This window comes from Gluconacetobacter entanii (assembly GCF_003206495.1).
In the GTDB taxonomy this organism is placed as follows: domain Bacteria; phylum Pseudomonadota; class Alphaproteobacteria; order Acetobacterales; family Acetobacteraceae; genus Novacetimonas; species Novacetimonas entanii.
On the sequence record NZ_NKUF01000006.1, the window covers coordinates 1 to 57671 of the forward strand.

A 57671-nucleotide genomic window follows, 5' to 3' on the forward strand; every position below is an offset into this window, starting at 1 on the left:
GTCACCCAATCCAACCGCACCTCCACCGCACCTACTTAACGCAGATACAGCAAAACGCCGCCAACATATCCCTTCCAGTCTCTATTCTATTGTCAATGACCAGGTCCGTAGCGGCTGGTGTGCCGTTCGGTGAAGCGGGTTTTACGGAGATCGCCCCCCATTGTCAACGCCTTATGCAAACCCCGAAAAAACGGCGGAAAACCGGCAAACTCGTACCAAAAACTCCCATTCCCGGCACCATCCCCCGAAAAAAAAAGCAAAAAAAAGAGGAGGAGGCTCACGCCTCCCCCTCTCCCTTGCAGCTTACGCCACCAGCACGTCAGTCCGCGTCAACCGCGTGACCGTCAATCGGCGCCCTTATGTTGGGACATGATCAATGACAGGACACCCGGAACTTGTCTTTGTGCAGGCCTGTCCTCATACGTAAGGGGCTTTGCATCCCGCATCGCAATGACACAAATGGTCTGGATTGAACGTGCAGCGCGTTATTTTCCCTTATATTGGACATCCGCATCAGGAGTTCCATTCCCTTCCCATCGCAATGGAAATGGCCGCCCGCCACCCCGATGTCGAAGTCCATCTGGCAAGCCTGACGGAAAAACGCGAAGCGCACCTGCAATATCTGGCCAGCTTTTACCCAGAGGCACGGGTCCGATACGAACTGCTGAAACTGCCGCCCTTCATCCGCCGGCTGATCGACAGGCGCGGTCCGCAACCTGCAGACAAGATACTGGCCCTGTTTTTAAACAAAGAATATTTCCGAAAGTTTCAGGCAATCGTCGTTCCCGAACGCACCAGCCTGTATCTGCGCCGCATGGGCGTGCGGGAGCCCAAACTCGTCTGGACGCGGCATGGCGCGGGCGATCGGGCGGTCGGTTTTGCCAAGGATGTCCGGCACTTCGACTATATCCTGATGGCTGGCCACAAGGTGGAGCAGCGCCTGATGGCACAGGGCAGCCTGCGTCCCGGCCATTATAAAAATGGAATTTATGCAAAATTCGATCTGGTGCAGCGCATGAATATTCATCGCGACAGACTGTTTCAGAATGACCGCCCCACCGTCCTGTATAACCCGCATTTCAGCCGCCACTTGTCATCATTCCCAAAATTCGGCATTCAGATACTCGATTATTTTGCGCGACAGCAGAAATACAATCTGGTTTTCGCTCCGCACTACAGGTTGTTCGACAGCCATCGTACCCAGGCACAACGGCTGTTCCATCCGTACCGAAACTGCGGACATATGTTGTTTGATCCAGGTAGCGAGAAGAGCATCGACATGACCTATACCATGGGGTCTGACCTATATATGGGCGACGTCAGCAGTCAGGTCGCGGAATTCCTGACTACGCCGCGTCCGTGCCTGTTCCTGGATGCGCATGCGACCCACTGGCGCGACAACCCGAACTACACAAGCTGGTCCCTGGGGAACGTGATCCATTCCGTCGCGGATCTTGGCCATGAAATCGACAGGGCATTTACAATGCAGACCCAATTCCTAGACCGGCAGAAATCGTATATACATGACACGTTCGGCCATGCCGTGCCGGGGCCGAGCGCCGCAACTGCCGCGAATTCAATCATTGACTTTCTAAGGTCAAATGATTGATGACCGCGTTTTCTTCATTCCAAGTCCTGCCCGTGGAAGTCACATTACCGGAAATGACACGTCTCCCGACCCCTACAGATTCTGGCCAGCCGCGACGCTACGGCGATTTCGACACGTTCCTGCAGGCGCTCGATTACGCCGCGGAAGGCGAAAGTGGCTTCAATATCTACTCGGGCCGGGGTGAACTGCTGGAGGCTCTGCCCTACCGCACCCTGCGCGAACAGGCGCGCGAGGTTGCGCAGCGCCTGCTGTCGCTCGGGCTGCAACCCGGTGAGCGCGTGGCGATCGTCGCGGAAAGCGATGGGGATTTCGCGCGCATCTTCTTCGGCTGCCAGTATGCCGGCCTGATTCCCGCCCCCCTTCCCCTGCCCGTCGCCTTCGGTGGGCGCGAGGGGTATGTGGCGACCCTGCGCGGCATGGTCAAAAGCGCGGATGCCTCGGCACTGGTCATCGCCTCCATCATCGCATCGTGGAAAGATGACCTGATCGAGGGGCTGGACCTGCGCTTTGCCGGTGTCCCCGAAGACCTGCTGGCCACGCCGATTACCGTGACCGACCTGCCTGAAGTCGGGCCGGACGACATTTCCTACCTGCAGTTTTCTTCCGGCAGCACGCGTTTTCCCATGGGGATCGCGGTGACACAGCGGTCGGGCATGGCGAATGCGCATGCCATCGCCCTCAACGGCCTGAAGGTCCGTGAAAAAGGCGACCGCTGCGTCTCGTGGCTGCCGCTGTATCATGACATGGGGCTGGTCGGATTCTTCCTCACCCCCATGACGTGCCAACTGAGTGTGGACCTGCTGCCGACGCGTGAATTCGCACGCCGCCCGCATGTCTGGCTGGACCTGATCAGCCGTAACCGTGGCACGATTTCCTACAGCCCGTCCTTCGGATATGAACTGTGCGCGCGCCGGGCGACGTCCATCTCGCTCGACCTGTCGTGCTGGCGGGTCGCGGGGATTGGTGGCGACATGATCCGCTATCATATCCTTGAGGACTTTGCCGAACGCTTCGCCGCTTCCGGCTTTGACAGCCACGCCTTTACCGCCAGCTACGGCATGGCGGAAACGACGCTGGCCATCAGCTTCGTGCCGCTTGGCTCTGGCATCCAGACCGATACGATCGACCTGCGCATCCTCGAGACGCAGGCCATCGCCTCGCCTTCCAATGATCCGTCGCAGATGCTGCGCACGTTCGTCATCTGCGGCGAAGTCCTGCCCGGCCATGAGCTTGAGGTCCGCGACAGCGAAGGCAGGGTCGTGAAGGACCGGCAACTGGGGACGATTTTCGTGCGCGGCCCCAGCCTGATGCAGGGCTATTTCCGCCAGCCGCAGGAAACCGCCAAGGTGGTCGATGCGGATGGGTGGCTCAATACGGGGGATCTTGGCTACATGCTCGATGGGCAGGTGGTCATCACCGGTCGCGCCAAGGACCTGATCATCATTAACGGCCGCAACATCTGGCCGCAGGACCTTGAATGGTCGGCGGAGACGGAAATCGCCTCCCTGCGCAGCCGTGACGTCGCGGTCTTCTCCGTCGATGAAAGCGAGGGGGAAAAGATCGTGGCCCTGGTCCAGTGCCGCGCCACCACCCCCGAAGCGCGCGAGGCCCTGCGCAACGACACCGCCAGCCTGTTCCGGCGCCAGCACGGGGTTGATGTGTCGGTCATCCTTGTGCCCCCCCACACGCTGCCCCAGACGTCTTCGGGCAAGCTGACGCGCGCCCGGGCGAAGGCGATGCTGCTGTCGGGTGCGTTCAAGCCGATCGATACCAGCATTTCCGTGGCCTGATCCCACCGGCCCCTGTCCGTTCCCGTCATGCGGCGGGAACGGATGTACTGCTGGCAGGTTAAAGCGGCACTGGTCAAAATACCGTTTTTCAATCATAAGGGGGTCCTTCATGGGGGGACACCATCAGGCGCGCCCCCTGTTCCGGAAAACCCCGGACTCTGGCAACGACACGCTGACCCCCTTTTCGGTGATATCCGGCAGGGTCATGCCATAAGGATGTAATAATGAGTGAAACGGTAGCGGACGTCTCGGCCATCATTGTGCAGACACTGCTGGCGAACCCCAAGGTTCCCCGTGACATCAATGGCGGCAGCAAGATCGTCGAGGATCTGGCGTTCGATTCACTGGCCGTCATGAACTTCGTCATGGAGATCGAGGACAAGCTTGACGTCTCCGTCCCCCTCGACCGGCTGGCGGATATCCGCACGATCGACGATCTTGCCGCCTGCATCGTCTCCCTCAAGCAGGCGTCCTGACCGGCATGTCCATTTTTTCGAAATATGAGGGGCTGTCACGTTCGCTTTCCGCCGTGACCGCCGAAGGTGGGCGCAACCCGTTCGACGTGGTGATCGAACGGCCGATTTCCTCGACGGTCGGGCTGATCGAAGGGCGCGAGACCCTTCTGTTCGGCACCAACAACTACCTTGGCCTCAGCCAGTCGCCCGCCGCGATCGAGGCCGCCGTGGAGGCCGCGCGCAAATATGGCGTCGGCACGACCGGTTCGCGCATCGCCAACGGCACGCAGGGCCTGCACCGGCAGCTTGAAGCCCGGCTGGCGGCATTTTTCCACCGTCGCCACTGCATGGTGTTCTCCACGGGGTATCAGGCCAACCTTGGCACGATTTCCGCGCTGGCGGGCAAGGACGACTACCTGCTGCTCGATGCCGACAGCCATGCCAGCATCTATGACGGCAGCCGCCTGGGCCATGCGCAGGTCATCCGTTTCCGCCACAACGACGCCGACGACCTGCGCAAGCGTCTGCGGCGCCTTGATGGCACCCCCGGCGCGAAGCTGATCGTGGTGGAGGGGATCTATTCCATGATGGGCGACGTCGTGCCGATGGCGGAATTCGCGCAGGTCAAGCGCGAAACCGGCGCATGGCTGCTGGCGGACGAGGCCCATTCCGTGGGCGTCATGGGCGAGCACGGGCGCGGCGTGGCCGAGGCCGACGGGGTGGAAGACGACATCGATTTCGTTGTCGGCACCTTCTCCAAGAGCCTTGGGACGGTTGGTGGCTACTGCGTTTCCAACCATGACGGGCTGAACCTGATCCGGCTGTGTTCACGTCCCTACATGTTCACCGCGTCCCTGCCACCGGAAGTCATCGCGGCCACCATGGCGGCGCTGGACGAACTGGAAAACCGGCCCGAACTGCGCCACCAGTTGATGGACAACGCCCGTCGCCTGCATGCCGGGCTGAACGCTGCCGGCCTGCGCACTGGGCCGCAGGCCAGTCCGGTCGTCTCCGTCATCCTTGATGATGTGGAACAGGCCGTCGCCTTCTGGAACCGGCTGCTCGACCTTGGCGTTTATGTCAATCTCAGCCTGCCGCCCGCAACACCGGACCAGCACCCGCTACTGCGCACCTCCGTCATGGCGACGCACACGCCGGCACAGGTGGATCAGGCCGTCAGTGTGTTCGCTGCGGTTGCAGGCGAACTCGGCATCAATCGCGCCCCTGTTTCCGCCTGAAATACCCTGCCTGCCGCAGCGACCATAACAGGCGCGGCAGGCAGATCAGCGGATGACGTTCGGCAAAGGGCGACAGCGGCAGGTCAATGCCGGAATGGCGCTTGATCTTCCATGCGATATAGCGCGCGCCCCCGGCGAAGGTGAATGCGCCCTTGGTCAGGCGGGCGATATTCAGCGGCTGCCCCATCCTGCGGCGCAGCCACCAGCCATCGCGCATGTCCTTGCGCCATGCGGCATCGACCGTCGGTTCCAGCACGTCCCCATGCTCCACGAAAGGCAGCCCGTCGGCCCGCCATGCCGCAGCCAGCAGCGCACGGTAACGCGCCTCGTGCCCCTGCACGATGGCACGCGGACGCTTGCGGCTGCTCTCGACCCGCAGTTCCGCGCCATAGGTATTTGAAAACAGCGCGTTCCAGAATTCTTCGGCCGTGCCCTGCCGGGGCCCCAGCGCCATGGCCCAGCGCGCGGCCATTGCCACCGCACGGATCAGGCAGCCAAGGATGGCGTCGGCCGCCTGCGCATCACGCACCCAGACCAGGCGCACGGGCTGGCAGAAGCGTGCCCATATGGTGGTGTCCAGCGTCCTGCGGCCGGTCATGTGGCGGAACTGCTCCAGCGTCAGGATCGCGACCTTCGCGCGCACCATCCGCCCGTCCACGTGGCGTTCGTGATATTCAACGTTGGGGGACAGCAGCCTGTTGGCCGTGCGCGCCCAGCCACCTGCGGGCCAGTCCGGCAGGCGTTCGACGATGATGTAGAAATCCAGCACCCCATCCAGGTCCGGCTGCCGCAGGGCGGAGCCATAGAACAGCACCCCGAGCGGGCGCGACGGACCGACCATGTCCGCGACAAAGGACGTGACGGCAGGAGGCACAGGCTGAACCAGTTCGGAGACCAGCAGGTGCGCGATCCCGCCTGCCGCACTGGCATCGGGGACAGGGTTCAGCGGGTGCGGGGCCATCTTCTCCCTCACGCCTGGATGAAATCGATGGGCGGCGTGACCGACAGGTAGGTCACGCCATCGGGGCCGGAATCCAGCACTTCGCCATCGAGCACGAAATCCTCCTTCATCTCCAGCCGGATCCGCCGGGCGCAGCCACTGTCATAGGCCGCATTGCGCCGCAGCCATGCGGGCACACGCCCGCGCAGCAGTGACAGCACCGCCCCCGTCAGGCGTGGCGGCATCCCCGCCACGTCGAGGTACCAGATGCCATCGTCATGCGAATCGTGCCCCTGCCAGAACGGCCACACGCCATGCGGCAGTTTCTGCAGGGTCGTCGCAAGGAACAGGAAACATGACCCGGCGCGCCGTGGCGCATCCTCCACCGTAAGCGCGACCCTGTCGCCCTGCATCCATTCCTGCCGGAAACGCCGCGACAGCAGATGCGCGATGGAGGAGCACAACGTCATGATCACCGCCATTTCATGCGAATACCGATCGAGAATCGCAGGCTGGTGCGCCAGTTCGATGCCCCGCCGGAAGGCGGCCCCGCCATGGAACATGCCGACGACGGGGGAACGTTGCGGATCGCTCCAACTGACGACAAGGCCACGGCGGCGGCGGATGTTGCGCCGCATGTCGCCACCCGCCGCAAGGCGGTTGAGCCGTGACAGCGCCTCCATCCCGCGCAGCCCGAATCCCACATCCCCCGCGATCAGGTTCGTATTCCCCGAAGGCAGGATCGCGATCGCGGGCAGGTTGTCCGGGCTGTAATGACGATGCACCGCGCTCAGCACATCACTCAGCGTACCGTCGCCGCCATCCACCACGATGCACTGCACATTGCGCCGCGCAAGGTCGGCCACGGCGCGCACCAGTTCGTCAGGTGCCTTGGTGGTCAGGAAATCATCCCCCAGCAACCGCCGCGCCATCATGCTGTATTGTTCGTTCCCGCTTCGATTCCGCCGACTGCGCGGATTATGGATAATGACGAAGCGTGGTGTCACGGACGGTCCCAATCGTTTAGAAATTTGACGTACGGGTCATAAGCAACCATCTGCCTCTTATTGCAAGCCAGGAAAACCCGCTTATCTCGACATATGGCCCGTCGGGATGGTGTGATCCATACATGACGAAGCCAGCAGACAAGCCGTCTGGCGCATCCAGATGCATCCGGGGGAAAGTGCCTTTTGACCGATATTCTCATTGCACATGCCTCCGATCTGCATCTGACACTCGACACCCTGCGCATCCGGGCGCGTGACCTGCTGAACAAACGCGCCCTGAGTTACCTGTCATGGCAGCGCCGGCGACTGATACACCGTACGGACGTCCTGCGGCGCGTGATGGCGGACATTGCGGCCCATGATGTTGACATGCTGGCGCTGACGGGGGACCTGACCAACCTTGGCCTGCCCGATGAATGCGCGCAGGCGGCACGCTGGCTGTCGGAACTGCCGATGCCGGTTACGGTGGTCCCCGGCAACCACGATGCACTCGTCAGCCACGACTGGCACCAGACCATCGGCAGGTGGGCCCCGTGGATGGGTCCCCTGCCATTTCCCTTTGTCCGCCGGGTGGGGCCTGTTGCCCTGATCGGCATCAATTCCGCCCATCCCACCCCCTGTTTCCAGGCATATGGCGATATTGGCGCGCGCCAGGCCGCACGGCTTGCGGATGTGCTGGAGGAAACCGGCCGGCAGGGGCTGTGCCGTGTGGTCATGATCCACCACCCGCCCCTGGCCCGCCTGACACCGCGGCGCAAGTCCCTGCGCGATGCGGACAGGTTTGCCGCCTGCATCGCACGCCATGGGGCGGAACTGGTCCTGCACGGGCATACCCATGTCTCCACCCTTGCGACCCTGCCCGCGCCCGGTGGCCCGGTGCCCGTCGCGGGCGTGGCGTCCGCATCCGCGCAATCGTCAGACCCGGCGCGCGCGGCATCATGGAACCTGGTGCATATCTCCCCCCTTGATGGGGGATACCGCACTGAAATCACACGCAGGATCATGCTGCCCGACGGCAGGGCCGTCGCCACGCCACCGATTATTTTCACCACGGCCTCTTCATCCCCGACGCATTCGGGTATAAGCACGCCTCGATGAACCTTCCTCCGTCCATGCGCCGTGGTCTCCGGGGACTGATGCCCGGAACGCTGGATCATTACCTGCTGCAGCAGGTCATCCCGCCATTTTCCATCTCACTGGGCGTAGTGATGGCGGCGCTGCTGCTGGAACGGCTTCTGGCACTGTTCAACCTGCTGGCATCCAATGGCAGCTCGATGAAGACCTTTGTGTCGCTGCTGACGGACCTTGTGCCCCACTATCTCGGGCTGGCGCTGCCGGCGGCCATGTGCGTCAGCGTGTTTTCGGTCATCCGGCGGATGAGCCAGAACCACGAGATCGAAGCCCTGATGGCCAGTGGCGTGTCCATGTTCCGCATCGCGCGGCCCTTCATCGTCGTGGGGGCCATCCTCGGCGTGCTCAGCTTCTCGCTTTATGGGTTCATACAGCCTTATGCCCGCTACAATTACCGCTCGGCACTGTATTTCGCCAGTCATAGTGGATGGGCCCCGCACCTGCAATCGCACATGTTCGCAGCCCCCTCGCACGACCTGATGCTGACGGCGGAAAAGGTGGATGACGCGGGATCACGGATGTTCAAGGTCTTCATCCGCGACAACAGCAACCATGACCTGACGCGCTACATCACCGCGCGCAAGGGATACCTGTATATCCCCAACAATGACGAGAAGATCCGCCTCGACCTGGTTGACGGCACCATCATCACCGACCGGCATGACAAAAGCCCGAGCGTGATCCATTTCGACCATACGACGGAACTGTTTTCCCACCACGGGCAACTCGACAAGCTGAAGGCCTACCGCACGCGCGGGCAGACGGAACGTGAACTGACGCTGCCCGAACTGTATCGCGGCATCCGCCACGGCATCGACGGGATCAAGCATTCCTATCTGGTCGCAGAACTGCATTTCCGCCTTGCGCGCACGGCGGCGATCCCGTTCATCCCCCTGCTGGCCTGTGCGCTGGCGGTCATGGCGAAGCGGCAGAAGCGCAGCATCGGCCTGCCTGTTGCGGCCATTGCGCTGGTGGGGTTCGACCATACGCTGCAGATGGGTCTCAGCCTTGTGGCGAACGTGCACATGTCGCCGCTGCTGGTGATCTGGCTGCCGACTCTGGTTTTCGGCACAGGCTGCGTCTGGGCGCTGGTCTGGCGCTGCGGGGGTCTGCGCATCCTGATGATGCCCGAACATCCCTCCAGCCAGCGTGAACTGTCGCCTGACGGCCTGCCGCGCCGCATCCAGGACGCACGCCCATGATCGGCTGGGCACGGCGCACCCTGCTGCCGGGTGGCAGCGTCCTGGTGGGATATCTGACGCGCGAACTCCTCTCCAAGGTCTTTGCCACCGCCGCCGTCATCATTGCGCTGATGGAGGTCCTGGCCCTGCTGGAGCAGGTCACGGAGATCATGAGTCGCCATCTCGGCCTGTCGGGGGTGCTGTATTACGCCGTGATCCGCCTGCCCCTGCTGTTTGGCAACGCCATGCCGCTTGCGGTGCTGATCGGGGCGCTGATCACGCTGGTGCATCTTACAAGCTCGAACGAGATTTCCATCCTGCGTGCGGCGGGCCTTTCGACGCCGGGCCTGTTCCGCCTGTTCATGCCGGCCGTGCTGGGGCTTGGGCTGCTCTGTGTCGCTGTCGATGACCAGCTTGTCCCACGCAGCGAAATCGCGCAGGCACGGTGGTGGAACAGCACCAATCCCTCCCCCAATGGGGTCTCCCGCGATGTCTTGTTCCGCACCGGCATGACGCTGGTCAATATCGGCGGCGTGGCGCATGGCGGGCGGGAACTGCATGACGTGACCGTCTATCGCCGCGAGGATGACGGCAGCCTGCAGAAGGTCATCCACCTGCCGACGGTCCGCTATTTCATCAACCGCTGGAGCGGGGTGCCCGACCACAGCCTGACGGTGCTCAGCCCCACCCGGGTGGAACAGGCCGACAATACTGATGAAACGCGCCTCGTGCTCGACTGGCCGCAGGCACTGACGCCCGATGTGCTGATGCAGCTTTCGGAAAATACGCCGCTCTCGATCTCGACGATGCTGCGTGTCCTGCGTAATGAGTTCCCGTCCAGCCAGTCCCCGGCATTTTTCATGACCGAAATACTGGGTCGTATCATGTTACCCCTGACATTTACGGTTATGCTGTTATTGGCTATTCCTGTGGTTTATATCCCTCCACGGGCCGGGACACGCAGTTGGCTGCCTGTCTGGTGCCTGGGTGCAGGTCTGGTGTTTGTCGTGTTTCAGGGGCTGTTGCGGGCTCTTGGCAATGCCGGTACGCTCCCCTCCGTGGTGGCGGTTTTTGTCGGGATCGTAATTTTCATTCTCGGCGTTGTGACAGTGCTATTGAGGATAGAAGAACGATGATTACCAGTACCCTGAAGAACACATCGATCCGGACGGGGCGCAGCTTCGACCTGGGAAAGATGAATCTTCGTCAACTGTGGATTGCCTATCTCACCTATCCGACCATCCTGCTTTATTTCGCACTGGCACTGTGCAGCTTCGGCATCATGATCCACACGTTCGTGTCATGGCTGCCGGTCGTCATCAGCATCGTGTCGGTTGTCTTCGTCTATCCGCTGGTATGGTACGCGATTCACCGCTTCATCCTGCACGGGCGGTTCCTCTATCGCCTGAAATGGACATCGGCCCTGTGGAAGCGCATCCATTTCGACCATCATCAGGATCCGCACCTGCTCGACGTCCTGTTCGGATCGCCGCTCAATACCATTCCGACCATCGCAATCGTCACCATCCCCATCGGCTTTGCCATCGGGCAGGCGGCCGGGGCGGCGGCGGCCTTTGGCGCGGGCCTGACGATCACCTGCATTTATGAATTCTTCCACTGTATCCAGCATCTTAACTACAAGCCGAAGATGGCGTGGATCCAGCGCATGAAGCAGCGTCACGTGCTGCATCACTTCCACAATGAAAACGGCAATTACGGCATCACCAGCTTCATCGCCGACCGCCTGTTCCGCAGCTATTACGTCGATGCCAAAAGCTGCACGCGCAGCCCCAGCGTCTTCAACCTCGGCTATGACCAGAACGAGGCGAAGCGCTACCCATGGGTCATGGACCTGACGGGTTCGCCGCCGCGCGACCGTCCCGATGGTGCGAATCCGAACCGGAACGCCGCATGAGCACCGATGCGGGGCTGAATGTCCTCATCCTTGCGGGGAGTCGCCGTGGCGTGCGCGACCCCATGGCGCAGGCGGCCGGCATTTCGCACAAGGCCATCCTGCCGGTCTGTGGCCGCCCGATGATCACGCGGGTCTGTGATGCCCTGATGCAGGTGCCGGGCGTCAGGCGGATCGTGATCTGTATCGACAGCCCCGACGCCGTGCGCGACGCGGTCCCCCCATCGGTGACGTTCCTCCCCGAGGCCGCGGGCCCGAGCGCCAGTGTCATGAACGCGCTTGGCGTCCTTGGTGCGCCACTGCTGGTCACTACGGCGGACCATGCCCTGCTGCGCCCCGAATGGATCAATGGTTTCATCGCCGATTCCACGCGCGCGAACTGTGACATGTCGGCGGGAATCGCGCTTGAGTCGGCCATCATGCGCGACGTGCCCGATACGAAACGCACGATGATCCGTCTGGCCGATGGTGCATTTTCGGGCTGCAACCTGTTTTTCCTGCGCACGCCCGCCGCGATGTCGGTGCTGAAACTGTGGCAGCGGCTGGAAAATGACCGCAAGCATCCGCTGCGCATGGCGCGCCTGCTGGGCTTGGGCATCCTGCTGCGATTCGTCCTGCGCCGCCTGACACGCACGGACGTGTGCGCGCGCATTGGCCAACTGACGGGTGCGCGCGTCAGCCTGATCCCCATTGATGACGGATGCGCCGCCGTGGACGTGGACAAGCCCGCCGATCTCGACCTGGTCACGCGCCTGATCGGGCGTGAGGCCCCTCCCGCATAGGGAAGAGCCGCAATACACCCTGTGACCCACGGTGTGAAACGTGCCATCAGATCTTCCCATGCGCTCCCCACAACCGGACCTGCCGACCGCCGACATACAACCCGTGATCCGGCGCGCGGTTGCATGTCTGTGCGCGCAGCATGACTGGGCCGTGCTGCATGAAATGCCCCTGCCCAACGGGCGGCGCGCGGATATCATGGCGCTGTGTCTCGCCGGGCGCCTGACCTGTATTGAGATCAAGTCCGGGCTGCCCGATTTCCGCAGTGACCTGAAATGGCCGCAATACCGTCCATGGTGTGATGCGTTCTATTTCGCGGTGCCCCATTCCTTCCCGCAGACGGTCCTGCCTGACGATGTGGGCGTGATGGTGGTGGATGTGGCTGCGGCGTCGGGATACGGGCCTGCGATCGCCGATGCGGCCATCATCCGCCCCGCCCCGATGCACAAGCTGGCCCCCGCCCGGCGACGCAGCGTGACCCACCGTTTCGCCATGCTGGCGGCGCAGCGACTGAACCGGATGGAAGATCCCGCGCTGGCCACAGTGCTGCGCACGGCGTTACGTTCTGAATGACCGGCCCCAGCGCCCCTGTAGAAAAAGGAAACACCATGTCCAATCCCATCCTCTGCCGTTTCGAGGCCGCCCGTTCGGTCGTGCGCGACGCCGCCGCCCTGGCGATGAAGATGCGCCCCGCCCCCGGCGGCCCGCAGGCCACGCAGAAGGCCGCCCAGGACTGGCTGACGGAAACGGACGGCGCGGTGGAGGCCCTGATCTCCCAGCGGATTGGCGAGCTGTTCCCCGAGGACGGGTTCCAGGGCGAGGAGGAAGGACGCACCCGCACCGGCAGCCTGCGCTGGGTGGTCGATCCGATCGACGGGACCTCCAACTACGCGCGCTGGCGCAACCGGTGGTGCATCTCGCTTGGGCTGATGGATGGGGACACCCCGGTCGCAGGCATTATCGAGGCCCCGGCCCTGCGGGAAACCTATACCGCCGTGCGCGGGCATGGCGCGTTCCTCAACGGGCAGCCGATCCATGCCTCCCCCGTGTCCGACCCGGCAACCTCCCTGATCGAGATGGGGTGGAGCAACCGCGTCGGACCCGGTGTGTTCCAGCAGAAGATCGACGCCATCCTCGGCCTTGGGGCGATGCCGCGTTCGGGCGGGTCCGGCGCCATCGCGCTGGCCGAAGTCGCCTGCGGGCGGCAGGATGGCTATCTGGAAATGAGCATCAACCTGTGGGATGTCGCCGCAGCCCTCGTCCTGCTGGAGGAAGCGGGGGCGCGTGTTTCCCCCTTCCTGCGGGATGGCGGGCTGGACGGGGATGCGACCATCCTTGCCGCCGCGCCCAATATTGCCGATGCACTGTCACGCGCAGTTGGCGTATCAATGGATTGATGGACGTCGCGCATTGACGTAACCAGCCATCATTCGGCCATGAAAACGGGTCATGTCCCCCGGCGGGACAGGCCCGCTCATGCCGCGGTCCGGCACGATCGAAAGGGAGCACAAGGCGTGCGTAACGGTTTCTTCGTCAAAAGTCTCATGGCCGCAGCCCTGCTTGCGCTGCCCTGCAATGCCGTCATGGCCGCCACCGCGACCATGGAAAAGGAACAGAACCTTGTCGATAGGGCCACGCTTGCGGTGCGGGACATCTTTTCCGGGGCGAAGTCCACCAGCAAGATCACGCGCTACCTTGCGCAGGCGCGCGGCGTGATCGTGTGCCCGTCCGTCTTTCGCATGTCCATCGCCTTTGGCGGCGGCAGCGGCGGATGTGTCCTGCTGACGCGCGATGCGCGCGGTTCATGGTCGGACCCGGCGTTCTATACCATCACCACCTCCAATTTCGGCCTGCAACTGGGCATGCAGGACGCCGAGATCATGATGTTCGTCATGACCGACAATGGCGTGCAGTCTCTGCTCGACAGTCAGTTCAAGTTCGGGGCGGATGCCGGGACATCCTTTGCCTCCTCCGGTTCGGGAATCGAGAGCGGGACGGCAGGATCGCATAACACCGACATCATGGGCGTGCAGAAATCAAAGGGCATGTTCGCAGGCGCCGCCTTGGGCGGATCAAAGCTGAAAGTCAACAGTCCGGCCAACCGCGCCTATTACAACCAGATCGTCGGGCCGGAAGACATCGTGATTTCCATGCGTGTCAACAATCCGGGGGCAGATCCCCTGCGCAGCGCACTGACCGAGGTCCTGACGGCGGCGCAGGCCAATGTTCCCACCGGTGGCACGGGCACCACGACATCCAGCAGCCAGCCTGTTGTCCAGCCTGCGCAGGCCGGAGAGGTCCACAGCCAGGACCTGCCCAGCCAGTAAGGGAAATTACCAAAAGTTTCCGGGAGCCGCCTTTTTCCAGGAAGGCGGCGTCCTTCGAAGCTTTTTGAAAAAAGCTTCCCCAAAAAACTTCCGAATGATTCTCGTTAACAGGCAGTTCTATTTGGGGGCCGATGTCTGGTGCTGCCTGAATGCGCTGACATGCCGGTTGTGATCGCCCAGACTGCTGGCGAAATCATGGCCGCCATGGCCATTGGCCACGAAATACAGCATGTCCCCATCCGCCGGATGGGCCGCCGCCTCCAGCGATGCCGCACCGGGGGAGCAGATCGGGCCGGGCGGCAGGCCTGGTATGACATAGGTATTATAGGGCGTGGGCGTGGTCAGGTCCGTATGTGACAGCGCATGCCCCAGCGGTCCGGCCCCCTGATTGATGCCATAAACCACCGTCGGGTCCGATTGCAGCCGCATTCCCTGATGCAGGCGGTTGAGGAAGACACGCGCCACCATCGGCCGTTCCTCCGCCACGGCGGTTTCACGCTCGATCATGGAGGCAAGGACCAGCAGCGCCTGCGGATCCGCAATGGCGGGATCAGGCACCCGCCCGTCCCATGCATGGGACAGCGCACGGGCCATGGCACGCTGCATGCGCTCCAGCAGCGCCGCACGCGACATTCCCCATTCATAATCATAGGTCAGGGGCATCACGCTGCCCTCCGCCGGGGGCGTAAACGTCCCGTCCAGCGCGGGCGCATCCGCCAGCAACGCCGCGATCTGCAGCGCCGAACGCCCCTCCGGAATGGTCAGGCGATGGATGACCGGCCTGCCATGACGCAGCACGAACAGGGCCTGCTGCATGGACGCATGTGCGGGAAAGGTCAGTTCAGCGGCATGAAGCGCCCCGTCAGGACGGGTCAGGCGCACCGCAATACGAAAGACGGGATGGGTCCATGCATCATCGGGAAAGACACCGGCCGCCCGGAGCGAGGCATAGGCGCTGCCTTCCCCTCCCTTGGCCACCACGACCACACGTGCGTCCGGCAACGGGCCGGGACGGGTGAACACCCACATCCCGAAACCAATACCCGCCAGCCCCGACAGAACCAGAACAAGAAAAACGATACCCAGTCCGGCCAGAACCCTACGCACGCCACCCCTTTCGTATCATCCCCCGTTACCGGGAGGTCTCAGCCCCTGTCTTCAGACACCACGCAGGATGATGCTGGCGTTTGTGCCGCCAAAGCCGAAGCTGTTGGACAGGATGGTGTCGATGCGACGTGCCTGCGCCTCATGCGCGACACGGTCGATCACGCTCTCCCGCGAGGGGTTGTCGAGGTTGAGCGTCGGCGGCGCGACATTATCGCGAATCGCAAGGATGGAGTAGATCGCCTCCACCGCGCCCGCGGCACCCAGCAGGTGCCCGATCGCCGACTTGGTGGACGACATCGCAAGCTTGCGCCCGTCATCACCGAACAGCCGTTCAACCGCCTCAAGCTCCAGGTCATCGGCCATGGTGGAGGTGCCATGCGCATTGACGTACTGGATGTCGGCCGGCGTCATGCCCGCGCTGCGCAACGCACCCTGCATGGCGCGGAAGGCACCGTCATGGCCCGCGGCGGGGGCCGTGATGTGATGGGCGTCGCCCGACATCCCGTAACCCACGACCTCGGCATAGATTTTCGCACCACGCGCCTTGGCGTGTTCGTATTCTTCCAGAACGACGATGCCCGCACCCTCGCCCATGACAAAGCCGTCACGGTCCCGGTCCCACGGGCGCGACGCCTTGGCCGGCGTATCGTTGAAATGGGTGGACAGGGCCTTGGCGGAACAGAACCCGGCAATGCCGAGTTCGCACACCGCAGCCTCGGCCCCGCCGGCCACCATGACGTCGGCATCGCCCAGCATGATCATGCGCGAGGCATCGCCAATGGCATGCACGCCGGTGGCGCAGGCCGTCACGACGGAATGGTTCGGCCCCTTGAACCCGTATTTGATGGAGACATGCCCCGAAACAAGGTTGATCAGCGCGGAAGGAATGAAGAAGGGCGACAGGCGCCGCGCGCGACCTTCCTTGACCGTGACCGATGCCTCGTAAATCGTCTGAAGACCACCGATCCCGGCGCCGATCATGACACCGGTGCGGCAGCGTTCTTCCTCGGTCTCGGGCTTCCAGCCGGAATCCTCGACCGCTTCGGTTGCTGCCACCAGTCCGAGATGGATGAAACGGTCCATCTTCTTCTGGTCCTTGACAGGAACCCAGTCGGAAAGAGTCAGGCAGTTTTCTTCGGTGGGCCCGGCCGGGACTTCGCCTGCGACCTGCGCTGGCAATCCTGACGGATCGAACGCGGAAATGCGGCCAAAGCCGTTTTCCCCCGCCACCAGACGTGACCAGTTATGTTCAATCCCCAGCCCGAGCGGACTGACGATGCCCATACCGGTCACAACAACGCGTCGCTGTTTCGACGCCAATCCGGCAGACTGTATCAACCCGACCTGCTCCCTGAATCTGACAATACCTGACTGTTTCTTTACTCAAGCCTCAAAAGCTGCAAACGCAGCTCAGGCGGCCTTCTGCTTCTCGATGTAGTCGATCGCGTCCTTGACGGTCGTGATCTTTTCCGCCGCATCTTCGGGGATCTCGACGCTGAAGGCTTCCTCGAACGCCATCACCAGTTCAACGGTGTCCAGGCTGTCGGCCCCGAGATCGTCGATGAAAGAGGCGTCCGGCGTCACCTTGCTTTCGTCAACACCGAGGTGTTCGACAACGATCTTCTTAACCTTATCGGCAATTTCGCTCATCTGTCTCTGCTTCCTGTCTGCCCCTGAAGAAACGGGCGGTTCGAAACTCATTCGTCCTGGTAACGTCCCGCAAACCGGAAACGCGAGAAAAAGCGTCCGGCCCGCTTCGGACGAAGCTGCGGGCGATTAGCACGGTTTGCGTGTCCACGCCAAGGCGATGATCGCATTTCCTTGTGCCTGCGGCGCATCATGTCGCGATGCGCCGCCCCGTTCACCCTCTCTTTTTTGCCACTTCGGCCCTGCTGTCCAGCGAAATTCTCTCCTCCCCCGCCTCAGGGCATCGCCATGCCACCATTGACGTGCAGCGTGGCCCCCGTCACCCATGCCGCCTGCGCGGAGGCGAGGTAGACCACCGCGGATGCAACGTCGTCGGGCTGGCCCATCCGGCCCAGAGGAATCGCGGAAACCAGCTTTTCCTTCTGCGCATCGGGCAGGACATCGGTCATCGCCGTCTGGATGAAGCCGGGTGCGACGACATTGACGGTCACGCCACGCGCGCCGGCTTCCTGCGCCATGGACTTGCTCATGCCGATCATGCCGGCCTTCGCGGCGGAGTAGTTCACCTGCCCCGCATTGCCCGTCACGCCCACGACGGAGGCGATGTTGATGATGCGCCCGCTGCGGCGGCGCAGCATCCCCTTGAGCGTCGCGCGCGACAGGCGGAACGGTGCCGACAGGTCCACGTCCATGACGCGGTTCCAGTCTTCGTCCTTCATGCGAATCGCAAGCGTGTCGCGCGTCAGCCCCGCATTGTTGACGAGGATGTCGAGCGGGGCGCCCGCCTTCTCCTCCGCCGTGGCGACAAGGGCGTCCGCCGCCGCCGCGTCCGACAGGTCGGCGGTGCAGACATGCAGCCGTCCCTCATCCGTGCCCGCGTCGTGCGCGATGGACGCCGCGACATCGCGCAGGACCTGCTCACGCGTGCCGGACAGGACGACACACGCCCCCTGCCCATGCAGCGCGCGTGCGATCGCACTGCCGATTCCACCCGACGCCCCGGTTACCAGCGCCACCTTTCCATCAAGCCTGAACATCTAACAGCCATTTTCCTTGCTACTTGGGATGGCGGTCCCGCTGCCTGCGGGACTGCCGCAACTGGTGCCGCCTCAGCGCGCCGCCAGGAACGCCTCGACATCGGCGGGGGTGCCGACCGAACGCGTCGCCACGTCGCCGTTGATGCGCCGCACGAGACCGGAGAGCACCTTCCCCGCCCCGATTTCGGTGAAACTGTCCACACCCATCGCCACCATCGCCTCCACGCTTTCACGCCAGCGCACGGTGCCCGTGACCTGCCGCACCAGCAGGTCGCGGATGGTGGCGGGGTCCGTCACCTTCGCCGCCGTCACATTGGCGACAACCGGGATGACGGGGGTGCGGATCTCCTCATGCGCCAGGGCTTCACGCATGGCCTGCGCCGCGGGTTCCATCATGGAGCAATGGAAAGGCGCGGACACCGGCAGCGCCAGCGCGCGCTTGACCTTGCGTGCCTTCGCAATGGCGATCGCACGTTCGATGGCCGGCATCTCGCCCGCCACGACGACCTGCCCGCCGCCATTGTCATTGGCGATCTCGATGATCTCGCGCCGGTCCGGCAGGCCTTCTTCCTTCACGACGGCCGCTTCCTCGCAGATGGCGCTCGCCTGTTCCAGGTCCACGCCAATCAGCGCCGCCATGCCACCGCGGCCCACGGGCACGGCCTTCTGCATCGCCTGCCCGCGCAGGCGCAGCAGGCGCGCCGTCTGCGTCAGGCCGAACGACCCCACCGCCGCCAGCGCCGAATATTCCCCCAAGGAGTGCCCCGCCACCAGCGCGACCTCCGTGCGCAAGTTCACCCCGCCCTCACGCTCCAGCACGCGCAGCACGGCGAGCGAGACGGACATCAGCGCGGGCTGTGTGTTTTCCGTGCGGGTCAGGTCCTCGATCGGGCCTTCAAACATCAGCTTCGACAGGTGCTGGCCCAGCGCGTCGTCAACTTCCTGGAAGACTTCGCGCGCAGGGGCGAACGCTTCGGCAAGGTCGCGTCCCATCCCGACGGACTGGCTTCCCTGGCCGGGGAAAATAAAGGCTTGCACAGGCATGGCTGTCGTGTCCCGCTCAATGTTCAAAAAAATCCCTGCGGTGATGGCGGCACGACGCACCCTCTGTCAATCGCACGATGACGCCCCGCGCCTGCCCTGCGCCAGCATCAGCAGCACATCCCACGGCAGGGCCGCGCCCTCACGCAGGCGCCAGAACCACCGCCGGGGCACCGAGCGCGCGGCCGGATGCGGCGGGGGCGGCACCCGCATGACCCGCCAGCCGGCAAGCGCCATCAATGCCATGCAGCGCGGCAGGTGATAGGCGCTCGTGGCCACGGCCACCGGCCCGTCATGCCCCATCGCATGCAGCAGTCGTGAACAGGCCCGCACCGACTCCAGCGTATCGCGCGCCGTCTCCTCGGGCAGGATATTTTCCCCGGCAATGCCAAGGTCACGCAGCATCGTGGCCATGACCGCGGCCTCCGACGGCAGCCCGTCACGCGCGGCCCCCGTGGGGATCAGCAGGGGATGTTCACATGTGCGCGCAAACGCTGCCGCCGCCTCCACCCGCAGGCGCAGGGTGCGTGACGGCGTGCCGTCCGGGCAGACACGTGCGCCAAAGAGGACAATCGGCAGGCGACCGCCATCGCCTGTCACTTCGGTGCGCGCAGCAGGACCCGGTTCAGCCCGGACAAGGTGGTGAACATCGTGCGCCAGATCGTGGCGAACCGCGCGGCGGGGATGCCCCGCGTCTCCATGATAGCGGCGAGGTCGCCCACCGTGCGCTCCCCATCGATCAGCGGCAGCAGGCCACGTGTCTGCGGCGGCACCGCGACGGGCACCACCAGCGTGCCGAACGCAAAGGGCAGCCGGTCGTCCGGCCCGATCTGCTTCGCCAGTTCGACGCCGGGGATTTCCCGCATCACCGGCACGGAATCCATGGCCATCGGGTCCGCGCGTGACACCGGGCTATCGGCACGGGTGACATAGGCCACATGCGTCGCCATGTTGCCCGCCAGGTCCTCCGCCACGGCGGCGCGGTCGCGTTCGGGCATGTCACGCAGGCGCGCACGCAGGCGCGGGTCCGCCAGCAGGAGCGCCGGGTCGTAGCGCAGCGGTTCCATCAGGCACGCAACCGACAGCCCCGCACGGTCCAGCAGGCCGAACAGCGCCATCACGTCATAGGCCCGGTCACGCGGGTTGAGCAGCAGGTCATACAGCCCCGCATCCCCGCCCGTCAGGTGATCGCCAAAATTGGTGTTCTGCCGCAGCCATGCGGTGGCCGGCAGGTGGCGCATGACGCGCCGCGCCACATCGAGCCTGCGTGCCGGCGTCTCCTCCAGCGGGGCAAGCCGCGCCAGCGCGTCCTGCACCATGTACACGCCCGTCCGGCCATAGGGCGCATAGACCATAAGCCCCATGCCCCCACCCGGCGCCAGCATCCCCGTAAGCGTAGCCAGCACCGCATCGGGGTCCGGCAGGTGGTGCAGCACGCCGCAGCAGTCGATGTAATCGAACGCCCCGAGGTCGAGCGCATCCAGTCGCGTCAGGTCCCCCGGCACGAAGCGGATGTTTTCCAGCCCCCGCGCCTGTGCCCGTTCGCGCGCGATGCGCAGGGCATGTTCCGACCGATCGACGCACACGACCTCGCCGGGACGCGCCTCACGCGACATGTGGGTGGCCAGCATGATGGCCCCGTCCCCCGTGCCACATCCCGCGACCAGCGCGCGCAGTGGCCGCGAACGCGGACGGGTCGCGCCGAACACCCAGTAATCGATTTCACGCAGGTGGCTGGGGCTGCCGATCAGCAGCCGCCGCTTTTCCTCACGCGGGTCACGCTCGGGATAGGGATAGGCCTCGTACTGTGCCGCAAGCCCCCCATCGCGCGCATCACCACCGCCGGTCGCGTCCATGGCCGGACCTCAGCGCGGCAGAAGCTTGCCGCGCTGCCATGCCTCGGCAGCGGCGTCGGCGCTCATGCCTTCCACGCGCATGGCATGGTCAAGCGCGCTGACCACCTTGTTGCCCAGCGTCAGTTCATCAAGTTCGTCGAGCATGTCGCTGTCGAGTTCCGGCCGGACGGCGCGGCGCACCAGCATGCGCGCCGTCTGCGCCGTGCCCAGCGCCCCCTTGGGGTCGGCCAGCGGCGTCAGGTTCGTGCTGCCATAATGCAGGAAGTTCGGCTGCCACAGCGCGATGATCGCCGGATCGCCGGTCCTGATCGCCTGGTCGGCATATTCCACCACGTCCTCATCGGGGCGGGCGGCGATGGTGAAGCCATGTTCCGTCAGGTTGTAGGCCGCAACCCCGTGGCGCACCCGGTCCAGCACGGACTGCGCGGTCACGATCTCACGGTTCACGTCATGACCATCGGCGGCGAGTTCGGCGATCGAGGTCAGGCCCGTCGCGGCGGAAGTGGGCAGGTACCAGCCGAATTCCGGCCGATACAGGTCGCCCAGCGGCTCCATCCCCAGCGCGGGGTCGAGGTAGGCCGCATCCACATCCGGCAGACATGCGGATACGAACAGGTCGATATCACCATTGCGCATGTGCGCCATCAGCGCCTCATGCGTGCCGGGGACATATTCGATTTCCAGTTCATAGGCTTCGAGCACGCGCGCAACGGCGGCGGCCGTGGCCTCGTGCAGTGTTTCGTCCAGGTGTCCAAGCGTGACCGATGTCATGAGAATTCTCCATTCTGGCGGGTGCGTTCCTGACAGGCGCACATGATCGACACAAGCGCGACACTCCCGAAACCCGATATGTCCATCCCCCTGCCCGCGTCATGGGCGGGGGGGGGCGTCTTCATCCCTGCTGCTGCGTCATGCCGGGGCGCGTGACCGCGGCACGGCGCGTATGCTGCACCTGACGCGAAGGCAGCGCGTAATCGAACACCAGCACCCCGATGATATAGGGTGCGGCAAATTTCTTGAACGCTTCATGCGCGTGGTCGAAATAGGCGGGATCGCTGACCACCGGCTTCCCGACGTAGTAATTGCGGTCGCCTTCGGAATTGAAGGTCACGATGAAGCCCTGCTCAAAGCCCTGGTCCACGCCCTCGCCGCTCATCTGCACGCCGGTTTCGATGCTGGCTATGACCTGCTGGCCGTTGTCACGGCGCGACACCTGGCCCAGCGCCATGAACCTGCGCACCACCTCCGCGCGCTGGGCGTCGGTAATGGTCGGCAGGAAGCGCATCAGCACGATATGGCGCACCTTGCCGGGATGGAAATCGGGCGCGGTAAAGGCGCGCAGCCCGATCTGCGCCGCCTGCAGGCGGACCGCGCGTGCCTCCTCGCCCAGTTCCGGGGCGTCGGGGCCGCCGCTTGGCAGGGGGCCGGTCGGTACTACGGACGCAGGCGGGGGCGGCGCCGCAGTGGGCTGCGGCGTGGCGACGGATGTGGCCGGGGCTGCCGGGGCTGCCGGGGCAGGCGTTGCGGTCGCCGGGACCGTTGCCGGCGCCGTCGATGCGGGCTGCGCCGCAGGGCCGGTGGCCGCCGTAGGGGTGGGGGCGACGGACGCATCGGGCGCGTCGGCGTGGGCCTGCGGGATCGTGCCCATCACCGGGACCGCAACGGACAGGACCGCACCAAGCACGAGGTGCGGGAACCTGCCCGCGACCGCCGTGCCTGCCGCCGGACCCGCCATCGTGCGCCAGTATCTTACCGTCATGCCTTCTCCGTCTCTGCGTGCCATGCGCCTCAGGTCGCCACCGTCATGCGGGCAAATCTTTTCTGCTGAAATTTCAAAAGGTAATAGAATGCGCGTGCAATCACCGCATGAAGCCTGCCATGCGGTGTCCATCCTATCGTCTTGAGGATCATGCCCGTCACCCGGTTGGTATGGCGGGGCTGATAGACCTTGAGCGCGCGCGACATATACGCCGCGATGCAGCGCCGGTGGTCATAGGGCTGCCCCGGCGCGTCGTTCGTGGTGTGGTAGGCGGAGGCAAGTTCGTCGTCCTCGCTTTCGCCCACACGGCCAAGTGCGATGCGCGCGCGCTGCCACACGCCAAGCTTCTCACGCTCCAGATAACGGTGCATGTGGTCATAGAACAGCTTGAAATGGCGGTATTCGTCGGCGGCGATCTGCTTGCACACCGCCTTGAGCACAGGCTCATCCGTCGCATCGGCCAGCGCGGTATAGAACGAGGACGTCCCGGTCTCCACCATGCAGCGCGCGATCAGTTCCCCCGTGCGCGACCCCCGGATGGAGGTATCGACATCAAGGTCCAGCCGGTAGGATTTCCGGTACCGTTCGAACGCGTCCATGTAGTTCCATGACGGATCCGCCAGCATCGCCCACCGGCCCAGCGCATCGCCATGCTGGACCTCCTCATGCGCCCAGCGGTCGGCCGCCTGTTGGAAATCGGGGTCATCCGCAAACACGTTCTTGAGATACGCGGCGTAATCGACACCGTTGCGCTCCACCACCGACGCGGCCTTGACGAGGGGGATGATCTCCGGATTTACCCGTGACGGATCAAATCCGTCCCAGTCCATCTGCTCAATGCGCCAGTGTTTCATCGCAACCCGTACTCTCGCATAAACTCCGTCAGCCCCACCGGGACATGTCATTACGCCGCACGACATGGCACATGTTTCGCCATAACGCCAAGCCTGCGTATCATGGATCGTTGTAAAACCCCGTACGGATCGTGTACGCCACATTCCGCAGACAACAAGAAAAACGACAGATTGGGTCGCAAGATGAATATTCACGAATATCAGGCCAAGGCGCTGCTGCGTTCGTTCGGCATGCCAGTGCCTGACGGTCGTGTCGCCACCTCTGCCGAAGATGCGGCGTCCGCCGCGCGCGAGCTTGCGGCACCCCTGACCGTGGTCAAGGCGCAGATCCATGCCGGCGGCCGCGGCGCGGGCCATTTCGCAGGCGCCGCCGACGACAGGGGCGGCGTACGCCTTGCCCGCAGCGCCGAGGAAGCGGGTGCCGCCGCACACGCCATGCTGGAGCACACCCTGGTCACGAAGCAGACCGGACCGCATGGCAGGATTGTGCGCAAGGTATACATCGAATCGGGTTGCGACATCGCCCGCGAACTCTACCTCTCGCTTCTGGTGGATCGCGCCAATGGCCGCATCGCCGTGGTCGCATCGTCCGAAGGCGGCATGGAGATCGAGGACGTCGCCGCCGCCCACCCCGAGCGCATCCTCAAGGCCAGCATCGACCCCGCCCTTGGCCTTTGCGATTACCAGTCGCGCGACCTTGCGGTGAAACTCGGGCTGAAGGGCCGCTCCATCCGGGCGTTCCAGAAGGTCGTGCGCGCCGCCTATGACGCGTTCTGCGGGCTGGACGCCGCCATCGTGGAGATCAATCCCCTGATCGTCACCGGGTCGGGCGACCTGCTGGCGCTGGATGCGAAGATGTCGTTCGACGACAGCGCGCTCTACCGCCACCCACACCTCGCCGAACTGCGGGACGAGGACGAGGAGGACCCGCGTGAGCGCGAGGCCGCACGGCATGGCCTCGCCTATGTCGGGCTCGACGGGTCGATCGGCTGCATGGTCAATGGCGCGGGCCTTGCGATGGCAACGATGGACATCATCAAGATGGAAGGCGAATCGCCCGCCAACTTCCTCGACGTCGGCGGCGGCGCCACGACCGAGCGCGTGGCCGCGGCCTTCCGCATCCTGATGTCCGACCCCAAGGTGCGCGGCATCCTCGTCAACATCTTTGGCGGGATCATGCGCTGCGACGTGATCGCGGAGGCCATCATCGCCGCATCACGCGACACGGGCCTGAACGTGCCGCTGGTGGTGCGCCTTGCCGGCACCAATGTGGAGCGCGGGCGCGCCCTGCTGGCCGAATCCGGCCTGACCATCATTCCCGCCGACGACCTGGGCGATGCCGCCCGCAAGATCGTCGCCGCCGTTCGCACCGCCGGAGCAGCCTGATGTCCATTCTTGTCAACAGTTCCACCAAGGTCATCACGCAGGGCTTCACCGGCGCGCAGGGCACGTTCCACACGGAACAGGCCATCGCCTATGGCACCCGCATGGTCGGCGGCGTGACCCCGGGCAAGGGGGGCGAGGTCCATCTCGGCCTGCCGGTGTTCGACACCGTGGCCGAGGCGCGTGAGGCGACCGGCGCCGATGCGTCCGTCATCTATGTCCCGCCCGCCGGCGCCGCCGATGCGATCCTGGAGGCGATAGCCGCCGAAATCCCGCTGATAGTATGCATTACCGAGGGGATACCCGTGCTGGACATGGTGCGGGTGCGCATGGCGCTGGAACGTTCGTCGAGCCTGCTGATCGGCCCGAACTGCCCCGGCATCATCACGCCGGGCGAATGCAAGATCGGGATCATGCCCGGCCCCATCCATCGGCGCGGCCATGTGGGCATCGTCTCGCGCTCCGGCACGCTGACCTACGAGGCCGTGGCCCAGACATCGGCCATCGGACAGGGGCAGAGCACCTGCGTCGGCATTGGCGGCGACCCGGTCAAGGGCATGGATTTCACCGACGTGCTGGAACGCCTGATCGCGGATCCCGACACCCATTCGATCGTCATGATCGGGGAAATCGGCGGCACCTCGGAAATCGAGGGCGCGGAACTGATCCGTGCCAGCGGCACGAAGAAGCCGGTCGTGGGCTTCATCGCCGGGGCGACCGCGCCGCCGGGCCGCCGCATGGGCCATGCGGGCGCGGTCATCACGGGCGGCCATGAAACCGCCGCCGCCAAGATCGAGGCCATGCGTGACGCCGGCATCCATGTCAGCGCAAGCCCGGCCGAACTGGGCACCACGCTGGCGCGCATCCTGGGCTGAAGCCCGGCATCGGGGGGACGCATGGACGTTCCCCCGTACATCCCCGCCGGGGCCTGCGCCAAAAAACGTTCCACGGTGCCGCGCAGTCCGTGACAAGGAACGCCATTGTATGGCAGATGCTGCTTTCCCCAACCCCCGAACCGTCCGAGGATCCCGCCAGATGTCCGATGGCCTTACCGCGGCCACCCTGCCGCCCGCGACCACCCCCCCGGTCCTGCCGACGTCATCCATCAGGACCGACTGGACCCGTGACGAGGTCGCAGCCCTGATCGCCCTGCCATTCCCCGAACTGCTGTTCCGTGCGCAGAGCGTGCATCGCCAGCATTTCGACCCAACGGAAATGCAGATCTCCACCCTGCTGTCGATCAAGACCGGTGGCTGCCCCGAGGACTGCGCCTACTGCCCGCAGAGCGCGATGCACGAGGATGGCGGTGTGAAGGCCAGCCGCCTGATGGCGGTCGAAGCGGTCATGAAGGAAGCCCGCGCCGCGCGTGACGCCGGGGCCGCGCGCTTCTGCATGGGGGCGGCGTGGCGTTCCCCCAAGGAACATGACCTCGAGACCGTCTGCGCGATGGTCGAGGGGGTGAAAAGCCTTGGCATGGAAACCTGCGTGACGCTGGGGATGCTCGACAACGCGCAGGCGCACCGCCTGCGTGAGGCGGGACTGGATTACTACAACCACAACATTGACACCTCCCCCGAATATTATGGGGAGATCATCAGCACCCGTACCTACCAGGACCGTCTGGATACGCTGTCGAACGTGCGCGACGCGGGCATCAATGTCTGCTGTGGCGGGATTGTCGGCATGGGCGAGGACGAGAATGACCGCGCGGGCCTGATCGCGACACTGGCGAGCATGCCGCGCCATCCCGAAAGCGTGCCGATCAACATGCTGGTCCGCGTCGATGGCACGCCGCTTGCGGCGAAGGACGCCGACGTGGTCGATCCCATCGAATTCGTGCGCATCATCGCCGCCGCCCGCATCACCATGCCTACCAGCCGTGTCCGCCTGGCCGCCGGGCGCGAGGACATGAATGATGAGGCGCAGACGCTGTGCTTCCTCGCGGGGGCGAACTCCATCTTCTATGGCGAGAAGCTGCTGACCACGCCCAACCCCGCCGCCAGCCGCGACATGCGCCTGCTGAAGCGGCTGGGCATGCACACAACCGGCGCCTGCTGAAACACTGCCGTAACCAAGGTCACGTCCTGTCATGTCCTATACGGTAAAGGAGATCTTTCCCACGTTGCAGGGTGAAGGCGGCCAGAGCGGCCGGGCGGCTGTCTTCTGCCGCTTCGCCGGCTGCAACCTGTGGTCCGGCCGGGAGGAGGACCGCAGTGACGCGGCCTGCCGGTTCTGTGACACCGACTTCATCGGCACCGATGGCGAGGGCGGTGGCCGCTTTGCCGATGCCGCGGCCCTGGCCGATGCGATCGCCGCCGCGTGGCCCGCGCCCTCCCGCGCGGGGGCCTTTGTCGTCTTTACGGGGGGGGAGCCACTGCTGCAGCTTGATGCGGCGCTGATTGACGCGATGCATGCGCGCGGCTTCTTCATCGCCGTGGAGACCAACGGGACCGTCGCCGCACCTGATGGCATCGACTGGATCTGCGTCAGCCCCAAGGCGGGCACGACGCTGGTGCAGGCATCGGGGCAGGAACTCAAGCTGGTCTTCCCGCAGCCCGGCCTGATGCCCGAACAGGTGGCGGGCCTGGAGTTCACGCAGTTCTGGCTGCAGCCGATGGATGGCCCCGACCGCGTGGCCAATACCGCGCGTGCCGTGGAATACTGCATGGCGCACCCGCAATGGCGGCTTTCGCTGCAGACACACAAGCTGATCGGGATTCCCTGACATGACCATTCCCGCTCCCTCCTGCGCCGGACCTTCGGGTGAGAGTGCGCTGGTCGTCTTTTCGGGCGGCCAGGATTCGGCGACCTGCCTTGCATGGGCGCTGTCACGCTTTGCGCATGTGGAAACGCTGGGCTTCGATTACGGGCAGCGGCACAGTGTCGAACTGTCGTGCCTCGAAAAACTGCGCGACGGCATGGCAGCGCTCGACCCCGCATGGGGCGCGCGGCTTGGCCCGGACCATACGCTGTCGCTCGACGCACTTGGCGCGGTGTCGGACACCGCGCTGACGCGCGAGGCGGAGATCACGCTGGGCGAAAACGGCCTGCCCACGACCTTCGTGCCGGGGCGCAACATCATCTTCCTGACCTTTGCCGCAGCACTGGCCGCACGCCGCAATGCGCGCCACATCATCACCGGCGTGTGCGAGACGGACTATTCCGGCTATCCCGACTGCCGCGATGACACGATCAAGGCGCTGCAGGTGACGCTCAACCTCGGCATGGCCAGCCGCCTCGTGCTGCATACGCCGCTGATGTGGATCGACAAGGCGCAGACATGGATGATGGCGCGCGAACTTGGCGGTGACGCGCTGGTGGACCTGATCAACCGCGAAAGCCATAGCTGCTACCTCGGCACGCGTGGCGTCATGCACCCGTGGGGCCATGGCTGTGGCACCTGCCCCGCCTGCCAGTTGCGGCGCGCCGGATGGGAACGGTTCGAGGCCATGACATCCGATGCTTGAACTGGTCTTTACCCGGCGCTTCTGCATGGCGCACCGCCTGCTTTCGGGGGAAAGCGAACGCTGTGCGCTGCCGCATGGCCATAACGAATATGTCCGCGTGACCCTGCGCCCGACGAACCCTGCGCGCCTGGACGGGACGCAGAACATGGTCGTCCCCTTCCACCGGGCCAAGGGGACATGGCACGGTTTCGTCGATAACAGCCTCGACCATGCCTTCCAGCTTGGCGAGGGCGATCCGCTGCTGTCATGGTTCCGCACGCATGAACCCGAACGCGCGGGGCGGATCGTGGTCACCCCCGGCGATCCGACGACCGAACTGATGGCCTGCCTGATGATGGCAAAGCTCAATGCGTTCCTGCACGCCGATGGCGACGTGCTGACCTGCGCGGAAATCGTGCTGGAGGAAACGCCGACCAATACCGTGCGCTATGCCGGGGATCCGTTGCTGATGCTGCCCACCCCCCGTCCGCCGCAGGAATGCTGGTGGCGGCGCGCGGACATGAGCATTTCGGACAACTGACACCCGTCCCCTGGCGGCACGGGCGCGGTTTCTTCTTTTTACGGCAAAAACCTGGGCACAAAATCCGCCAGCCTGTTATTGTCTGGCGGATTTTGAAGACCCTATTTTCGCGCGACCAGAATGTCCGGGGCGCTTTTTCACGAAAAAGCATGAACCGGCAGGTTGCGATCCCAACAGGACCGCGGGGACTTCCCCATATCTCGGGGAGTCCGCATGCAGCATTGATGCATGTATCCCCCTTTTCCCGTGGACCAGAATGGAAATGAACGGATGAATGGACTGACACGCTATCGCGACGAATGGTTTGGCAACATACGGCGCGACATCCTTGCCGGGATGGTGGGCACTTTCGCGCTGATCCCCGAAGTGATCGCCTTTTCCTTTGTCGCGGGTGTCGATCCGGAGGTGGGGCTTTACGCCTCCTTCGTCATCAGCGTGGTCATCGCCTTTACTGGCGGGCGGCCGGGGATGATTTCCGGTGCCGCCGGGTCGGTCGCGCTGGTGGCGGCGGCGCTGGTACGGGGACATGGCGTGCAGTACCTGCTGGCCGCGACGCTGCTGGCGGGCCTGTTCCAGGTGGTCTTCGGCCTGCTGCGACTGCATGTGCTGATGCGCTATGTCTCGCGCTCGGTCCGGACGGGATTCGTCAACGCGCTGGCGATCCTGATCTTTTCCGCGCAGGTGCCGCATATGCTGCATGTGTCGTGGCATACCTACGCCATGATCGCGCTGGGTCTGGTCATCATCTATGGCGTGCCGAAATTCTTTACCGCCATTCCCTCCCCCCTCATCTGCATCGTGGTGCTCAGCGCTGTTGCGGCCGCCATCCCCATGCCGCTGCATACCGTGGCCGACCTTGGGCGCCTGCCCGACAGCCTGCCGCACCTTGTCTGGCCTGATGTGCCGTTCAGCAGTGCGACACTGGGGATCATCGCGCCCTATGCCCTCGCCATGGCGACGGTGGGCGTGCTGGAATCCATGATGACCGCCAGCGTCGTCGATGACATCACCGAAACCCACAGCAACAAGCGCATGGAATGCACCGGCCTGGGCATCGCCAACATTGCGGTGGGCCTGTTCGGGGGCATCGCGGGATGCGGCATGATCGGGCAGACGGTGGGCAACCTGCGTTATGGCGGACGCGGGCGGCTTTCGACCTTCGTGGCCGGGGCGTTCCTGCTGCTGCTGATGGTGGCGCTGCGTCCCTGGGTGGCGCAGGTGCCGGTTGCGGCACTGGTGGCCATCATGATCATGGTCTCCGCCAGCACATTTTCATGGTCGTCGCTGCGTGACCTTGTCCATCATCCCCGCCTGTCGAGCACGGTCATGCTGCTGACGGTCGCGGTTGTCGTCACCACCCATGACCTTGCGGCGGGCGTGGTTGCGGGCGTGCTGCTCAATGGGGTGTTCTTCGCCTTCCAGGTGTCGAAGATGCTCGACATCACCAGCACCTGTGACGCCAGCGGGGAAATCCGCACCTATGTCGTCACGGGGCAGGTCTTCTTTGCCTCGGCCGACAGTTTTACCGACGCCTTCGACGTGCGCGACACTGCACGCACGGTCCGTATCGACCTGCGGCAGGCGCATTTCTGGGATATTACGGCGGTCGGCGCGCTGGAGAATATCGTCACGAAGATGCGCCAGCATGGCATGACGGTGGAGGTCATCGGACTGAACGAGGCGAGCGCCACACTGGTCAATCGCCATTCCAGCATCGAGGTCGCCCCGACCTGATCCGGTAGACCGTTGATAAGAGAGAAACATTTTTGGACGCCACCCTTTTTTGGAAAGGCGGCGTCTTTCGAAGCTTTTTGGAAAAAGCTTCACCAAAAACTTCTATAACCTGCACCATATGCCGGGTTTACAGGCAGCCGCCTATTTTTTCGCGGCTGTTGTCTTGCCTGTCGCTGCCTTCTGGGCCTGCGCCGTGGGGTCCGCGAACGGGTCGGGCATGCTGGTGGTCCCGGCAAGCTTGCGCCACGCATCGGCATTCTGCGTGTCGCCTTCCTTCTGCGCGCTCTGGCTGGCGCGCATATACAGGTCCGCCGCCTGCGACGCATTGCCCGCCTGTCCCGCCGCCCGTGCTGCGACACTCAGGCCGCGCGCCATGTCGCGATATTCCACATGCGTCTGCCGCGCCGAGACCGCCTGCATCGCGTCCTGATAGGCCGTCTGCGCGTCCCCACCCTCGACCAGCAGCCTGCGCGCCGCGATTTCCTGCGCATCGGCCAGCCATGACCATGCCGATGTCCTGGGCAGTTGCGCGAAATAGGTACCGGCGCTGTCCAGTGTCGTCCTGTCGCCACGGGCATCGGCAATGATACCCGACAGAAGCTGCGCCTTCTCCACGATCGCGGGATCGGACGCACGTGCGGCCAATGCTACGGCGCTCGCGGCTTCGTCAAAACGCCCAAGCCGGTAAAGCGCCCCCGCCTGCACAAGGTCCAGACCCGTGTCATCCGACTGCGCCCCACGCACCGACAGCGCCGCGCGTGTGGAGGCCACGGTGGACAGGGCATCCTGCGCCTTGTTTTCATCAAGCTGCACGACAGCAAGGTTATAGCCCGCATCCCCGATGGCGGTGACATCGTCACGCGCCAGCGCCCGGACACCCGCCGCGCGGTACTGCCCCTCCGCCACCGACAGGCGATCAAGGTCCACCGCGTCACGCCCGGTATCCATATCCTGCGACAGGGTGCTGTCGGTCGGGGCCTGAACCTTGCTTCCACCACCACAACCGGCGAGCAGAAGCACCATGGCGGCGGAGGCCAGATATGTTGCGCGCATCATGGCTGCACCTTCCGCGGCGACAGTCGGCCATGTTTCTGCGTTGGCGTGCCGTGACCGCCCAGGATCCACAGGCCACGCATCTGGTCCACCAACTGCTGCAGGCTGTGGGCCGTTGACTGCGCCTGCACCAGAAGCACCGGAAGCTGCTGGCTGGCATCGTTGAGGTTCTTGGTAATCGCCGGCAACTGTGGCGATGCGTCGCGCAGGTCGCCCGTTGCCTTCTGCACATTGGCCATGCTGGCGTCGGCTTTCTTCATCACGGTGGCCAACTGTCCCTCGATGGGGGTGAGCTGGGAGATCGTGTCGTTCAGCGTCGTGATCGTCGCCTCCGCCTGGCGGATCAGGTCGTCGTTGGTCATCAGGCGGCCAATCGACCCCTTGCCCGCATGCATGTCCGTGATGGTCGCATCCATCGTCGCCATCATGTGCTGCGCGTTATCAAGCACCGGCATGATGCGCGCGCGGATATCGGCAAAGGTCTGGGTAATCGTGTCCGCCGGGTTGGGCGCGTTCGTCGCGTTCAGGACGGCATAGCTCCAGTCCAGCTTTTCCCCCGTTCCGCGGGAGATATCGATGTAGCTTGCCCCCGCGACCACGAACTGCCGCCGGATCACGGCCGCGCTGTCACGGCGGATATAGGGTTCGATGTCGGGGTCGATTTCGGCAATCGCATACATGCCGCCCGACGGGTTGATCCGTACGCGGCGGATCGTGCCGGCATGGATGCCCATGACCTCCAGGTTATCGCCCACCGACAGGCCACCAACCCCATTTTCAGGCAGGACAATCCGCAACCGTCCCGCCGGCGTCAGCCAGTTGCGCAGTACACCGGCCTCCAGCACCGCGCCAAACAGGATCAGCAGCGAGAAAAGGACAAGAACACCAACCCATTCATCCGCATAGCGGACACGGACAAGCTGACGGATTCCATAGGATTGTTGTTTCTGTGCCATTATATCACCCGCATGTGGAAAAGGCCTTCATCAAGAAGGCGCATGTGAATGTTCACCGCCTTGCGATAGACATTCCATGACGATGCATGCCGCGCAAGCCAGACCACGCCGCATCCCCGGTCGCGCGCCGCGGTCAGGGTCTCGAGAAACGGAAGTACCATTTCTGCTGGCAGCATATCGGATATATCCTCCAGAACAAGCAGGTCGGGCCGTCCCATGAAGGCCCGGACACACGCCGCGCGCGCCAGATCAGCCGTGGACAGGTGGTCGGGCGTACTGATCGGCAGGCCGGGGAAACCGAACTGTTCCCCCAGGGTCGTGGCCGCGGCGACCACATCCTCGAAATCATCCGTGGTGTGGTAAAGCTGTTGCATCATGATGTTCAGGTGGGTGCCCAGCATGTTGATCCACCCGCCCGCACGCGGGATGCGGCCGATGCGCCCACGCAGCGCGTTAAGCTGCCGGTCGGCAAGCGTGCTCCAGTCCAGCCCCATGAACCGGCACGTCCCCTGCGACAGGGAAATCATCCCCGAACACAGGTCCGCGAACATCGCCGCACGCCCGGAATCGCGGCAGTCGATCACCGCGCAGTCACCGGGCATCAGCCGGAAATCATAGGGTGTGGGCATCAGGCCCGTTTCCTCGAACGAGGGAACGACCTGGCGCATTTCCAGAAGGGGAGCGTTTGCCACCATCGTCAGAAATCCAGCATGAACAGGATGTTGACCACCATGATGAGCATGATGCCACGGGCGAAGCCACGCGGCATCAATGTCGCGATCGTATCATTGTTGCTGACGGTCAGGCCGGAAACACACGCCCCCAGACCGACAAAGAACCCGACGAGGAGGAATTTGAGCGGGATGATCAGGTAATCCCACGTCGTCATCGCCGTCAGCACGTTGAAGAAGAACGTCCAGACCGAGGAATTGATCGCCCCCGTCGCATGGGCCACGAAAAAGCCCATCAGCAGGGAGACCAGCGCAAAGATCATCCCCAGCGCGAACCCGCCCAACGTAAAGGCGAAGGCACGCGGCATCACCAGCGTCAGGAACGGATCGAGGCCACGCGCCTGCATGGTGCGCACCTACCCATTGAGCACCATCAGCCCGATTTCCGTCAGCGACAGCATGCCGCTGCGGCCCAGCAGGATGATGCCCACCAGGATGGGCGTGATTTCACGGACAAGGACGGAAACGAGGATCGACCCCGTCATCTGCGCCATGCCCGCAAAGCCAAGCCAGTACGCCGCCTGCGACACCACCATCAGTCCGGCCAGCGTGGCGGTGACGACCGTGCTGATCAGGCCCCCGCTGAGGACCTGCCGCAGGCAGTGGCGGAATTCGAAGATGACCGGCCTGCGCCATGAATTGGGCCGCAGGCTTTCGCGGAAGGTTCCCCACCCCGCACCCACCAGCATGAGGGTAAAGCGCACCTGATGTCGGACAAAGCGCCCGATCGCCGCAAGCCATGGCGCAACCCGGAACAGCAGCCGTACAAGCGGCGGCGGCGGTGCGGCGGGTGCGTCAGCCGTCCCCGCCGCCGGGTGGGGCGGGGGCGTGGCGGGCGCTCCCGCCGATACGTCAGGGGATGTGGGATCGTTCGGGGTCATCGCCGTCCGGCCAGCACGTAGGTCCGTGTCAGGCCCATCCCCGGCACGAAGAAACGTCCACGTTCACGGAACAGGAAGGACTGACGCAGGCTGAGATACATTTCCTCCGTCACCTGGATGGTGCCTGCATCCGGCGCGCCCTGCGCCATCAGTTCGGCCATGCCCATCGCATCGCCCAACAGGTTGAACACCCGTGGTTCCTGCCCCAGCAGGCCGCCGAAGACCGGGCCGACATCGATGCCGATGCGGAAGACCGGGTCGAGGTCCGCCTTCGCCAGCATCGACATCGTCACTTCACGCATCGACAGCGCGGCGTTGGCCATCCTTTCGGGGGCGCTCTTGTCCGGGGTCTTGGAACACCCGGCCACGCAGACCAGCCTGTGGCCCAGCATGCGGATCGAATACAGGCCGTAATGACGGGCGATGTCCTGCAACTGCTGCGCCATTGCGTCAATCAGCTTCAGGTTTTCCGACGGGTCGTTCTGCGCCGTCATCACCATGTCCGACAGGCTGATGACCATGATCGCCACGGCCGGATAGAAACCTTCCAGCTTGCTGGGATCGACATCAAGCGGATACGCGCCATCGACCTTGAGCGACCCCGGCGGCACCAGGAAGCCCTGGCTGGGATCGGGGGCTTCTTCCTGCACCTTCTCGTTATCGGCGAGTTCGGCGCGCGCCGCCTCGACGGCGGTGTAATGCTGAGCGGAGAAGCGGGTCGCGGCGATGCCCGCGATCATGTCCACGAAATGCGTGACCAGCGACGCCTGCGGCGCGTCCTCCAGCGTGATGACGCCCACGGGACCGTTCGCCCCGAGGATCGGGCCGAGGAACAGACTGTGGCTGCCCATCGAACGCATGTAGAGGCGGTAGAAGTTGGCCGTGCGCTCATCCTTGGAGGCATCGGCGACCAACAGCGAATCCCCGTGGGAGACGGCGTCGAAGAATGTCTTGAGTTCACTGGTGGACAGTTCGAACCCGCCGGAATGGGCATCCTGCTGACGGTCGTACGAATCGATGCACATCAGCGTGGCGCCATCATGCAGGATGCGCCAGATTCCCGCGCGCCGCGCCTGTGACAGGTCCACAAGGCTTTCCGTCAGGATCAGCGCGTCATCGGACGGGTTGAACAGTTCGGGATAGGACGCGACCGTCTGCAGCGAATGGCTTTCGTAATTGGAAATCGCGCGGAAGCGTTCAAGGTCATGCTGCACATGTTCCGTCTTGCGTCCCTGCCGGAACAGCAGCACCGCAAGGATGGAGGACATGATGACGACAAGGAAGGCGAAGAACAGGTTCTGCCGCCCGTCGGCCTTGGCGAACTGTGCGAAATCGCTTTCGGGCGCGACAAGCATCAGCACCCAGTTCTGTGACGCCAGCGGCACCGGCGACAGCATGGCGATGTAGTTCTGCCCCTTGCTGCGGATGGTGCGCGTGCCATAGCTGTGGACGCGGTACTGATCGAACGCCTTGGACATGACCGGGTAATGCACTGGATCAAGCAGCATCTTCGCCGGGTCGCCGTGGGCCGCGGCCTCGATCTCGTGCATCTTGTGGCCGGCCAGCACGTGGCCCGACTGGTCCAGCAGGATGCCATGCCCGCTGCGCCCGATCTTCAGCGCATCGAGGAAGTCCGTCAGGTGGCTGAGCGACATGTTGATGGCATAGACATAGGTCTTGCCGGTCGCCGTGGTGTAGGGCATGCCCGCCGAAATCGCCATCTGCTTGGTGACCTCGACGATATAGGGCGGGGTCCAGACCATTTTCCCCGCCTTGACCGCCTCCTGGTACCAGACATGCAGGCGCGGGTCGTAGTCGTTAGCCTTGGTCTTCTGCTCGCTGACAAGCTTGCCGCTGTCATCGAAGATGTGATGGATGAACGTGGCGTTGGGCGTGCCCTTGTCCTGCAGGGTGATCTGCTCCAGCCCCTTGTTGTCGGGACCGCGCTGCACCAGACTGAAATTGCCGTCACTGTCGGCAAGGTAGTAGGACTGGATCTGCGGCACGTTGCGCAGCATGCTGCCGCTGTAGCCGTAGAAGATCTTGTCCTCCACCGAAGGGTTGCCACGCTGGAGCATGTCGCGCGCGATCACGGCCCCGGCCGATGCGGGGGCGAGGTAGTTGTTGACCTCGTTGCCGACATATTCCTGCTGGCTCAGCAGCAGGCTGTGGGTCAGGCTCAGCGCCCCGTTGCGCACCGTGCGGTAGGAATGCCAGCCGACACCGGCAATCACGGCAATGACCATCAGGACCCCGGCGACGGGAATCCCCACATGGGTGACAAAGCGCCTGAACTGATCGGAAGGGGCAACCGAGGGATCGACAATCTCGTCCGGGGACACTGCTCTCTTCCTGTCTTTACAATAACCTGACGCTACGCCCGTACGATCCTAGATCATGCAGGCGCGAAGGGCCACACCCCCAAGCGCATGAAAGCGATGACAAGGGGACAACGCAAACCCCGGATGCCTCACATCCCGGCGAAAAAAAACCTTCAGGCGCGCCACAATGGCTCCGCCAGCGCGTCCACGAATGTGGCATGCGCCGCAAGTTCCGCCGCATCCGGAGTGATCCGCACCACCGCATGACCCGCCGGGCGGGCATATTCATAGGTCGCGGTCGTGGCGCCGCCCCCTTCCTCCACCGACAGGCCAAGGCCACGCTGCCTGCCGCCGCTGAGTTCGATATACACCTCGGCCAGCAGCTTGCAGTCGAGCAGGGCGTTATGGGTCGTGCGCGCCGACAGGTCGATGGAAAAGCGGCGGCACAGCGCATCGAGGCTGTTGGGCATCCCCGGGAAACGCGCGCGTGCGATCTGCAATGTATCAACCATGCGCGACATCGCCAGTTCCGGCAGTCCCGCGCGCCGCAGTTCGGCATTGAGGAACCCGAAATCGAACGCCGCATTATGGGCGATCAGTTCGTCATCGCCGATGAATTCAAGGAATTCCGGTGCGATGTCCGCGAATTTGGGCTGCCCATCCAGATCCGCGCGGGTGAAGCCGTGCACGCGCGACGCCTCCTCCGGCACGTCGCGCTCGGGGTCGATCAGGACGCGGTAACTGCGCCCGCTTGGCAGGTCGCCGATCAGTTCGAGGGCCGCGATCTCGATCACGCGGTCACCGGTCAGCGGGTCAAGCCCCGTGGTTTCGGTATCGAACAGGATGGAACGCTTCATGTGCGGCCCCTTTCTTCTGCATGGCGCAACGATGCCACGACTGCGCGGACCTGCCGCCATGTCAGCGCGCGCGACAGTCCCGTAAGGATAACGTGATCGGCGCGCGCCCGGCGCTGCCGGTCATCCATCTGCCGCGCGATGATGGCATCCACCTGTGCGCGGTCCATATGCCCACGCGCCAGCACGCGATGGCGCTGTATCCCGCGCGGCGCGCTGACGGCGATCACGCGGTCACATAACGCATCCATCCCCGCCTCGTACAGCAGCGGGATGTCAAGTACCGCCATCGGGCAGCGTGCGCGGCGCGCGGCGCGCAGGAACGCGTCGCATTCATCACGCACCATCGGGTGGATGATGCCCTCAAGCTTCCTGAACAGCGCGGGGTCCGCCATGACCGCCCGCCGCAGCGCCGCCCGGTCCAGCACCCCATTGCGCACCGCACCGGGGACAAGCCGGCCGATGGCGGGCAGCGCCCGGCCGCCGGGGGCCTGCAGGCGATGCACGACGGCATCGGAATCGAACACCCGCGCGCCCAGCCGACGGAGCATCGCGCCCACCGTGCTCTTGCCCATCCCGATACCGCCGGTCAGCCCCACGACGATCATGCCGCGCCTGTGCCGCCCATATCCACGCATGCCAGCAGGCCCGGTCAGGATCCCTCACCCCGCAGGTCGGCATCGAGCAGGGCCTCGACCTCCGCCCCGATGACGGGATCGGTGCCAAACCATTTGCGAAAGCCCAGCCGCGCCTGATGGATCAGCATGCCCAGCCCGTCCACGCATCGCAGGCCGCGCGCCGCAGCAGTGCGCAGCAACGCCGTCTGGCGCGGGACATAGACGATGTCGCACACCACCAGCGCAGGCGTCGCCAGCGCCAGGTCAATCGGCAGGTCGCCCGGCGGCCCACCATGCATCCCGACAGAGGTCGTGTTGACCAGCATGTCGCACCCCGGCAGCACCGTCCCCAGCCCGTCCCAGGGCGCGACATCGACCATCGCGCCCGCCTCCGCATCCGCGCGCATGGCGTCCGCCAGTTCGTGCGCACGCGCCGCCGTGCGGTTGGCGATGGTCACCGCAACCCCACGGTCCAGCAGGCTCGCCGCGATGGCCCGGGCCGCGCCACCCGCGCCAAGCAGCAGCGCCCGCCCGCCCGTCACCGCGATGCCGTGCGCCTCCACATTGGCGACGAAGCCGTCACCATCGGTCGAATATCCTTCGATGGCGCCGTCGGGCGCAAAGACCAGCGTGTTGACCGAACCGGAACGCCGCGCCGAACGGTCCAGCCGGTCAACGATGCGAAAGGCCGCTTCCTTGTGCGGGATCGTGACATTGGTCCCATGAAAGCCTGCCGCCTGCAGGCCGCGCACCGCAACGTCAAACGCGCCGGGCCGCACCGGCAGGGGCACATAGGCCCCGTCAATTCCATACTGCGCCAGCCAGAAATTATGCATCAGCGGCGAACGCGAATGCGCCACGGGCCAGCCGATGACACCCGCCAGCGCCGTCAGTCCGCCGATCCTGCGGGGCGCGGGAAGTGCCTGCATGTCCGCCCGCGTCATACGCCCATCCCCTCCCATGCCTGTGGCAGTATCCGCGCAAGGCGGTCCGCCCATTCGCGCTGCCCTTCCTCCGTCGCGATCAGGTCCTGGCGCACCTCCAGTTCCAGATAGGCAAGGCCACGCCCTTCGGCATGGGTGGGTATGGTATAATCGCTGACATCGGTCAGGGCATAGGGTTCGTTATTACCGATGACGAGGCCCTCTTCACGGGCCAGGAAATCGCGCACCCGCAGGCCGAAGGCAGGGTTGCGGTTATGCAGGACCCCGGCATGCCACGGGCGGCTGACCCCGTTCATTTCCGGCGTGAAGCTGTGCAGCGCCACCACGACGACCGGCAGGCCCGCGGCACGGCGCGCCGACAGTTCGGTCGCGATCCGGTTGTGGTAGGGGTGGAAGATCTCCTCCACCCGCGCGCCTTCATCCTCGACCGACAGGTCAAGGTTGCCCGGCACCTGCGTGCCGTCGCTTTCGCGCACGATGGAGGTCGGATGCCCCGGCGCACGGTTGCAGTCGATCACCAGCCGGGAATAGGCTTGCTCGATCAGCAGGCTGCCAAGCTGTCTGGCCAGCGCCCTGCCCATCCCGGCAATGCCGATATCCCACGCGATATGCCGCGCGCGGTCTTCCTCGGCCACGCCAAGGTCACCCAGCCGCTGCGGGACCGCGCGACCGGCATGATCGCTGACGAACAGGAACGGCGAATCGCCCCCGTGTGTGCCCGGCATCGTGGCGGAGGGGCCAAATTCAACCACCGGCGACGGATCTTCGTCGCCCAGAAGGCGCGTCATGTTCATGGCGGTCCCGACAACTCCTGTCCGTGATCTTGCATTTTGGCAGACCCTACCGGCCACGACGCCCGAACGAAAGGGGCGCGGGGAATTCTGTTCCGGTGTCCCGGCCCACTTCTGCGTCATGACCGTGCGCCAGCACGCGATTGCGCCCGCCGTTTCCCGTCATTAGGGTGCGTCGGTCGCGCCGGGGCGCGGCATACGATGGGTCCGTACAGATGGCTGGGGCACGACGACATGTCTGCAAATGAAAAGAACACCACCAACACGCATCAGGCGAACGCCCAGTGGGGCGGCCGTTTCGCCGGGGGACCTGCGGCCATCATGCAGGACATCAATGCCTCCATCGGCTTTGACAGGGCGCTGTGGCGGCAGGACATCGCAGGGTCACTGGCGCATGCGGCGATGCTGGCGAAGACCGGCATCATCACCACCGGGGACGAGGCGGAGATCCGCAGGGGCCTGAACGAAATCGCCGCCGAGATCGAGGCCGGCACCTTCGACTTCAGCACCGCACTCGAAGACATCCACATGAATATCGAGGCCCGCCTGTCCGAACGCATCGGCGAGGCCGGCAAGCGCCTGCACACCGCGCGGTCGCGCAATGACCAGGTCGCAACCGATTTCCGCCTGTGGGTGCGCGACGCCATCGACGGCCTCGATGCGCAGGTCACCGCCCTGCTTGAAACCCTGTGCGCCCGCGCGCTGGAACATGCCGCGACCCCCATGCCCGGCTTCACCCACCTGCAGACGGCGCAGCCCGTGACGTTCGGCCACCACCTGATGGCCTATGTCGAAATGCTGGGCCGTGATCGCGGGCGGCTTTCGGATGCGCGGCGCAGGCTCAACGAATCCCCGCTTGGCGCGGCGGCGCTGGCGGGCACGTCCTTTCCCATCGACCGGGAGATGACGGCCCGCGCGCTCGGCTTCGACCGCCCGACGGCCAATTCGCTCGATTCCGTGTCGGATCGCGATTTCGCGCTGGAATATCTCTCCGCGCTGTCGATCATGGCGATGCACCTGTCGCGCCTGGCGGAGGAAATCGTCATCTGGTGTTCGGCGCCCTTCTCCTTCATCCGCCTGTCCGACGCCTTCACCACCGGGTCGTCCATCATGCCGCAGAAGCGCAACCCGGATGCGGCCGAACTGATCCGTGCGAAGGGCGGGCGCATCACCGGCGCGCTGGTCGGCCTGCTGACGGTGATGAAGGGGCTGCCGCTGGCATATGCCAAGGACATGCAGGAGGACAAGGAGCCCGTCTTTGCCGCGACCGATGCCGCCTCCCTGTCGCTGGCGGCGATGGACGGCATGATCCGCGACCTCAGCGTCAATGAGGAACAGATGCGCGCGTGCGCCGGGTCGGGCTTCTCCACCGCAACCGACCTTGCCGACTGGCTGGTGCGTGTCCTGAAACTGCCGTTCCGCACCGCCCACCATGTCACCGGCCGCCTTGTGGGCAAGGCGGAGGCGCGTGGCGTGGACCTGTCGCAACTGACGCTGGAGGAGATGCAGGCCGAGGAAGCAGGCATCACCGCCGATATCTTCGACGTCCTGACGGTGGAGGCCTCGCTGGCGTCGCGCACCAGCCATGGGGGCACCGCGCCGGATAACGTGCGCGCGCAGGCCCGGCGCTGGCAGAAGGCGCTGGCGGCGGAAAAGGGAGCACACAAGGCATGAACACCCACCACGTACGACAGCGCCGGGGGCGCATCGCATGGGTCCTGACCTGCCTCATCGGGCTTTCGCTGGTGGGCAGCATGCTGGGCGCCTGCGGGCGAATCGGCTCGCCCCAGCCGCCGGGACCGCGCTCGGACTTCACCTACAACCGCAGTTACCCCGCGCCTGACCGTTAAGGAAAAAGCTGAAGAAGTCTTTGGTGAAGCTTTTTTCAAAAAGCTTCAAAGGGACGCCGCCTTTCAGAAAAAAGGCGGCACCCGAAAGCCCTTGGTTCTTCGCGAAAACAGACGGTCACAGGTTCTCCGGCCCAAACCCGTCAGGCAGCAGCTCCCCAAGGGTACGCCGCGCAAGGATCTTCCCCTGCGGATCGACCATGTCGATCTCCACGGAGGCGGCCGCGAATTCGCGGATTTTCTGCCGGCATCCGCCACAGGGAAAGCAGGGCTGCGGCCCGCCGCCGCACACGACGACCCTGCGCAGGGACCGCCCGCCCGCAGCCACCATCGCGGCGATGGCTCCGGCCTCCGCGCAGGTGCCTTCGGGATAGGCCGCATTTTCGACGTTGCAGCCCGCAAAGATGCGGCCGTCCCCATCCTCCACCGCGGCGCCCACCGCGAATCCGGAATAGGGCGCATGGGCATTGCCCCGCACCGTGACCGCGGCCTCCGTCAGGCGCTGTCCGGGATGCGGGGCCACCGGGTCGTGATGTTGCATGATGCCTTCTTCCTTTCCTTCGTCCCTGTCATGACGTGCACCATGATGAATTGCACCTTGGAAGCTGCCGGGTGAACCGGTATCCTGTCGCGATGGCTGACACATTTTCCACTCACCCGGGGCAGGACCCGACATTACAGGACCTGCTGGCCGCGCGCCCTGCCCTTTCGATGCATGCCATCGACGGGCTGGTGTTCGAAGATGTCCCCCTCAATGCGATCGCCGATGCGCTGGGCACGCCCACGTGGGTGATGGGCGCGCAGACCCTGCGCACGCGCTATCACCGGCTGGACCGGGCGATGCGTGATGCGGGACTGGATGTGGACATCCATTTCGCGGTGAAGGCGAACGACCACCTCGCGGTGCTGAAGATCCTGCGCACGCAGGGGGCGGGGGCCGATGTCGTCAGTGGCGGCGAACTGCGCCGCGCCATGGCCGCAGGCATCCCCGCGAACGAGATCGTCTTTTCCGGCGTGGGCAAAACCCGGGCGGAGATGGAACTGGCGCTGCATCACGGCATCGCGCGGATCAATGTCGAAAGTGCCGAGGAACTGGACCTGCTGTCGGCGGTTGCCGTGGCGTGCGGGCGTACGGCCCCCGTGGCCCTGCGCATCAATCCCGATGTCGATGCCGGCACCCACGCCAAGATCACGACCGGGCTTGCGGGCAACAAATTCGGCATCCCCTATGACCGCGCGGTGGAGCTTTACGCCCGCGCGGCCAGCCTGCCGGGCATCCATGCCGCCGGGGTTGCGGTGCATATCGGCAGCCAGATCGAACGGATGCAGCCCTATCGCGCGGCCTATGCCCGCGTGGCCGACCTTGTCCGCGCCATCCGCGCGCGTGGCCTGGGCGTGGAGGTCATCGACTGCGGCGGCGGGCTTGGCATTTCCTACCGCCATGAAACCGAAGGCGCGCCAGAGGCCCTGGCCCATGCCATCCGCGCGGAGCTTGGCGATCTGGGCACCCGGCTGGAGATCGAGCCGGGACGCTGGCTTGCCGGGCCTGCGGGGCTGCTGCTCAGCACCGTTGTCCTGCGCAAGCGCGGATATGACGGGATGCCGCCCTTCATCGTGCTGGACGCGGCGATGAACGACCTGGCCCGGCCCAGCCTGTATGACGCATGGCACGGCATCATCCCGCTGTCGGCCCGCGATGCCGTGGCCCCTGCGGAACAGGTGCATGTCGTCGGCCCCGTATGCGAAAGCGGCGACACGTTCGGCCATGACCGCACCCTGCCCCGCCTGCATGATGGCGCGCGCGTGGCGCTGCTTGATACCGGGGCGTACGGCATGGTCATGAGTTCGACCTACAACGCGCGCGCCATGGCAGCTCAGGTGCTGGTTGACGGGTCACGCTGGGACGTGATCCGCGCGCGCCAGAAGATCGAAACCCTGTGGGAGTGCGACATCATCCCCGAGACCCTGACCCGTCCCGCCGGAGCAGAATGACGCAGGCGGGCGACATTCCGGCCGGCACACCGGCACGCGGCCCAACGACGGCATCGGTGTCGGACATGTCCTCCTTTGCCACGCGCCTTGCACGGGTGCGGGTGCGGACACGGCGTGTCCTGTGGGTCGAACGGCTGTGGCCCATCATGCTGCCGATTGCGGACGTGGCGGGGGGCGTCGCCCTCCTCGGCCTGCTGCGCATTCCCCAGCGCCTGCCCGATGGCGTGCATGCCGCGGCACTGCTGGCGCTGGGCGCGGGGTGCGCGGCATGGGGCCTGCGCCGTTACCGTCAGGGACATGCGCCGGACGACGCCACGCTCGACCGGCGTATCGAACAGGCATCGGGCCTGGCGGATCGTCCATTGCAGACCCTGCTCGACACGCCTGCGCGCACTTCGGCCGACCCTGCCGCCACCCGTGCGGCGGAGGCCCTGTGGCGCATCCACCTGCAGCGCACCGGCGCACGGATCGGACGGCTGAAGGCCGGGTGGCCACGACTGTGGCCCGTGGGGCGCGAAACGTCATGGGCGACACTGGCACTGGCGCCACTGCTGGCGATCGGCCTGATCTGGGCCGGGCCAAGCGCACCGGGACGGATCGGGGCGGCATTCATTCCCGGCACGGATGATGCGGAGGCACCGCGACCGCAGATCCATGCGTGGATCACCATGCCCTCCTACGCCCCCGGCGCGCCGGTCTTCCTTGACGAACGCAGGGGCACGGCCACCGTCCCGGCGGGCGCCGTGCTCAGCGTGACCGTAACGGGCCTGCATGGCACGCCGGTCCTGCGTGCGCGTCCGGCCACAAAGGGCGCGAGCATCGGCTCCCACACATTCCATGCGCTGGACCCGGCCAACTGGTCGGTAGAAGCGCCGCTTCTGGCGGATGGCGCGCTGAGCCTGCGCGGACGCGGACGGGTGCTGAGCCAGTGGGACCTGAAGGTGACGCCCAATCCCGCCCCCCTCGTCACATGGGGCGCGAACCCCGGCGCGACGGATGGGGAATGGCGCACGCGCCTGCCCTACAAGGTCTCGCAACCCTATGGCATTGCCTCGCTGCGTGTGGAAATGCGCCTGCCGGGGGACGAACATGTGGCCCATGCGCGCGTGCTGTCGGTGCCGATCCCGCTGAACGGGCATCCCCATTCGGCCGAGGCCGTGGCCACGCCGGACCTGTCATCCGACCCGTGGGCGGGCGAGGATGTCATCGCCACGCTGGTCGCGACCAGCGACAGCGGCATGAGCGCGACCTCCGCCCCGGTGCATTTCCGCCTGGGCGCGCGGGTGTTCCACAACCCGATGGCCAAGGCGCTGCTCGATATCCGCAAGCGCCTCGCCCTTGGCCGTGAAAGCCGCTTTACCGCGGGCGAGGAACTGCACGGCCTGGGCATGACCTCCGCGCCGATGACCCACAGTCCGGGCCTGATGATCGCCCTGAGCAGCGTGTCCTACCTGCTCAGCCTGCATGAGGTGGACACCGCGCAGGCCATCGAGCAGGCGGTGGGCCGGTTGTGGTACCTGGCGCTGGATGTCGAACATGACCGCCATGACGACATCGCCAACAGCCAAGCCGATTTCGACATCCAGATGGCCGAAGAAGCCCTCGACGCGCAGATCGAGCATATGCGCGAACCCGACGGCAAACCCACCCATTCGGCGCAGGCACAGGCCGAACTGCAACGCCGCGTGCAGGCGCTGAAGGATGCGATCCAGCGCAAGATGCAGGCCCTGATGGAACAGGCGATGCGCGACAATTCCGCCATCCCGGCCATGCCCGAAATGTCGCAGACGGGGGAGCAGAACCTGTCGCGCATGATGCAGCAGTTGCAGGAGGACGCCGCCAACGGGCGGTCCGCCGATGCGCTGGACAGGCTCCACCAGATGGAGGACATGGCCAGCCAGATGCGTAACGCGACACCGCAGGACATCATGCAGGCCGCGCGCCAGTATCAGGCACAGCAGGACATGCGCGAGCAGCAGGCCGCCCTGCGTGACCTGATCCACCAGCAATCCACCCTGCTGGACCACACCCAGCAGCGGATCGAGCAGGACGCGGCCAGTGCGGCGGCGCGCCAGACCGACATGGACACCATGAATGACGACGAAGACCTGTCGAACCTGTCCACACCGGAACTGCTGCGGCGACTTGGCCTGACCCCATCGGGACAGCAGGCCTCCCCGCAGAAACAGCCTCCCCCCGCCGAAAGCCAGACGCCCGAAGCGCATGAGGAACAGCAGCATGCCGACCGTGCGACACAGCATGCGCTGGCCCGTGCGCTGCATGAACTGCAAAAGGAGTTCAAGACCCTGAGCGGCAAGGATGTCCCGGCGCTGAAGCAGGCGCTGTCGGACATGAAGGCCGTGCGCACCGCCCTGACGGCGGGCAAGGACCCCGACGCCGCCACGGCGGAACGCAAGGTCCTGGCGGACCTGCAGAAAGGCGGCCAGCAGATGCGCCAGTCGGCAAAAGGATCGGGCAAGGGCATGACGATCTTCCTGCCGTCACTGGCCGGAAGCAAGGGATCCGGCGGGTCGAAACCCGGACAGCCAGACGAGGAAGAAACCCACGACAGCGCCAGCAAGGAACCGCGTGACCCGCTGGGCCGCAAGACCGGCGATGGCAATGCGGGCATGGACAGCGACACCCACGTGCCCGACAAGGCCGCCCGCGAACGCGCGCGCGAGATCGAGCAGGAACTGCGCCGCCGCGATTCCGACCGCACCCGGCCGCCGGAGGAACTGCAGTATCTTGACAGGCTGCTGCAGTCGTTCTGATCCGGTTTTTTGTCGGATGAAGGTTTTTGGATCAGAAGGCGATATCCAAAAACTTTTATTCTTCTTCACCAGCCTTCGCGAAGGCTGCATCTTTCGAAGCTTTTTGAAAAAAGCTTCACCAAAAACGTCTTAATGACTGGATGATGATTTTGCGGGCAGGGATTATCCCCTGCCCTCAATCCTTTTTATCGGGGTCCGTGTCCTCGCGCATCGGCAGGGCGGAGGTGACAGGCGCGATCGCCAGTTCGATCGCATCGTCGGATGGCGACACGCCCGGCCTGTCCTTGCCCTCCCCCGGCAGCAGCCGTGCATCGGGCAGTTCCCCGTCCGCACGCGCCTGCGCCAGCTTCATCAGGTTGTCACGCACAACGGGATATTCCTCCACAAGGCGGCGGAAGGTGCGCGCACTCATCGTCAGGAAATGCCCGAACTGCAATGACCTGCTCGTCGCGGCGACACGCGCGCCGGTCAGGGCTTCTTCCGCGCCGATCACCGCCCCCGCGCCAAAGCGGACATCACGTTCGGCGTAATGCGTCTCCGCCAGGCCCGCGCTGATGAAATAGATGGTGTGGACCTTCTGCCCGCGCTTGTACAGCCGCTCCCCGGGGGAGGAGAAATGCAGCGACATCTTCATCGACAGGTCATGCAGCACCCCGTCAGGCAACCCCTTGAAGATGGCAAACCCGTGGATACGGCTTTCGATCCCGGCCTTGATGTTGAACTTCAGCCGGAAATCCAGATGCGCGCGCCGCTGCTCCACATCGCGGTGCAGTTCACGATGCAGCTCATCGCTGAGCAGGGATTCCGACAGGAGGGAGTCGTATTTCTCCTCCTCCAGCCGCAAGGCCACCTGCCGCAGCATCCGGTTCTCCAGCGCCTCGGAATAACCATGGTAGTGCAGGCGCAGGGTCTGCAATGCCTCATCCAGCAGCTTGCACTGACGGCCCAGCACCTCGCCGACGATTTCGCTGATGCGCACGCCCAGCGTCGGCTCCATGCGCGTGCGCATGAACCGCGTCAGGGAGAGGGAGACGAAATGCGCGATCATCAGCATCTCGAACCGTTCGGTCATGCAGTACATCAGCGGCAGGTCGAAATGCAGGCGGTGGTGGATCGCCTGCGCGATGCGGAACCGCAGCGACGGCTTCAGCCTGCGCCGCAGCGCGCGGACGTAGCCAAAGCGTCCCTCCAGCCGCGCGCCATCGACCATGGCCTCTGCCGAGCGCAGCAGCGTTTCCATCACCCTGCGCGACAGGCCCTGTATGCGAAACAGGTCCAGCAGGATGGAGCGTTCGCGGTTGCCGATCACGATCAGCGCCAGCGTCACGCGCTGCCGGTCGCCCAGCGCGGTATCGAACGTGTTGGCCTGCTGTTCCGTCGTAACGCGGCGGTCGAGGAACTGCACCACCGAGTTCGTGACATTGCGTGAAAAGCCCAGTTCGCCCGCAACCTCGCGTGTCTGGTCGCGCACTTCGCCCAGTCCGATGGCAAGGATCTGATGGCGCAGCGCCTGGTCGATCAGCGGCAACTGGTCCAGTTTCAGGAACAGCACGAGATAACGCAGCGTCGTGCCATTGACGAACAGGGTAATCAGCACGAACCCCGTGGCGATGATGCCGATGAAGTGCGCGATCTGGGTGGAGACATGCTCGTTCTCCGTCACGGCCAGCGCCAGCGCCAGCGTGATCGCGCCACGCAGTCCACCACAGACCATCGTGATCTTGAACTGGGTCGGCACCGGCGGCGACAGGCGGGTGGCGGCAAGGATGGGCAGCATCCCGAACACCACGGACGCACGCGCCAGAAGCCCCGCCCCCGTCGCGATCAGGATCAGCACGCAGTCCCAGCGCGTCATCCCCGCCAGCAGGCGCGGCACCAGCATGGAGGCCAGCACGAACACCAGTGACCCCGCCCAGAAGACAAGCTGCTGCCACAGTTCATTGAGGAAGCGCCATGTCTGCGGCCGGAAGGTGGAAGGGCCGTAGATGGAGATCGTCAGCCCCGACGCCGCCGTGGCGACCACGCCGGAGAAGCCGAGGAATTCGTCACACACGATATAGGACAGGTACGGCAGCGCCACCGTCAGCGTGATCTCCGCGGCGGGCGCGGCCCCGATGGTCGCGATCAGCATCAGCGTCAGGCGGCCAAAGACCACCCCGATCACCAGCGCGCCGGCGAACGACACCAGGAATTCCAGCACCGCGCCACCCAGCATGATCTTGTGATGCGCGGTGATGGAGGCCAGCAGGATGGAGAAGATGGAAATAGCCGCCGCGTCATTCAGCAGCGCCTCCCCCTCCACCAGTCGGGTCAGGCGGCTGGCCGCGCCAATTTCCTTGAATATCCCCGCCACGGCGGACGGGTCGGTCGTCGCCACGATGGAGCCGAGCAGCAGGCACACCGCCAGCGGCAGGCCCGCGAACGGATACAGCGCCAGCCCGATCGTGGCCGTGGACACCACCACCGCCACCACCGCCAGCAGCAGCACCGTGGCCGTTTCATGCGCCAGACGCCGCACGTCGATGCCCAGCGCGCCCTGAAACACGAGAATCGGCAGGAAGATCAGCAGGAACGCTTCGCTGTTGAGCGGGAAATCCAGCAGCGTTTCAGCCGCACCACTGAAAATCTCCAGATGCGCGCTGCGCAGGACAAGGTCCGCCACCCCGCCGATGACAATGCCAACGATGGCGAGCAGAACCGTTTCCGACAGTTCCAGACGACGGGCAATCGGCTGTACGGTACTGACGACCACCAGCAACATGGCAATCGCCATCAGAATTGCCGCAAGACCCGCTATCGCCATTCAACGCCCTCAAATTCTGGAAACCAGATCCCCGTTCCGGACCATCCTGTCGTGCAACCATGGACAGAATATGTCCGCCACCCGAAGATTTCCCGTCCGGGCGGGGATAAAAAACGCCACGTCACCATTTTTCACCCGTCCCGATGACGGGCGGCCGGCCTGCGGTCCTAACCTGGCATGTCGTTCATGAAAATTCCGCCTACACCTCGATTGTATTTATGCCACATCCTCGTTGCAGATAATACACAGAATTTCAGCCCCCCGCACCGACCGCATCCCCGGCCACCTGCGTCGCCTCCAGCCACGCCCGGACCTGCCCCGCGGGATCGGGCATGCGGATGAAATCCGACACGGCGGAGACACAGTCGGCACCGGCCGCGATGCATGACGGCGCGCGCGCCAGCGTAATCCCGCCAATGGCCACCAGCGGCAGTCCACCCACCAGTCGTTTCCATTCGCGCAGGCGTTCCACCCCCTGCGGCCCCCACGGCATTTTCTTCAGTTTTGTGGGCCATACCGGCCCCAGCGCGACATAATCGGGACGCACATCCAGCGCGCGGTGCAGTTCCTCGTGACTGTGGGTGCTGACCCCGAGGCGCAGTCCGGCACGGCGGATCGCGGGCAGGTCGGCCTCATCAAGGTCCTCCTGACCCAGATGGATGAAGTCGAGTCCTTCCTCGATCGCGACCTGCCAGTAGTCATTGAGCACGAGGCACACACCATGCGCCCGCGCCAGTGCGGCACCGTGGCGTATTTCCGCACGCAGCGCGTCCCCGTCCATGTCCTTGAGCCGCAACTGTATCAGTTTTGCACCGGCCTGCCCCAGTGTCGCGATCCAGTCCGCACGATCCACGACGGGGTAAATGCGCGAGGGAAGCGCCCTCATGCCAGCACCGCCTGACCGATCGTGGGCGTGGAGGGCACGGCCATGTCGCGCGCCTCCATCGGGTCGGCGACATAGGCCATGCGCCCGGCCTCCACCGCCATGGCGAAGGCGCGGGCCATCTCCACCGGGTTGCCCGCCTTCGCCACCGCCGTGTTGATCAGCACCGCGTCATAGCCAAGTTCCATCGCCTGCGCCGCGTGCGACGGCACGCCGATTCCCGCATCAACCACCAGGGGGATGTCGGGAAAATGCGCCCGCAGCGCACGCAACCCGAACAGGTTGTTCAGCCCCTTGCCCGACCCGATGGGGGCACCCCACGGCATCAGCACCTCGCACCCCGCGCGCAGCAGGCGTTCCGCGCCGACCAGGTCCTCCGTCATGTAGGGGAAGACCTTGAACCCGTCCTCGCTGAGGATGCGCGCGGCTTCCACAAGGGCGAACATGTCAGGCTGCAGCGTATCGGATTCCCCGATCACCTCCAGCTTGATCCAGTCGGTGCCGAACACCTCGCGCGCCATCTGCGCCGTGGTCACGGCCTCACGCACGCTGTGGCAGCCTGCGGTGTTGGGCAGCACCGGCACGCCAAGGTCGCGGATCAGGTTCCAGAATGCCTGTCCCGCGCGCTGCCCCGCCGATTCACGGCGCAGCGACACGGTCACGACGCCTGCATTCGCATGCCGCACCGCATCGGCCAGGATTTCGGGCGAAGGGTATTGCGCCGTCCCCAGCATAAGGCGGGAGGACAGTTCCGTTCCATAAAACCGGGTCATGTCGCGTGCCTATCCCCCCTGCATCGGCGCCAGGATTTCCACCCGGCACCCTTCATGAAGCGGCTGCGCGCCACGCCGGGCGGCGGCGATGAAATCGCCATCGACGGCGGTGGCGACACAGGCGTCGCCATAGCCAAGTTCGCGCAGCAGGGCGTCGAGCGTCTGCACGCCAACGTCATGAACTTCCTCGTTCACAAGGATCTTCATCCGCATTCTCCTCGCTTTGCGCCGATCAGGAACCGAACACGATATCCGCCGCTTCCCGCGCCCGCACGGGCGACAGTAGGAAGCCATGGCGATACATGCCATTCACATAAATTCGCTTACCATCGCGCCGGACGGCAGGCATGTTGTCCGGATATGACGGGCGCAGGCCGGTTCCGGTTTCCAGTATTTCCGCCTCGCCAAAGGCCGGATGCAGGGCATAGACCGCACCGAGGAGTTCCACCATCGAGCGCAGCGTCATGCCCCCGGCGTTTTCGCTTTCGATCATCGTCGCCCCCACCATGAACACATGGTCAGCGCGCGGGACAATGTAAACCGGGATGCGCGGATGCAGCATGCGCACCGGCCGCGACAGCGTGACATCGGGGCAGCGCAGCAGCAGCATCTCGCCCCGCACGCCGCGCATGTCCGACATCACGTCGCGCGCGGCAATGCCGGTGCAGTCCACGATCCAGTCATAGGCCCCTTCGTCATACGTCACGGGCGCATTGCACACGACCCGACCACCCAGCGCCTCCACCCGGCGGCCCAGCGCCATCAGCGCGTCACGCGGGTTGACGTGGCCTTCATGTTCGAAAAACAGCGCACGGGAAAAACGGTCACCCAGTTCAGGCTCCAGTTGCGCGATCTCCGCCTCCCCGATCGTGCGGAAATGCGACGTGCGCCGCCCGAAGCGCGCGATTTCGCCCACGTCGCGCGCGGGCGCCAGCACCAGCGTGCCGTTGCGCACCACGTCGGGCACATGCGCATCCCACCAGTCGAGCGAGGACAGCGACTGCGCCGTCACCTCCGGCGTCGCAGACTCCGCCTCGCACCACGGGGCAAGCATCCCGCCTGCCTTCCACGACGCGCCGGAACCGATGCGTGGCCCGCGTTCATGCACCACCACGCGCGCGCCGCGTTCGGCCAGGGTCACGGCGGCCGTCATGCCCGAAACCCCCGCGCCAAGCACCAGCACGGACGGGCCGTGGGCGGATGGCGCGGACTCGGCAGACATGTGCGGCGGCTGTGACATCGGCTGGATCCTTGATCTGTCGTGGGGGCGGGAACGCTATTCCACCGTGACCGATTTGGCGAGGTTGCGTGGCTGGTCCACGTCCGTCCCCTTCAGCAGCGCCACTTCGTAGGCGAGTATTTGCACCGGGATGGTCTGCACGATGGGGGCGGTGAATTCGTCCACCGTGGGAACCTCCACCACCACTTCCGCCACATCGCGCAGGCGGGGCGCGCCCTGCGTGTCGGTAAAGACCAGCAATCGCCCGCCACGCGCCTTCGCCTCCTGCAGGTTCGACAGCGTCTTGTCGAACAGGCGGCCCGACGGCACGGTCGCGACCACCGGCACCGTGCGGTCGATCATGGAGATGGGGCCATGCTTCATCTCGCCCGCAGCGTAGGCCTCCGCATGAATGTAGGTGATTTCCTTGAGCTTGAGCGCCCCTTCGAGCGCCACCGGAAAGGACGACCCGCGCCCCAGGTACAGCACGTCGCGCGCGCCGGCGACGATGGCGGCCATGCGGCGGATCGCGTCGCGCTGCTCGAACACCTCGTTCGCGCGGCTTGGCAGGTCGAGGAGCGCGGTGACCATCGCCTCCTCGGCGGCGGCGTCCAGATACCCGCGCGCGCGCCCGAGTGCGACCGTCAGACAGGCAAGGACCGAAAGCTGCGCCGTGAACGCCTTGGTGCTCGCGACCGAGATTTCTGGCCCCGCCACCGTGCCCAGCACCGCGTCGCTTTCGCGCGCCATGGTGCTCTGCTCCACATTGAGGACGGAGACGATATGCTGCCCCGCCTGGCGCATCCCGCGCAGCGCCGCCAGCGTGTCCGCCGTCTCCCCCGACTGGGAAATCAGCAGCCCAAGCCCGCCGGGCACCAGCGGCGGGTCGCGATAGCGCATCTCGCTCGCCACATCGATATCGACCGGCAGGCGCGCATACTGCTCCAGCCAGTAGCGGCCGATCATCCCGGCATAGAAGGCGGAACCACACGCCGTCACCACCGCGCGCGGCACCGTGGCCAGGTTGAACGGCAGGTCCGGCAGCACGACGCGCCGCGTGGCGGGGTCGATCAGGCGCTGCAGCGTCTGTCCGATCACGACGGGATGTTCGTGCAGTTCCTTTTCCATGTAATGCCGGTACCCGTCCTTGCCCACCGATCCCGCGATCAGCGCGGTGGTGCGGATGTGGCGCGTGACGGACCTGCCCTCCATGTCGAAGAACTCCGCCCCCTGCGGCGTCACGATGGTCCAGTCCCCGTCATCGAGATAGGCGATGCGGCGCGTCAGCGGCGCCAGCGCAAGGCTGTCGGAGCCGAGGAACATCTCGTCCTCGCCAAACCCCACCACCAGCGGCGCGCCATGGCGGGCACCGATGACCATGCCGTCATGCCCGGCAAAGATCATCGCCAGCGCATAGGCCCCCTCCAGCCGTTTCAGCGTCTCATGCGCCGCATCGCGCGGGGACAGGCCACGGCGCAGGTGATAATCGATCATCTGCGCGATCGTCTCGCTGTCGGTATCGGTGGAGAAGGTCTGGCCCGCGTCCTCAAGTTCGCGGCGCAGCTCCTCGAAATTCTCGATGATGCCGTTATGCACGACCGACACGCGTTCGGTGCCATGCGGGTGGGCGTTGTTTTCCGTCGGCGCGCCATGCGTGGCCCAGCGCGTATGCCCGATTCCCGTCACCCCGGGCAGCGGCACGCGCGCCAGCACGCTGGCGAGGTGGTCAAGCTTGCCCGCCGCACGACGACGCTCCACATGGCCATTTTCCAGCGTCGCGATCCCAGCCGAGTCATAGCCGCGATATTCAAGGCGACGCAGCGCGTCGAAAATGACCGGGGTGGCCTGATTCCTGCCAACGACACCGACAATGCCACACATCAGCCACGCTCCTTCGCTGCCTTGAGCCGGTCGCGAAAGGCCCTTGCGTATCCGGCCTTGTTGTCCTGCCCCGCCCGTCCGAACGCCATGGCGTCGTCGGGCACGTCCTTTGTAATCACGCTTCCAGCCGCGGTGATGACCCCTGCCCCCAGCGTCACTGGCGCCACAAGGATCGAATCCGACCCGATGAAGCTGCCTTCACCAATGACGGTCGTGTGCTTGAACACGCCATCGTAATTGCAGGTGATGGTGCCCGCACCGACATTGGTCCGCGCACCCACCTGCGCATTGCCCAGATAGGTCAGGTGGTTGGCCTTCGCCCCCTCGCCCAGCGTCGTGGCCTTGAGTTCGACGAAGTTGCCGACATGCGCGCGCGCGCCGACATCGCTGCCGGGACGCAGGCGGGCATACGGCCCGATCAGCGCGCCCTGCCGGACCACGCATCCTTCCAGATGGGAGAAGGAGCGGACCTCCACATCACGTTCCACCGTGACACCGGGGCCGAAGACGACATGCGGATGGATGACCACGTCGGGGGCCAGCACCGTATCAGTGCACAGGAACACCGTGTCCGGCGCCACCAGCGTCACGCCCTTTTCCATCGCGTCATGGCGCAGGCGCCGCTGCACGCTGGCCTCCGCCACGGCGAGTTCGGCGCGCGAATTGATGCCGCGCAGTTCGTCCTCCGACGCCACGACGGCGCGCACGCACACGCCATCGGCCACGGCCTGCGTCACCACGTCACCAAGGTAGTATTCACCCTGCGCATTGTCGTTGCGCACCTCATTGAGCCAGCGGCGGAAATCCTGCGCATCGGCGCACAGCACGCCCGCATTGCACAGGTCGATGGCGCGTTCCTGTGGCGTGGCGTCGGCCCATTCGACAATCCGCACCACGTTGTCACCCTGCGTCACGACGCGGCCGTACCGCCCCGGATGGGCGGGCCGCATCGCCAGCAGCGCAAGGCCTACGCCCGGCTGCCTGCGGCAGGCGAGCAGCTCGCGCATGGTCTGCGCGGTAATCAGCGGGTTGTCGCCATACAGCACCGCGACATCGCCCGTGCCGAAATACGCCTCTGCCTGCAGCGCCGCGTGCGCGGTGCCAAGGCGGTCGGCCTGCACCACCACCGCATGCGGCGCGGCGAGGGCCGCGACATCCTCCATCCCCGGACCGACGACGACCACGATGTGGTCGAATACCTGTTCGGCGTTATCGAGCAGATGGCGCAGCATCGGCTGCCCCGCAAGCGGATGCATGACCTTGGGCCGTTCGGAACGCATGCGCGTGCCCCGCCCGGCGGCAAGGATGACCGCCGTGGCCTGACGGGACGGGGAAGGCGAGGATGGGGAAGATGGAATGGTGCTCATGACTTTTTGCGGGTAGCCCCCGCCCGGCAGACCTGTCAAACCCGGAGAGGAACAAGATACCATCACTTAGATTTTCCGATTGCTACCACAAGAGCCACCGGGGAGTGCCGGATGCCTGCCCTTCCCCCCCGCCTGGCGGTTTTCGACATGGACGGCACGCTGATCGACAGCCTGCCGGACCTTGCTGCCTGCGCCTGTCGCCTTCTGCATCACTATGGCCTGCCCCCCATTACCCCCGACACCCTGCGCCCCATGATCGGCGATGGCGTAGGCGTGCTGGTGCGTCGCCTGCTGGCGCATGCGGGCGATGCGGCGCGCGGCATCGACCCCGATGACGCCGTCGGCCGTTACATGGCGGACTATACCCCACATTCGACCGACCTGTCGCATCCCTTCACCGGCACCCGCGCCACCCTGTCGAGCCTGAAGGGCGCGGGATGGAAGCTTGCGGTCTGCACCAACAAGCCGGTGGCGGCGGCACGGCACATCCTGCGTGTCATGAAACTGGACCCGTGGTTCGACGCGGTGGGCGGCGGTGACAGCTTCGCCGTGCGCAAGCCCGACCCGCGCCACCTGCTTGGCACGATCGAAATGGCGGGCGGCGTGCCCGGACGCGCGATCATGGTGGTCGACCACCGCAACGACATCGCCGCCGCAACGGGTGCGCATGTGCGCGGCATCTTCGCCCGGTGGGGATATGGCGCGCCGGAAATGGAGGCCGGGGCGACCGCAGGCGCGGATTCCATTTCCGAAATCCCGCATATCGCCCGCGACCTGCTCCCCGACTGATCCCTGCCCTCAGACGTCGAGGTTCGCGACCTTCAGCGCGTTGCCCACGATGAAGTCGCGACGCGGTTCGACCACATCGCCCATCAGGGTGGAGAATACCTGCGCCGCGTTCTCCACATCGCCCACCCGCACCTGCAGCAGTGTGCGCATGGCGGGATCAAGCGTGGTTTCCCACAACTGCGCATCGTTCATTTCACCCAGTCCCTTGAACCGGTTGATCGAAAGCCCGCGTCGCCCCTGCGCGATGATGCGTTCATAGACCGAGGCCGGACCGTCGAGCGTGAGGGTCTGGCTGTCGAGTGACAGTTCCACCCTGCTGCCGAAATCGGCCGCGATACGGTCATGGTGTTCGGACAGCCAGCGGACCTCCGCACTGCGCAGGGTCGCGGGATCAAGGCGATAGACCTCGCCCACGCCACGCACGCTGCGCGCCATTTCCAGTCCGTCGGCGCTCGCCGCGACCTTCCACCCACGCTCCGATTCCGCGGAGACGGCATCAAGCCGCGACTGAAGTTCGATGACCCGCTCCGGTGTGGCCGCCGGATTGGCCGACAGCGCACCGGCAATGGCTGCCTGTTCAAGGATCCAGACCGGCGCACGCACCGCAAGCCGCGACAGGGCGCGCGCGACATCGCGGATGAAGGCGACCTCGGTCCGCAGTGCGTCGCCCGTCACCTCGCGCCCGTCGGCATAGCGCAGGGTCGCATGCGCCAGCGCCTTGTCGAGCAGGTATTCCTCCAGCGCCGCATCATCCTTGAGGTACCGCTCGTCATTGCCGCGCTTGGCGCGGTACAGCGGCGGCTGCGCGATGTAGAGGTAGCCATTTTCGATCAGTTCGGGCATCTGGCGGAAGAAGAACGTCAGCAGCAGCGTGCGGATGTGCGATCCGTCCACGTCGGCGTCCGTCATGATGACGATGCGGTGGTAGCGCAGTTTTTCCAGCGAAAAACCGCCATGTTCCACGTCGCCCCGCCCGATGCCCGTGCCGAGCGCCGTAATCAGCGTGCCGATTTCCGCGGAGCCAAGCATGCGGTCGAATCGCGCGCGCTCCACATTGAGGATCTTGCCCTTCAGCGGCAGGATCGCCTGGAACCGGCGGTCACGTCCCTGCTTGGCCGTGCCACCTGCGGAGTCACCCTCCACGATGAATAGTTCGGACTTGGCCGGATCGCGTTCCTGACAGTCAGCAAGCTTCCCCGGAAGCGAGGAAATGTCGAGCACCCCCTTGCGCCGGGTCAGTTCACGCGCGCGCCGCGCCGCCTCACGCGCGGCGGCGGCGTCCATCACCTTCGCCACGATCTGGCGCGCTTCCTTGGGATGCGTCTCGAACCAGTGGGAAATCATGTCGGCGGCGGCGGCATGCACCACGGGCTGCACCTCCGACGAGACCAGCTTGTCCTTGGTCTGCGAGGAGAATTTG

General features: G+C 65.0%; 54 protein-coding genes and 1 pseudogene (1 of these 55 running past the window's edge). 25 read left to right on the plus strand and 30 right to left on the minus strand.

Translation table 11 applies throughout. From position 1 onward, the window contains the following. From CFR72_RS17770 to spt, 5 genes are all read left to right on the plus strand, one after another. Window positions 1-341: hypothetical protein (locus tag CFR72_RS17770; RefSeq protein ID WP_208629959.1), on the plus strand; the 341-nt coding region annotated here is incomplete at its 5' end. 134 nt (window positions 342-475) lie between these two features. Next, window positions 476-1609 carry a sensor domain-containing protein gene (locus CFR72_RS04140; RefSeq protein ID WP_110912892.1) on the plus strand — a complete coding sequence of 378 codons (1134 nt, stop codon included), beginning with the start codon at window positions 476-478 and terminating at the stop codon, window positions 1607-1609. Window positions 1610-1662: 53 nt separating this feature from the next. Beyond that, window positions 1663-3399 (plus strand): fatty acyl-AMP ligase, encoded by a 1737-nt coding sequence (locus tag CFR72_RS04145; protein ID WP_208629960.1) that lies wholly within the window; start codon window positions 1663-1665, stop codon window positions 3397-3399. 224 nt (window positions 3400-3623) lie between these two features. Further along, on the plus strand, window positions 3624-3875 hold the full coding sequence (locus CFR72_RS04150) for an acyl carrier protein (RefSeq protein ID WP_003618505.1): 252 nt from the start codon (window positions 3624-3626) through the stop codon (window positions 3873-3875). Window positions 3876-3880: 5 nt separating this feature from the next. Continuing rightward, window positions 3881-5092, plus strand: a complete 1212-nt coding sequence (gene spt / locus CFR72_RS04155) for a serine palmitoyltransferase (RefSeq protein WP_110912795.1) — start codon at window positions 3881-3883, stop codon at window positions 5090-5092. On the opposite strand, the gene CFR72_RS04160 is transcribed toward spt, so the two are convergent. Together CFR72_RS04160 and CFR72_RS04165 are read right to left on the minus strand one after the other, a co-directional pair. Continuing rightward, window positions 5067-6053 carry a hypothetical protein gene (locus CFR72_RS04160; protein WP_110912893.1) on the minus strand — a complete coding sequence of 329 codons (987 nt, stop codon included), beginning with the start codon at window positions 6051-6053 and terminating at the stop codon, window positions 5067-5069. The two genes, spt and CFR72_RS04160, sit on opposite strands and share 26 nt — an antisense overlap. A gap of 8 nt (window positions 6054-6061) precedes the next feature. Then, the gene (locus CFR72_RS04165) at window positions 6062-7039 is read right to left on the minus strand and encodes a diacylglycerol/lipid kinase family protein (RefSeq protein WP_110912894.1); all 978 of its coding nucleotides are present in this window, start codon (window positions 7037-7039) and stop codon (window positions 6062-6064) included. A 183-nt stretch (window positions 7040-7222) separates the two neighbouring features. Here CFR72_RS04165 and CFR72_RS04170 point away from each other — a divergent pair, with 183 nt between their 5' ends. The 8 genes from CFR72_RS04170 to CFR72_RS04205 all read left to right on the plus strand — a co-directional run bounded on the left by CFR72_RS04170 (window position 7223) and on the right by CFR72_RS04205 (window position 14370). Further along, entirely contained in the window at window positions 7223-8137 is a 915-nt protein-coding gene (locus CFR72_RS04170) for a metallophosphoesterase family protein (protein ID WP_110912796.1), read from the plus strand. Continuing rightward, window positions 8134-9372: an LptF/LptG family permease gene (locus CFR72_RS04175; protein ID WP_244182169.1), complete on the plus strand. Its 1239-nt coding sequence runs from the start codon at window positions 8134-8136 to the stop codon at window positions 9370-9372. Before CFR72_RS04170 ends, CFR72_RS04175 begins: the two co-directional genes overlap by 4 nt. Then, window positions 9369-10487, plus strand: a complete 1119-nt coding sequence (locus CFR72_RS04180; protein ID WP_110912797.1) for an LptF/LptG family permease — start codon at window positions 9369-9371, stop codon at window positions 10485-10487. Before CFR72_RS04175 ends, CFR72_RS04180 begins: the two co-directional genes overlap by 4 nt. Further along, complete coding sequence (locus tag CFR72_RS04185) at window positions 10484-11266, plus strand: sterol desaturase family protein (protein WP_110912798.1); 783 nt, start codon at window positions 10484-10486, stop codon at window positions 11264-11266. Before CFR72_RS04180 ends, CFR72_RS04185 begins: the two co-directional genes overlap by 4 nt. After that, window positions 11263-12045 (plus strand): nucleotidyltransferase family protein, encoded by a 783-nt coding sequence (locus CFR72_RS04190; protein WP_110912799.1) that lies wholly within the window; start codon window positions 11263-11265, stop codon window positions 12043-12045. Before CFR72_RS04185 ends, CFR72_RS04190 begins: the two co-directional genes overlap by 4 nt. A gap of 40 nt (window positions 12046-12085) precedes the next feature. Next, the gene (locus tag CFR72_RS04195; protein ID WP_320442950.1) at window positions 12086-12616 is read left to right on the plus strand and encodes an MmcB family DNA repair protein; all 531 of its coding nucleotides are present in this window, start codon (window positions 12086-12088) and stop codon (window positions 12614-12616) included. A gap of 35 nt (window positions 12617-12651) precedes the next feature. Further along, window positions 12652-13440, plus strand: coding sequence for an inositol monophosphatase family protein (locus CFR72_RS04200; RefSeq protein WP_110912801.1), 789 nt, complete (start codon window positions 12652-12654; stop codon window positions 13438-13440). Window positions 13441-13587: 147 nt separating this feature from the next. After that, window positions 13588-14370 carry a lipid-binding SYLF domain-containing protein gene (locus CFR72_RS04205; protein ID WP_110912896.1) on the plus strand — a complete coding sequence of 261 codons (783 nt, stop codon included), beginning with the start codon at window positions 13588-13590 and terminating at the stop codon, window positions 14368-14370. A gap of 117 nt (window positions 14371-14487) precedes the next feature. Here the strand turns inward: CFR72_RS04205 and mltG are convergent, their stop codons facing one another. The 10 genes from mltG to CFR72_RS04255 form a co-directional block, all read right to left on the minus strand. Further along, window positions 14488-15477, minus strand: coding sequence for an endolytic transglycosylase MltG (gene mltG / locus CFR72_RS04210; protein ID WP_110912802.1), 990 nt, complete (start codon window positions 15475-15477; stop codon window positions 14488-14490). A gap of 51 nt (window positions 15478-15528) precedes the next feature. Beyond that, the gene (gene fabF, locus CFR72_RS04215) at window positions 15529-16815 is read right to left on the minus strand and encodes a beta-ketoacyl-ACP synthase II (protein WP_110912803.1); all 1287 of its coding nucleotides are present in this window, start codon (window positions 16813-16815) and stop codon (window positions 15529-15531) included. Between the two features lie 72 nt (window positions 16816-16887). Continuing rightward, on the minus strand, window positions 16888-17127 hold the full coding sequence (locus tag CFR72_RS04220) for an acyl carrier protein (RefSeq protein ID WP_003618476.1): 240 nt from the start codon (window positions 17125-17127) through the stop codon (window positions 16888-16890). A gap of 272 nt (window positions 17128-17399) precedes the next feature. After that, a complete protein-coding gene (gene fabG, locus CFR72_RS04225; RefSeq protein WP_110912804.1) occupies window positions 17400-18161 on the minus strand; it encodes a 3-oxoacyl-[acyl-carrier-protein] reductase in 762 nt (253 codons plus the stop codon). A 72-nt stretch (window positions 18162-18233) separates the two neighbouring features. After that, window positions 18234-19154, minus strand: a complete 921-nt coding sequence (gene fabD / locus CFR72_RS04230; RefSeq protein WP_244182176.1) for an ACP S-malonyltransferase — start codon at window positions 19152-19154, stop codon at window positions 18234-18236. A gap of 117 nt (window positions 19155-19271) precedes the next feature. Next, a complete protein-coding gene (locus CFR72_RS04235) occupies window positions 19272-19802 on the minus strand; it encodes a YdcF family protein (protein WP_110912805.1) in 531 nt (176 codons plus the stop codon). Then, window positions 19799-21058, minus strand: coding sequence for a class I SAM-dependent methyltransferase (locus CFR72_RS04240; RefSeq protein WP_110912806.1), 1260 nt, complete (start codon window positions 21056-21058; stop codon window positions 19799-19801). Before CFR72_RS04240 ends, CFR72_RS04235 begins: the two co-directional genes overlap by 4 nt. A gap of 9 nt (window positions 21059-21067) precedes the next feature. Then, on the minus strand, window positions 21068-21829 hold the full coding sequence (locus CFR72_RS04245) for a glycine betaine ABC transporter substrate-binding protein (protein ID WP_110912807.1): 762 nt from the start codon (window positions 21827-21829) through the stop codon (window positions 21068-21070). Window positions 21830-21950: 121 nt separating this feature from the next. Then, window positions 21951-22817, minus strand: a complete 867-nt coding sequence (locus tag CFR72_RS04250; protein ID WP_244182170.1) for a Dabb family protein — start codon at window positions 22815-22817, stop codon at window positions 21951-21953. A gap of 29 nt (window positions 22818-22846) precedes the next feature. After that, entirely contained in the window at window positions 22847-23671 is an 825-nt protein-coding gene (locus CFR72_RS04255) for an acyl-ACP desaturase (protein ID WP_110912808.1), read from the minus strand. Window positions 23672-23854: 183 nt separating this feature from the next. Here CFR72_RS04255 and sucC point away from each other — a divergent pair, with 183 nt between their 5' ends. From sucC to CFR72_RS04290, 7 genes are all read left to right on the plus strand, one after another. Then, the gene (sucC, locus tag CFR72_RS04260) at window positions 23855-25057 is read left to right on the plus strand and encodes an ADP-forming succinate--CoA ligase subunit beta (protein ID WP_110912809.1); all 1203 of its coding nucleotides are present in this window, start codon (window positions 23855-23857) and stop codon (window positions 25055-25057) included. Beyond that, window positions 25057-25929, plus strand: coding sequence for a succinate--CoA ligase subunit alpha (gene sucD / locus CFR72_RS04265; protein WP_110912810.1), 873 nt, complete (start codon window positions 25057-25059; stop codon window positions 25927-25929). Before sucC ends, sucD begins: the two co-directional genes overlap by 1 nt. Before the next feature lie 160 nt (window positions 25930-26089). Next, window positions 26090-27112, plus strand: coding sequence for a biotin synthase BioB (gene bioB / locus CFR72_RS04270; protein WP_110912811.1), 1023 nt, complete (start codon window positions 26090-26092; stop codon window positions 27110-27112). Window positions 27113-27143: 31 nt separating this feature from the next. Continuing rightward, window positions 27144-27779 carry a 7-carboxy-7-deazaguanine synthase gene (queE, locus tag CFR72_RS04275; protein ID WP_110912812.1) on the plus strand — a complete coding sequence of 212 codons (636 nt, stop codon included), beginning with the start codon at window positions 27144-27146 and terminating at the stop codon, window positions 27777-27779. 1 nt (window position 27780) lies between these two features. Then, on the plus strand, window positions 27781-28521 hold the full coding sequence (queC, locus tag CFR72_RS04280; protein ID WP_110912813.1) for a 7-cyano-7-deazaguanine synthase QueC: 741 nt from the start codon (window positions 27781-27783) through the stop codon (window positions 28519-28521). Further along, on the plus strand, window positions 28514-29041 hold the full coding sequence (locus tag CFR72_RS04285; RefSeq protein ID WP_110912814.1) for a 6-pyruvoyl trahydropterin synthase family protein: 528 nt from the start codon (window positions 28514-28516) through the stop codon (window positions 29039-29041). Before queC ends, CFR72_RS04285 begins: the two co-directional genes overlap by 8 nt. A 270-nt stretch (window positions 29042-29311) precedes the next feature. Next, window positions 29312-30775, plus strand: a complete 1464-nt coding sequence (locus CFR72_RS04290; RefSeq protein ID WP_110912899.1) for a SulP family inorganic anion transporter — start codon at window positions 29312-29314, stop codon at window positions 30773-30775. A gap of 141 nt (window positions 30776-30916) precedes the next feature. Here CFR72_RS04290 and CFR72_RS04295 read toward each other — a convergent pair whose 3' ends face one another. The 9 genes and pseudogenes from CFR72_RS04295 to CFR72_RS04335 all read right to left on the minus strand — a co-directional run bounded on the left by CFR72_RS04295 (window position 30917) and on the right by CFR72_RS04335 (window position 39926). Beyond that, window positions 30917-31831, minus strand: coding sequence for a hypothetical protein (locus CFR72_RS04295; protein WP_341865257.1), 915 nt, complete (start codon window positions 31829-31831; stop codon window positions 30917-30919). Beyond that, complete coding sequence (locus CFR72_RS04300) at window positions 31828-32784, minus strand: MlaD family protein (RefSeq protein WP_110912815.1); 957 nt, start codon at window positions 32782-32784, stop codon at window positions 31828-31830. Before CFR72_RS04300 ends, CFR72_RS04295 begins: the two co-directional genes overlap by 4 nt. Then, window positions 32784-33479: a P-loop NTPase family protein gene (locus CFR72_RS04305; RefSeq protein WP_110912816.1), complete on the minus strand. Its 696-nt coding sequence runs from the start codon at window positions 33477-33479 to the stop codon at window positions 32784-32786. Before CFR72_RS04305 ends, CFR72_RS04300 begins: the two co-directional genes overlap by 1 nt. A gap of 2 nt (window positions 33480-33481) precedes the next feature. Next, window positions 33482-34396, minus strand: a pseudogene (locus CFR72_RS04310) (MlaE family ABC transporter permease). Next, a complete protein-coding gene (locus CFR72_RS04315) occupies window positions 34393-36738 on the minus strand; it encodes an adenylate/guanylate cyclase domain-containing protein (RefSeq protein ID WP_110912817.1) in 2346 nt (781 codons plus the stop codon). Before CFR72_RS04315 ends, CFR72_RS04310 begins: the two are co-directional and overlap by 4 nt. 152 nt (window positions 36739-36890) lie before the next feature. Next, window positions 36891-37574, minus strand: a complete 684-nt coding sequence (dnaQ, locus tag CFR72_RS04320) for a DNA polymerase III subunit epsilon (protein ID WP_110912818.1) — start codon at window positions 37572-37574, stop codon at window positions 36891-36893. Next, window positions 37571-38179, minus strand: coding sequence for a dephospho-CoA kinase (gene coaE, locus CFR72_RS04325; RefSeq protein ID WP_110912901.1), 609 nt, complete (start codon window positions 38177-38179; stop codon window positions 37571-37573). Before coaE ends, dnaQ begins: the two co-directional genes overlap by 4 nt. A gap of 44 nt (window positions 38180-38223) precedes the next feature. Next, window positions 38224-39132, minus strand: coding sequence for a shikimate dehydrogenase (locus CFR72_RS04330; protein ID WP_208629961.1), 909 nt, complete (start codon window positions 39130-39132; stop codon window positions 38224-38226). After that, on the minus strand, window positions 39129-39926 hold the full coding sequence (locus tag CFR72_RS04335) for an N-formylglutamate amidohydrolase (protein ID WP_110912819.1): 798 nt from the start codon (window positions 39924-39926) through the stop codon (window positions 39129-39131). The genes CFR72_RS04330 and CFR72_RS04335 overlap by 4 nt, the downstream gene beginning before the upstream one ends. Before the next feature lie 231 nt (window positions 39927-40157). Here CFR72_RS04335 and argH point away from each other — a divergent pair, with 231 nt between their 5' ends. Next, window positions 40158-41597 carry an argininosuccinate lyase gene (gene argH, locus CFR72_RS04340; protein ID WP_110912820.1) on the plus strand — a complete coding sequence of 480 codons (1440 nt, stop codon included), beginning with the start codon at window positions 40158-40160 and terminating at the stop codon, window positions 41595-41597. Next, window positions 41594-41773 carry a hypothetical protein gene (locus CFR72_RS04345; RefSeq protein ID WP_110912821.1) on the plus strand — a complete coding sequence of 60 codons (180 nt, stop codon included), beginning with the start codon at window positions 41594-41596 and terminating at the stop codon, window positions 41771-41773. The genes argH and CFR72_RS04345 overlap by 4 nt, the downstream gene beginning before the upstream one ends. A gap of 115 nt (window positions 41774-41888) precedes the next feature. Here CFR72_RS04345 and CFR72_RS04350 read toward each other — a convergent pair whose 3' ends face one another. Continuing rightward, on the minus strand, window positions 41889-42311 hold the full coding sequence (locus CFR72_RS04350; protein ID WP_110912822.1) for a cytidine deaminase: 423 nt from the start codon (window positions 42309-42311) through the stop codon (window positions 41889-41891). A 92-nt stretch (window positions 42312-42403) separates the two neighbouring features. On the opposite strand from CFR72_RS04350, the gene lysA reads away from it, so the two are divergent. Both lysA and CFR72_RS04360 read left to right on the plus strand, forming a co-directional pair. Then, complete coding sequence (gene lysA, locus CFR72_RS04355; RefSeq protein WP_110912903.1) at window positions 42404-43762, plus strand: diaminopimelate decarboxylase; 1359 nt, start codon at window positions 42404-42406, stop codon at window positions 43760-43762. Beyond that, entirely contained in the window at window positions 43759-46536 is a 2778-nt protein-coding gene (locus CFR72_RS04360; protein ID WP_110912823.1) for a DUF4175 domain-containing protein, read from the plus strand. The genes lysA and CFR72_RS04360 overlap by 4 nt, the downstream gene beginning before the upstream one ends. A gap of 175 nt (window positions 46537-46711) precedes the next feature. On the opposite strand, the gene CFR72_RS04365 is transcribed toward CFR72_RS04360, so the two are convergent. The 7 genes from CFR72_RS04365 to glmU form a co-directional block, all read right to left on the minus strand. Continuing rightward, a complete protein-coding gene (locus tag CFR72_RS04365) occupies window positions 46712-49339 on the minus strand; it encodes a cation:proton antiporter (protein ID WP_110912824.1) in 2628 nt (875 codons plus the stop codon). A gap of 253 nt (window positions 49340-49592) precedes the next feature. Continuing rightward, entirely contained in the window at window positions 49593-50225 is a 633-nt protein-coding gene (locus tag CFR72_RS04370) for a thiamine phosphate synthase (RefSeq protein WP_110912825.1), read from the minus strand. Further along, window positions 50222-50995: a thiazole synthase gene (locus CFR72_RS04375; RefSeq protein ID WP_110093970.1), complete on the minus strand. Its 774-nt coding sequence runs from the start codon at window positions 50993-50995 to the stop codon at window positions 50222-50224. The genes CFR72_RS04370 and CFR72_RS04375 overlap by 4 nt, the downstream gene beginning before the upstream one ends. Window positions 50996-51004: 9 nt before the next feature. Beyond that, window positions 51005-51202, minus strand: a complete 198-nt coding sequence (thiS, locus tag CFR72_RS04380) for a sulfur carrier protein ThiS (protein ID WP_110093971.1) — start codon at window positions 51200-51202, stop codon at window positions 51005-51007. A gap of 25 nt (window positions 51203-51227) precedes the next feature. Further along, window positions 51228-52217: an FAD-dependent oxidoreductase gene (locus CFR72_RS04385; RefSeq protein ID WP_110912904.1), complete on the minus strand. Its 990-nt coding sequence runs from the start codon at window positions 52215-52217 to the stop codon at window positions 51228-51230. A 54-nt stretch (window positions 52218-52271) separates the two neighbouring features. After that, on the minus strand, window positions 52272-54095 hold the full coding sequence (glmS, locus tag CFR72_RS04390; RefSeq protein WP_110912826.1) for a glutamine--fructose-6-phosphate transaminase (isomerizing): 1824 nt from the start codon (window positions 54093-54095) through the stop codon (window positions 52272-52274). Then, complete coding sequence (gene glmU / locus CFR72_RS04395) at window positions 54095-55492, minus strand: bifunctional UDP-N-acetylglucosamine diphosphorylase/glucosamine-1-phosphate N-acetyltransferase GlmU (protein WP_456303976.1); 1398 nt, start codon at window positions 55490-55492, stop codon at window positions 54095-54097. Before glmU ends, glmS begins: the two co-directional genes overlap by 1 nt. An 81-nt stretch (window positions 55493-55573) precedes the next feature. Between glmU and CFR72_RS04400 the strand changes: the two genes are divergently transcribed. Then, on the plus strand, window positions 55574-56251 hold the full coding sequence (locus CFR72_RS04400; RefSeq protein WP_244182171.1) for an HAD hydrolase-like protein: 678 nt from the start codon (window positions 55574-55576) through the stop codon (window positions 56249-56251). Between the two features lie 9 nt (window positions 56252-56260). Here the strand turns inward: CFR72_RS04400 and gyrB are convergent, their stop codons facing one another. Then, a protein-coding gene (gene gyrB / locus CFR72_RS04405; protein ID WP_216657575.1) for a DNA topoisomerase (ATP-hydrolyzing) subunit B crosses the window boundary here: on the minus strand, window positions 56261-57671 show its 3' portion. It continues 1058 nt past the right edge of the window; the window shows 1411 of its 2469 coding nt (coding positions 1059-2469); its start codon lies off the right edge, out of view; it ends in the stop codon at window positions 56261-56263.

Excerpts from the sequence above, each read along its gene's own strand:
- dnaQ (WP_110912818.1), bottom strand. The coding sequence starts at position 37,574 with ATGAAGCGTTCCATCCTGTTCGATACCGAAACCACGGGGCTTGACCCG.
- CFR72_RS04400 (WP_244182171.1), top strand. The coding sequence starts at position 55,574 with ATGCCTGCCCTTCCCCCCCGCCTGGCGGTTTTCGACATGGACGGCACG.
- CFR72_RS04350 (WP_110912822.1), bottom strand. The coding sequence starts at position 42,311 with ATGCAACATCACGACCCGGTGGCCCCGCATCCCGGACAGCGCCTGACG.
- spt (WP_110912795.1), top strand. The coding sequence starts at position 3,881 with ATGTCCATTTTTTCGAAATATGAGGGGCTGTCACGTTCGCTTTCCGCC.
- CFR72_RS04200 (WP_110912801.1), top strand. The coding sequence starts at position 12,652 with ATGTCCAATCCCATCCTCTGCCGTTTCGAGGCCGCCCGTTCGGTCGTG.
- queC (WP_110912813.1), top strand. The coding sequence starts at position 27,781 with ATGACCATTCCCGCTCCCTCCTGCGCCGGACCTTCGGGTGAGAGTGCG.
- CFR72_RS04180 (WP_110912797.1), top strand. The coding sequence starts at position 9,369 with ATGATCGGCTGGGCACGGCGCACCCTGCTGCCGGGTGGCAGCGTCCTG.
- thiS (WP_110093971.1), bottom strand. The coding sequence starts at position 51,202 with ATGAAGATCCTTGTGAACGAGGAAGTTCATGACGTTGGCGTGCAGACG.
- CFR72_RS04370 (WP_110912825.1), bottom strand. The coding sequence starts at position 50,225 with ATGAGGGCGCTTCCCTCGCGCATTTACCCCGTCGTGGATCGTGCGGAC.
- CFR72_RS04175 (WP_244182169.1), top strand. The coding sequence starts at position 8,134 with ATGAACCTTCCTCCGTCCATGCGCCGTGGTCTCCGGGGACTGATGCCC.
- bioB (WP_110912811.1), top strand. The coding sequence starts at position 26,090 with ATGTCCGATGGCCTTACCGCGGCCACCCTGCCGCCCGCGACCACCCCC.
- CFR72_RS04285 (WP_110912814.1), top strand. The coding sequence starts at position 28,514 with ATGCTTGAACTGGTCTTTACCCGGCGCTTCTGCATGGCGCACCGCCTG.
- CFR72_RS04290 (WP_110912899.1), top strand. The coding sequence starts at position 29,312 with ATGAATGGACTGACACGCTATCGCGACGAATGGTTTGGCAACATACGG.
- CFR72_RS04220 (WP_003618476.1), bottom strand. The coding sequence starts at position 17,127 with ATGAGCGAAATTGCCGATAAGGTTAAGAAGATCGTTGTCGAACACCTC.
- fabD (WP_244182176.1), bottom strand. The coding sequence starts at position 19,154 with ATGGGACGCGACCTTGCCGAAGCGTTCGCCCCTGCGCGCGAAGTCTTC.
- sucC (WP_110912809.1), top strand. The coding sequence starts at position 23,855 with ATGAATATTCACGAATATCAGGCCAAGGCGCTGCTGCGTTCGTTCGGC.
- glmS (WP_110912826.1), bottom strand. The coding sequence starts at position 54,095 with ATGTGTGGCATTGTCGGTGTCGTTGGCAGGAATCAGGCCACCCCGGTC.
- CFR72_RS04330 (WP_208629961.1), bottom strand. The coding sequence starts at position 39,132 with ATGACGCGGGCGGACATGCAGGCACTTCCCGCGCCCCGCAGGATCGGC.
- CFR72_RS04345 (WP_110912821.1), top strand. The coding sequence starts at position 41,594 with ATGAACACCCACCACGTACGACAGCGCCGGGGGCGCATCGCATGGGTC.
- lysA (WP_110912903.1), top strand. The coding sequence starts at position 42,404 with ATGGCTGACACATTTTCCACTCACCCGGGGCAGGACCCGACATTACAG.
- CFR72_RS04300 (WP_110912815.1), bottom strand. The coding sequence starts at position 32,784 with ATGGCACAGAAACAACAATCCTATGGAATCCGTCAGCTTGTCCGTGTC.
- sucD (WP_110912810.1), top strand. The coding sequence starts at position 25,057 with ATGTCCATTCTTGTCAACAGTTCCACCAAGGTCATCACGCAGGGCTTC.
- fabG (WP_110912804.1), bottom strand. The coding sequence starts at position 18,161 with ATGTTCAGGCTTGATGGAAAGGTGGCGCTGGTAACCGGGGCGTCGGGT.
- CFR72_RS04365 (WP_110912824.1), bottom strand. The coding sequence starts at position 49,339 with ATGGCGATAGCGGGTCTTGCGGCAATTCTGATGGCGATTGCCATGTTG.
- CFR72_RS04295 (WP_341865257.1), bottom strand. The coding sequence starts at position 31,831 with ATGATGCGCGCAACATATCTGGCCTCCGCCGCCATGGTGCTTCTGCTC.
- queE (WP_110912812.1), top strand. The coding sequence starts at position 27,144 with ATGTCCTATACGGTAAAGGAGATCTTTCCCACGTTGCAGGGTGAAGGC.
- argH (WP_110912820.1), top strand. The coding sequence starts at position 40,158 with ATGTCTGCAAATGAAAAGAACACCACCAACACGCATCAGGCGAACGCC.
- CFR72_RS04250 (WP_244182170.1), bottom strand. The coding sequence starts at position 22,817 with ATGACGGTAAGATACTGGCGCACGATGGCGGGTCCGGCGGCAGGCACG.
- CFR72_RS04360 (WP_110912823.1), top strand. The coding sequence starts at position 43,759 with ATGACGCAGGCGGGCGACATTCCGGCCGGCACACCGGCACGCGGCCCA.
- CFR72_RS04255 (WP_110912808.1), bottom strand. The coding sequence starts at position 23,671 with ATGAAACACTGGCGCATTGAGCAGATGGACTGGGACGGATTTGATCCG.
- coaE (WP_110912901.1), bottom strand. The coding sequence starts at position 38,179 with ATGATCGTCGTGGGGCTGACCGGCGGTATCGGGATGGGCAAGAGCACG.
- CFR72_RS04160 (WP_110912893.1), bottom strand. The coding sequence starts at position 6,053 with ATGGCCCCGCACCCGCTGAACCCTGTCCCCGATGCCAGTGCGGCAGGC.
- CFR72_RS04335 (WP_110912819.1), bottom strand. The coding sequence starts at position 39,926 with ATGAACATGACGCGCCTTCTGGGCGACGAAGATCCGTCGCCGGTGGTT.
- CFR72_RS04245 (WP_110912807.1), bottom strand. The coding sequence starts at position 21,829 with ATGACATCGGTCACGCTTGGACACCTGGACGAAACACTGCACGAGGCC.
- CFR72_RS04205 (WP_110912896.1), top strand. The coding sequence starts at position 13,588 with ATGGCCGCAGCCCTGCTTGCGCTGCCCTGCAATGCCGTCATGGCCGCC.
- CFR72_RS04145 (WP_208629960.1), top strand. The coding sequence starts at position 1,663 with ATGACACGTCTCCCGACCCCTACAGATTCTGGCCAGCCGCGACGCTAC.
- CFR72_RS04190 (WP_110912799.1), top strand. The coding sequence starts at position 11,263 with ATGAGCACCGATGCGGGGCTGAATGTCCTCATCCTTGCGGGGAGTCGC.
- CFR72_RS04375 (WP_110093970.1), bottom strand. The coding sequence starts at position 50,995 with ATGACCCGGTTTTATGGAACGGAACTGTCCTCCCGCCTTATGCTGGGG.
- CFR72_RS04185 (WP_110912798.1), top strand. The coding sequence starts at position 10,484 with ATGATTACCAGTACCCTGAAGAACACATCGATCCGGACGGGGCGCAGC.
- CFR72_RS04150 (WP_003618505.1), top strand. The coding sequence starts at position 3,624 with ATGAGTGAAACGGTAGCGGACGTCTCGGCCATCATTGTGCAGACACTG.
- CFR72_RS04305 (WP_110912816.1), bottom strand. The coding sequence starts at position 33,479 with ATGGTGGCAAACGCTCCCCTTCTGGAAATGCGCCAGGTCGTTCCCTCG.
- CFR72_RS04385 (WP_110912904.1), bottom strand. The coding sequence starts at position 52,217 with ATGTCTGCCGAGTCCGCGCCATCCGCCCACGGCCCGTCCGTGCTGGTG.
- CFR72_RS04240 (WP_110912806.1), bottom strand. The coding sequence starts at position 21,058 with ATGGACGCGACCGGCGGTGGTGATGCGCGCGATGGGGGGCTTGCGGCA.